The organism is Rhizobium sp. Leaf321 (assembly GCF_001423215.1).
Taxonomy (GTDB): domain Bacteria; phylum Pseudomonadota; class Alphaproteobacteria; order Rhizobiales; family Rhizobiaceae; genus Neorhizobium; species Neorhizobium soli.
This window is the reverse complement of the sequence record NZ_LMOF01000008.1, coordinates 1,050,853-1,107,635: the sequence shown is the minus strand read 5'-3', so window position 1 is coordinate 1,107,635 and position 56,783 is coordinate 1,050,853. Positions and strand designations below refer to the sequence as shown.

Here is a 56,783-nt window from a genome sequence, read left to right as displayed (position 1 = left end):
TCGTCCACGAAACGGCGGATGCCCGCATACTGATCCCGATGCGCGAAGGACAGCGCTCCATCAACGTCGCCATGTCGGCCGCAATGATATCAGGAGAAGCGCTGCGGCAGACGGGTTTCACCGCATAAACGGCACGCGCATTTAGCGTCTTTTACACGCCTGAGTTTACTCTATGATGTTGCACGACTGCACTCCATAGAGTACATATTATGTACAAAATTCTATCCACGTCCGTATTCGATACCTGGATCGACGACCTCGTGGACAGACGTGCCGCGACGCGAATTTTGGCCCGCATCGGCAGATGCGAAGGAAGGAAATCTCGGCGATATCAAGCCCGTCGGTGAGGGCATAAGCGAGATGCGAATTCACCACGGCCCAGGCTACCGCGTGTATTTCGTGCGGCGCGATCGCACCATTTTGCTCCTGCTGTGTGGGGGCGACAAGGATAGTCAGGCGAGAGACATCGCTGAGGCCAGAAAATTGGCTGCGTTTTGGAAAGGATAGTTCGATGCCTCTGGAGACTCGTCCATTCGATATTTCCGAACACCTGAACTCTGAGGAAGACTGTCTCGAATTCATGGTCGCAGCCTTCGAGGAAGGCGATCCGGCCTTCATTGCGAAATGCCTTGGCACGGTTGCCAAGGCCCGCAACATGAGCAAGCTTGCGCGCAAGACAGGCATGAGCCGCGCGGCGCTCTACAAGGCCTTGAGTGGCGAAGGCAACCCGGAATTTACCACCATCCTGAAGGTGATGAAGGCATTGGGTCTCGAACTCACGCCGGTCATGGCGAAAGAGCAGGCCATCGAAGACGCTGCCTGATCCGCGTTCCCGCGGCAGCGCGGAAGCGTAAAAAACTGTCGCGAACAGTGATTTGCACATCGCTGCAATCGGCCTATATTCGTTAGCCGGCAATTCATTATCGCTCTTTATTCGATAGGAACCGTCCCCCGGCGGAAGACATTCCGATATGCAATCGACCATCGTGATCATCAATCTTTTCGGCGCCGTGGCCCTGCTTCTGTTTGGCCTTGCGCAGGTCAAGGATGGCGTGACCCGCGCCTTCGGGACACGCCTCAAGACGGGTCTAGCCCGCGGCACCAGCAGCAGCCTGCGCTCCTTCGTCTCCGGCCTTGTCGCCACGATCGCCCTGCAAAGTTCGACCGCGACCGCACTGACGCTCGCCTCGTTTGCCGAACGCGGCATGGTGCGTCCACGCATGGCTCAGATCGTGCTCCTCGGCGCCAATGTCGGCACCGCCGTTACCGCCTGGCTGGTCGCGACCGGCATCGAGTGGCTGTCGCCCCTTCTCATCCTCATCGGTCTGGTCATGCTTCGCGGTGCATCGCCAGCCCGCAAAGGCGGCGGCACGGCCATGATAGGCGTCGGCCTGATGCTGCTGTCACTGCATCTGCTTGGGCTCGCCACCGAACCGATGCGCCAGTCGCCGGCGCTCGCGGCCTTTATCGGCCTGCTCGATGACGCGTGGCCGGTGGCGCTGATACTGTCGGCGGTGCTCGCCTTCGTCTCGTCGTCCAGCCTTGCGGTCGTGGTGCTGATCCTCTCGCTCGCCTCGACCGGAAATGTCTCCGCCGGCCTGGTGATCGTGCTCATCCTCGGCGCAAATCTCGGTGGCGCCATTCCGCCCGTCGTCGCCACTCTTTCTGCGCCGGCTGCCGCAAGACGCATCACGCTCGGCAACCTTGTCACCCGCGGCATCGGTTGCGCCATCGCGTTGCCGCTCGCGGGCCCTGTCGCCGATGCCGTTCAAGCCTTGCCGCTGTCGCCGGAAAAGCTCCCGGTCGATGCACACCTCGCCTTCAATATCCTGCTGGCGCTGGTCGTATTCCCGTTCTCAGCCCAAGTCTCGCGCCTTGCAGCTCGCCTTGTCCCTGATGATCCGCAGCGAGACGACGGCCCCCGCTTCCTCGATCAGGACGCGCTCGACAACCCTGTGATGGCGCTCGCCAACGCGACGCGCGAAGTGCTCGGCGTCGGCGACACTATCGAGCGCATGCTGATCCGCACCGAAAATGCCTTCAAACGTAACGATATCGCCCCGCTTGCAGACATCGCCGGGCTCGAGTCACGGGTCGATCACCTTCATCAGGATGTGAAGCTCTACCTGTCGGAACTGGGCCGCACCGGTCTCGATGCGGAGAACGCCCGCCGCTCCATCGCCATCATCGATTACGCTATCAACCTCGAACATATCGGCGACATCATCGAAAAGGGCATCGCCGAACAGGTCCGCAAGAAGATTGCGCACGGCCTCAAGTTCTCGGACGACGGCTTCGATGAATTGCAGGTGCTGCTCAGCCTGACTGTGGACAACCTGAGAACCGCCCAGACGATCTTCCAGACGGGCGATCTGGCGCTGGCGCGGCAGTTGATGGAAATCAAGGTGGAAGTCCGCCGGCTCGAAAAGCGGTCCGCCGAAAAGCATCTGGAGCGGCTGCGCGACGGACGACTGGAAAGCCTGCAGACCAGCTCGCTGCATCTCGACATGCTGCGTGACCTCAAACGCATCAACGCGCACATCGTGTCGGTTGCGCATCCGATACTTGATGACAGCGGCGCCCTGATCGAAAGCCGCCTTCGCCTCGCCGAACCCGGCGCCTGAGGGACTTCCTCAGTCGGCCGTCGGAAGTCTCCGCATGGTGAACTCGATGCGGTCGCCCTCCAGCTGGCGCCAGCTTTCCACTTCGGTCCAGTAGGCAGCCTTCGGAAATTCGTCGAACCATTGCCGCGCTTTTTCGCGGGCATCCTCGCGGGTCATCAGAAATGTCTCGCGCACGAACATACTGCCCGGTCCGCCGGCCTGTTCCTGCCGGTGGCGGTGAATTCTGCGCTTCAGCCCGTCGAGTGGCGGGGGTGTGAATTTCGCCATCAAACCCTCTTATCGGCACCTGGTGACATCAAGATAATATGGTCTCACCCGCATTGCGAGTCTGTTTTCCTGTCTTAAAACGGGCGGCCTCACGCGCTTGGGAATGGCCGGCGCAAGTCTGAGATGCTAAGTGCCGCCGGCGAGGATACGGAATCAGATCAAAGGCATAGCGGAAAAGGAAAAGACCATGGAACGGCCGGCGTTGCCCAAGGAACTGCCCGAAAATCTCGAAGAGAAGAAGGCAGCCGCGCGAGCCTGGTTCGAGAGCCTCCGCGACACGATCTGTGCTTCCTTCGAGGCTTTGGAAGACGAACTGACCGGCCCGCTCTCCGATCAGCCGCCCGGCCGCTTTACCCGGAAGAACTGGCTTCGCAACGAGGGCGAAGGCGGCGGCGGCACGATGTCGATGATGGAAGGCCGAGTCTTCGAGAAGGTCGGCGTCCACACGTCCACCGTCCACGGCGAGTTTTCCGAAGAATTCCGCAAGCAGATCCCCGGCGCCGACGAAGACCCCGCATTCTGGGCGTCGGGCATTTCGCTCATTGCCCATCCGGTCAATCCCAATGTGCCGGCAGTGCACATGAACACCCGCATGGTCGTCACCACCAGCCAGTGGTTCGGTGGCGGCGCCGACCTGACGCCGGTCCTCGACATCCGCCGCAGCCAGGAAGACCCCGATACTCAGCTTTTCCACCGGGTCATGGAAATCACGTGCAATCGCCACGCGGTCGCCGATTATCCGCGCTACAAGGCATGGTGCGAAGACTATTTCTTCCTGAAGCACCGCAACGAGCCCCGCGGCGTCGGCGGCATCTTTTTCGACTGGCTCCACTCGGATGCGGAAAAAGGCGGCTGGGATGCCGATTTCGCCTTCACGCAGGATGTCGGCCGCGCCTTCAACCTCCTCTACCCGAAGATCGTCCGCGGCAATTTCAACCGGCCCTGGACCGAAGAGAACCGCGACGAGCAACTGATCCGTCGCGGCCGCTACGTGGAGTTCAACCTTCTCTACGACCGCGGTACCATTTTCGGCCTGAAGACAGGCGGCAATGTGGAATCGATTCTATCCTCGATGCCACCGGCAGTCCGCTGGCCCTGATCATTTTGGCACGCCCGGGCAGTCTGCTCTCAAGAAATTGATGACTGTAAGGCCACTGGTAGTTGTCATCTGCGAAAAATTCGATGTTCGAATCGGTGTGTTCGGTGCTAGCGTGCGTTCTGGTTGCACGGGAGAACAGCCATGACCCCATCAAACAGCCTGACAAAACCAAGTTCATACCCCGTTTCGAAGTTGATGAAGACGCCCGAATTGGTCGAGCGTCTGGCCGTCGAAATGCGAGCCAGAAGCGGTGGCGAACTGCCCCACGCTTTCTGTGTCGAGCAAGTGAAGCGGCAGCTTGCCGGTAAGTCGGCGGAATCCGGCGCGGCCAATGCCGCTCGCATGATGATTCCCGCGGAGCGGGCATCCGTATTCCACTCCTGGGCGATCTCCGAATAGGAGGATTGATCAGGAGCTCTGCTTCACGATCTCGTCCAGCCGGGTGGCCAGCGCTGCCCGGTCGGGGTTGAAGTTACGCTCCACCCAGAAGTCCTCGATCTGCTTCAAGATCTCACCGACCCTCTTGCCGGCAGGCACACCTGCCGAGAGAACGTCGGCGCCCGCGATCGGAAAGACCGGCTTGGCGTAGCCCTCGGCCCGCTTAAGAAGAACCGACAGCCTTGCCGACTTGCGCATCGCCATTGGATCGCCCTCGGCCGCTGCTCTGGCCGACGACAGCGCCAGCTTGACGCGTGCAACCATGCCGGCCACGCCATTTCGGTAGAGCAGACGATCAAAGCCGACATCCGTCACCTCGTCGGGAATGGCGGGTGCGGACGCCCAGACGGCCAGCTTCGCCGCATCGGCATTCGAAAACCGCAGCCGTTTCGCCATCGCCGCCAGCCGCTCCGCATCGGGCGGCACGATCGAAGCAAGCCGCAGCAGCGGATCCGGCGTCCACCCGAGCGCTGCTTCTGCGGCCACCAGCGGATGAATGCCGTCGATGCCCCATTTTTCGGTTTCCGGCAGGATTTCCGTCAGCACGCCAGCCTGCCGCATCCATAAGAGTGCGCGAGACGGATCGGGGGCGGCCAGCAGTTTCTTAGTCTCGCCCCAGACCCGCTCGCCAGACAGCGTCGAAAGCCTGTCCTTGGCGCGTGCCGATGCCCGCAATCCGTCCGCATCCGGCCGGCCGGATCCGTAATAGGCGAAAAACCGGAAGAACCTGAGAATGCGCAGATGATCCTCGGCAATCCGCTGCGAAGCGTCGCCGATAAACCGGATCGTCCGGCTCTCGATGTCCTGCAATCCCTTGACCAGATCGACCACAGCGCCCGACGCATCCGCGTAGAGTGCATTGATGGTGAGGTCGCGCCGTTCCGCGTCAGCCTGCCAGTCGGTGCCAAACGAAACCTTGGCATGGCGGCCATCGGTCTCGATATCGCGCCGAAGCGTCGTCACCTCAAACGGCGTGCCGTCGATCACCAGCGTTACCGTCCCATGCTCGATCCCGGTCGGCACGGCCTTCATGCCGGCAGCTTCTGCCCGCTCCACCACGTCCTGCGGCAGAAGCGTCGTCGCCACGTCGATATCGGCGACGGCGAGCCCCATCAGCGCGTTGCGCACCGCGCCACCAGCCACCCGCGCCTCGCCGCCATCGGCGTTCAGAAGGAGAAGAAGCCGCTGCAGAGCGGCATCGTTGAACCATGCCTCATCGGCAACCGAGGGGGTAGCAATGGAGGTCATGCGTAAAGCCTTTCATACAACGTGCGCAAAATTCCGGCGGTAATGCCCCAGATTTCCCGGTCCTCATAGGGCATGACGTAGAAGTGCCGGGTCGCGCCATTCCAGTCGCGGGTGCCGCGCTGGTGGTTCGCCTCGTCCATCAGAAAGGACAGCGGCACTTCGAAAGCCGAGTCCACTTCGTCCGGGTTGAGCGTCAGCTCGAAACCGCGGCTCACCACGGCCAGCACCGGCGTGATGCGAAATCCGGTCGCCGCGTAATAATCGGGAAGCCTGGCCAGCGGCTCGACGAAGCGTCGGTCAAGACCGATCTCCTCCTCCGCCTCGCGCAGCGCCGCCACCTCAGGCGATCCGTCTTCGGGATCGATCGCACCGCCCGGAAACGCGATCTGGCCGGAATGCTTGCGCAGCTTCACCGTCCGCTGCGTCAGGATAACCTTGGCGCCATCGGCATCGTCGATGACAGGCACCAGCACGGCCGCATCCTTCAGCTTGGATTGAACGGTCGCGTTCACCCAGGCCGGGTTGAGCAGATGATCGCCGTGATCGCGCCACGCTTCCTCGATCGGCCCGCCCTTCTGGGACCGCGAACGGCGGCGAAACTCATCAGCGGAATAAAAACCGAGACCACTCATCGGGACAACACTTCCAGCTCGGCGGCCGGCATCACCGGAAACACCGCATCGGCGGAGCGCACTGCGAACATCGCGACGCCATCGATCTCGATCGTCTCGCCAAGCGCCACGAGATCATACATCACCGCCCGCGAAACCAGCGCCTCGAGCCGTCCGCGGACGTGCAGGTAAGGCTTCAGCTCCTGTCCCTCGCCTGCAATCGCAAACCGGATCGGATGATCGCTGCCAGCCTCCACCACATCGCCGACACCGGTGCGAAACGTCAGCACCTGCTGGCCGTCGCGGAGGCTCTGCTGCATCTCAACCGCCACGAACGGCGCATCCACGACCCGGATCGCAACCTTTTCCACAGGCGTGACGAGATAGGTTCGGCCGTCCTCGTCCTTGCGCAGCACGGTCGAAAACAGCCGGACCAGCGGCGCACGGCCAATCGGCGTGCCCAGATAGAACCAGGTCCCGTCGGCACGGATTTCCATGTCGAGATCGCCGCAGAAGGGCGGGTTCCACCGCTCGACCGGCGGAAGACCCGGCATTTCGCCCCGCGGGCCGCCGCTCGCCTGCTCGGAGGCATGGGAGATCATCGCCGCGAGACCAGCGGCATCGGCCGCCTTATTAATTGGTTCTACTGCCATTTTTCAGTCCCGGTTCGACCTTAAGCATCAGCCAAGGTGAATGTTCTCACGAGATAGTCATTCATCGCGTGCTTGTCAGCCTTATTTGGCGGAATAAGTTTCAAGGTCTAAGGTGACTGCTGCGACGCAGCGATTCACGGTCGGACAAGTTGGTTCGGCGAAGCCTGCTGGATCTGGATACCAATCAAGGGTGATGGTGAACGACATGGGCATGATGAATTCTACGCAAACAGTCCTCGACGAGAAAGCCATCATCGCCTCGGCCGAAAAGGCACTTGCCGATATCGCCGCCATCCGCGAGGAAGTCGCCAAGGTCATCTTCGGCCAGGAACGTGTCGTCGAAAACACCATGCTCGCGGTTCTCTCGGGCGGTCATGCGCTGCTGGTCGGTGTTCCCGGCCTCGCCAAGACCAAACTCGTCTCGACGCTCGGCACCGTCCTCGGGCTTGATTCTAACCGCATCCAGTTCACGCCCGACCTGATGCCGTCAGATATTCTGGGCTCCGAAGTGATGGATACGGATGAGACCGGACGCCGCTCCTTCCGCTTCGTCAAGGGACCCGTCTTCGGACAGCTGCTGATGGCCGACGAAATCAACCGCGCTTCGCCGCGCACCCAGTCTGCGCTGCTGCAGGCCATGCAGGAATATCACATCACCGTGGCCGGCCAGCGCTATGACCTGCCGGCACCATTCCACGTGCTTGCCACGCAGAACCCGCTGGAACAGGAAGGCACCTATCCGCTTCCCGAAGCGCAGCTCGACCGGTTCCTGCTGCAGGTGGACGTTCTCTATCCGGAGCTCGCCGCCGAGCGTCAGATCCTGCTCGACACGACAGGCAGCGCCGAAGCCAAGGCGCGCAGCGTGATCGACGCGACGCGGCTGAAGGACATCCAGGCGCTGATCCGCCAGATGCCTGTCTCCGACAAGGTGGTCGATGCGATCCTGTCGCTCGTCCGCTCTGCCCGACCGGGCCACGGCAACGCGTCCACCGACAAGCATGTCGCCTGGGGTCCAGGCCCGCGTGCCGGCCAGTCGCTGATGCTGACGGCCCGCGCCCGCGCGCTTTACGAAGGCCGCCTCGCTCCTTCGCTCGACGATATCCACGCGCTTGCCGAACCGGTCCTGCAGCACCGCATGGCGCTGACATTTGCCGCCCGCGCCGAAGGCATGTCGGTGCGCGATGTCATTGCCGGCCTGGTCAAACAGGCCCGCGGCTGAAGATCGCCGGTTCAGGCTAGAAAGGAACCTCCGTGGCATCCATCGGCCAGATCGTCGATCAAACCGCCAGCAGCGATGTGCTTCATCGCGCCCAGCAGCGCGCCATGCTGGTGCCCGATTGCATGGTAGAGGCCAAGCGCATCGCCAATACGGTGATTGCGGGATGGCACGGCCGCCGCAAGCGCGGCATGGGGGAGAATTTCTGGCAGTTCCGGCCCTATGCCGAGGGCGAAAGCCTGTCGCGCATCGACTGGCGCCGCTCGGCCCGTGACGATCATACCTACGTCCGCGACCGCGAATGGGAAGCCGCGCACACGATCTGGCTCTGGGCCGACATGTCGCCGTCGATGATGTACAAATCGACATTCGGATCGGTATCGAAGGAAAGCCGCGCGCTGGTCATCATGCTGGCGCTCGCCGAAATCCTTGCCCGCTCGGGGGAACGGATCGGATGCCCCGGCATCATGGAACCGGTCTCGGCCCGCAATGCCGCCGAACGACTGGCGACCGCCATTATGCACGCGCCGCAGGCGACCGGCCTGCCGGACACGGGCATGATCCGCGGCCAGAGCGATATCGTCCTGATCGGCGATTTCCTCGATGACGCCGACAAGGTCATGGACCGCATCACGCCACTCGGACGCCGCGGCCTGCGCGGCCATGTGATCGAGGTTGCGGATCCCGCCGAAGAAACCTTCCCCTATACCGGCCGCACCGAATTCACCGATCCCGAAACCCGCGAAAAGCTCGTCTCCGGCCGCGCCGAAAACATCCGCGAGGACTATCAGCGCGCCTATCTCGCCCGCCGCGATGCGCTCGGCGAGGGCCTGCGCCGTCTCGGCTGGAGTTTCGTTTTTCATCGCACCGATCGTCTCGCTTCCGAAGCGCTCGTCGCCGTCCACGGCTACCTCTCCGGCATGCCGGCGCCTCGACGTGTTGAAACCGGACGTATGGAGGAGAGGTCCTGAGCGCGCTCGCTTTCGCCTATCCCGCCATCCTGTTCGGCCTGATTGCCCTGCCCGCCATCTGGTGGCTGCTGCGGCTAACCCCCCCGCGGCCGAAGTCGGAAGTCTTCCCGCCCCTGCGCATTCTCGCAAGTGTGCTGAAGCGCGAGGAAACGCCGTCCCAGAGCCCGTGGTGGCTGACGCTCCTTCGGATGCTTCTCGCCGCAGCAATCATTCTCGCCATCGCCGATCCGGTCATCAACCCGCGCACGAGTTCGCTCAACACCGATGGCCCGCTGGCGCTCGTCATCGACAACGGCTGGGCAACATCGACCGACTGGGAACGCCGCGTCGAGACCGCCAATCTCCTGATCGACGATGCCGAAAGCGCTGACCTCCCGGTCGCGATCGCCTTCACCGCCGATCAGAACCAGGAAGCAACGCCCGGCAGTGCCGCCGCAGCGCGCGACAAGCTTGCCGCCGCAAGCCCGCGGCCGCTCGTGCCCGACCGCGCCCGCGCCGTCACAGCACTCCGGGAAGCTCTCAACGGCACCCGCCCCGGCACGCTGGCCCTTGTCTCCGATGGCATCGCCGCCACGACCGACACCGAAACGATGACCACCCTTGCCGGCCTTTCGGCAGGCGACATGCGCGTCCTCGAAGGCGATGGACAATCGGCCGTCGCGATCACAGGCGCCACCAACAATTCGACCGCGATGAATGTCAGCGCCACCCGCCTTTCCACGGCTGGCACGCAGCAGTTCACCGTCAACGCGCTTGATCCGCAGGGTCGCTCGCTCGCCGCAGGCACGCTGGAATTTGCCGACGGCGCCAACACCTCAACAACGGAAATTTCCGCGCCGTTCGAACTGCGCAACGATTTCGCCCGCCTCTCCGTCGAGGGCATCGCAACCGCGGGTGCCGCTCACCTTCTCGACGACGGTTTCCGCCGCCGCCGCGTCGCGCTGATCGCCGGCGAAAGCGGCAGCGATTTCCAGCCGCTGCTGCAACCGCTCTACTATATCAGCCGGGCTCTCCAGCCCTACGCCGATGTGATCCAGCCCAACACGGCCGATCTCTCGGTATCGATCCCGCAGATCCTCGAGGACAATCCGTCGGCAATCATCATGGCCGATGTCGGCCGCTTGCCGCCGGAAATCTCCCAGCCGCTGCAACGCTGGATCGCGCGCGGCGGCACGCTGGTCCGCTTTGCCGGACCTCGCCTTGCCGCAGCACCGGCCGACGATCCGCTGGTACCTGTCACCTTGCGCCAGGGCGAACGCGCGCTCGGCGGCGCCATGTCCTGGTCGGAGCCTCAGGCGCTGGCGGATTTCCCGAATTTCGGCCCCTTCGCCGGCCTGCCGCGCGCAGCCGATATCACCGTGACCCGCCAGGTTCTCGCCGAACCGACGCCGGACCTTGCCGAGCGCACGTGGGCAAGCCTTGCTGATGGCACGCCGCTGGTCACCGAAAAGGAGGTCGAAGCCGGCCGTATCGTGCTGTTCCACACCAGCGCGGAAGCGACATGGTCCAACTTGCCGCTGTCTGGGAATTTCGTCGAAATGCTGCGCCGGCTGGTGCAGATGGCCCGCGTCGGCGGTGCTGCCGGTGGCAGCGCATCCGGAGCACCAGGCACAGAAGGAGCCGCTGCAGCCCTGCCGCCCTACCGTCTGCTGACCGCCGACGGCGTGATGACGACCGAGACCGGCGCTGCCCGCCCAATCACCATCCCGGCCAACGCAAGGCCTGTCGCAAGCTTCGATCACCCTCCGGGCCTCTACGGCACCGAAGACGGCTATTCCGCCGTCAATCTTCTGGCCCCGGCGACCGTGCTTGCCCCCTTCGATCCATCAGTCGGCGGAACGCAGGTTGCGCGTGATCAACTGGCTGGCGGCGAGGCCGTGTCGCTGCGTCCGACCCTGTTTGCTCTCGCCTTCGCGCTCCTCGTCCTCGATAGCCTGGTAATGCTCTTCATGAACGGTGCCTTTTCCCGCCGCCCCGGACGCTCCAAGCCGACCTCCGCCCGGACGTCTGGCACCGCCGCGACCCTCATCCTCGGCTTCGCGTTGGGAATGGCGCTGCTCAACCCGAACCCGTCGCTCGCCCAGCAGCCACCCTCGCCGCCCGCTGCCGCGGCGCAACCGCAATCGGCCCAGCCGCAGCAGTTTCGCGAAATGCAGCCCGGTGAAGGCGTAAAGCCTGGCGACGACCAGATCCTCGACCGCCTCGACACGACCCACCTCGCCTATGTCCAGACCGGCGAAAGCGACGTCGACAGCATCTCCGAGCGGGGCCTCGATGGTCTCACCCAATACATGAGCTACCGCACGACGCTGGAGCCCGGCGCCCCTGTCGGACTCGACATCGCCAAGGACGACCTCTCCTTCTACCCGATCATCTACTGGCCGATTTCCGCGACAGCGCCGATGCCGTCGCAGGCCTCGATCTCGCGCATCGACGCCTATATGCGCAACGGCGGCACGGTCCTGTTCGACACCCGCGACCAGGTCTCAGCACTCGACGGCAGCTCCAGCCCCAACGGCCTGCGGCTGCAAGAAATTCTCGCCAGCATCGATATCCCGCCGCTTGAGCCGACACCGGAAAACCACGTCCTCACCCGCACGTTCTATCTGCTGAAGGATTTTCCCGGTCGCTATCGCGGCGGTCCGCTCTGGGTCGAAGCCCGTCAGGATGCGCGCAACTCCACCTCGCAGCTCTCCTCGGGCGGCGACGGCGTGACGCCGCTTCTGATCACGGGCAATGATTTTGCCGGCGCCTGGGCAGTCGATCAACAGGGTAACTCCATGCTCCCGACCGTACCGCCTGACGACATGCAGCGCGAATACGCCTACCGCGCCGGCGTCAACATCATGATGTACATGCTGACCGGCAACTACAAAGCCGATCAGGTCCACGTCCCCGCGCTCCTCGAACGGCTGGGGCAGTAACCGATGACCATCGAATTCGCCCCCTTCTTCTCGTGGCCGATCCTTGCAGCCCTCGGTGCACTGGCCCTCGTCCTTGCTGTGACCGCCCTATTGCGCGGCGTCCGTGGTGCGGTCCTTCGGACGCTGGCGCTTGCCGCCCTGCTGATGGCGCTCGCCAACCCGACGCTCAACCAGGAAGATCGCGAACAGCTCTCCACCATCGTGCCAATCGTCGTAGACCGCTCTCAGAGCCAGGAGACGGCCGGCCGCGAGCAGCAGACCGATCAGGCGCTGGCGGAACTGCGCGACCGCTTCTCCCGCTATCCCCGCATCGAGACGCGCATCGTCGAGGCCGGAGACGATGTAGACAGCGACACACCTTCGACGAAGCTGTTCACTGCGCTGCGCTCCGCGATGTCGGACGTTCCGCCGGCCCGTGTCGGCGGCGCCGTGTTCCTCACAGACGGCCAGATCCATGATCTCCCCGGCATCAATCAGGATCTCGGCTTCAACGCACCCGTCCACGGGCTGATCACCGGCCAGCCAAACGAATTCGACCGCCGCATCGAAGTGCTGCGCGCGCCCCGCTTCGGCATCGTCGGCGAGGAGCAGGAACTGACGCTGCGCGTGTTCGACGACGGTCGCCAGGGCGGCGGCCCCGCCGAAGTCATCGTGCGCATGAACGGCCAGCAGATCGCAACGCTGCAGGCAACGCCCGGCGTCACCACCCCGTTCTCGTTCAACGTCCAGCGCGGCGGCAACAATGTCATGGAATTCTCGGTCGCCGAGCTCCCCGGAGAAGTGACCACCGCCAACAACCGCGCCGTCCATGTCATCGATGGCATCCGCCAGAACCTGCGCGTGCTGCTGGTCTCCGGCGAACCGCATGCCGGCGAGCGGGCCTGGCGTAACCTTCTGAAATCCGACGCCTCCGTCGACCTCGTGCATTTCACCATCCTGCGTCCGCCGGAAAAGCAGGACGGCACGCCGATCAACGAGTTGTCGCTGATCGCCTTTCCCACCCGCGAGCTGTTCGTCGAGAAGATCAAGGATTTCGATCTGATCATCTTTGATCGCTACAAGCATCGCGGCGTGCTGCCGATCCTCTATTACGACTACATCTCCCAGTATGTGCAAAACGGCGGCGCGCTTTTGATCGCGGCAGGCCCGGAACATGCCGGCGAGGATTCGATTGCCGCGACGCCGCTCGAACAGGTCCTGCCGGCCGCACCGACGGGCGAAGTCCACAATGCCGGCTTCTTCCCGCATCTGTCGGAAGTCGGCACCAAGCACCCGGTCACCCGCGGCCTTGAAGGCTCTAACCAGACACCGCCCGCCTGGGGTCGCTGGTTCCGCACCATCGATGTCGATCCGCCGCAGGGTCAGACGGTGATGGAAGGCGATGGCGACCGCCCTCTCCTCGTCCTCAACCGTCAGGGCGAAGGCCGCGTTGCCATGCTCCTGTCGGATCAGGGCTGGCTCTGGGCACGCGGCTTTGAGGGCGGTGGCCCGCATGTGGCGCTCTATCGCCGCATCGCCCATTGGCTGATGAAGGAACCCGAATTGGAGGAAGAGGCGCTGACCGCCCGCTCCGTCGGCCGCACACTCGCCGCCACCCGCCAGACGATCGGCGACGACCCCGGCCCCGCCACCATCCGCTATCCATCCGGCCGCACCGAGACCGTGCAGATGACGCCCGCCGGCCCCGGCGAATACCGCTATGAAAGCCGCATGGATGAAACCGGCCTGTTCGAGGTGAGAAACGGCGACTTCCAGACCCTTGTTCATGTCGGCGCGGTCGACTCGCCCGAGTTCAAGGCAATGATCTCCACCGAGGCAACCTTGCGGCCCTATGCCGACAAGACCCGCGGCCTCGTGACCCGCGTCGCCTCGGGCGACGGCATCACCATCCCCGACATCCTGCCGGTCCGCGGCGAAGTTCGTGTCAGTGATCCCAACCGCATGGTTATCCGCATGACCGACGAGACGGTGCTGCGCGGCATCAACACGCTGCCACTGTTTGCCGGCTTTGCCGGCCTGTCTGTGCTGTTGTTCGCGATGGCTGCGATGTGGTGGCGCGAGGGTCGCTGATGGGCCACGAGCTTAATCTCACCGACGCGCCGACCTCAGACGATTTAGCAATCGTCAGCAGCGGCCTCACCGCCTTCAACGAAGGCGAAGTCGGCCCCTCCGACAGGAAACTGCTCGCCGTACTGATCCGCGACGAGAGCGGCACAGTCATCGGCGGTCTGTCGGGCTACACATCCTGGGGCTGGCTCTTCACCCAGCTTCTGTTCATTCCCGAAAGCCTGCGCGGCAAGGGCATGGCGGCAAAGCTTCTGACCGAGGCCGAAAATGAAGCGCGCACCCGCGGCTGCAAGGGCGCCTGGATCGATACGTTCAACCCGCTCGCCCTCAAGGCCTACAAGAGCCACGGCTACCAAGTGTTTGGCGAGATTCCAAATTTCGTCGAAACCAGAACCCGCACCTTCCTTCAAAAAGCGCTTTAGTCTATCCATCCTGGCGCAATCTGGGAGCTTGGATATGGATCTGAAAATCGTCGAAGGCATCTCGCAGCAGGACGAAGACGTCATCCTCGCCAAGCTGAAAGCCTTCAACGTCGAATGCTTCGGCGCGAGCGACCGCCGCGAACTGGCAATCCCCTTGCATGATACGGCCGGCGATATCGCCGGCGGCCTCGTCGGCTATACCGGCCGCGGCTGGCTTTACGTCTCGATGCTGTTCATTCCCGAATGGATGCGCTCCAAAGGCCTCGCCGCCCGCCTCATGACCATGGCGGAAGCGGACGCGACCAAGCGCGGCTGTATCGGCGCCTATATCGATACGATGAACCCGGCCGCACTCGCGCTCTATCTGAAGCTCGGCTACCACCCGATCGGCAAGCTCGAAGGTCTCGCCGGCGGACATGATGTGACCTGGCTGGAAAAACGATTCTAGATCAGAGGCTTGGCGGCAAGTCCTGAAGGATCACAGCTGCCGCCAGCCGATCACGCCCTTCAACCCATCATGCACGCCGTCCTTGAGCGGCACGACCAGCACCCGGCCCGGATCGACCGGTCCCGGAAAATCGAGCGCGTCATAGGCCAGCTTCTCGAAGCCGAGTGGCATATAATAGGGCGGGTCGCCGATCAGGATCACGGCTTCCGATCCATGCCGGCGCGCGGCATCAATCGCGATCCGCACCAGTTCGCGGCCGATCCCGAGGTTCTTGTGTGATGGGCGCACGGCGAGCGGACCCAACATATGACCCTTCACGCTACCAGCCAGAACCGGCGTCATTCGCACGGAAGCGATCGTCTCGCCATCGTCGGCGCAGACAAACGAGATCGACCGGTCATGCGGCCCCTGCTCGCGAATGCGGGACGCGGCGCGCACATGCCGGCCGGGACCGAACGCTTCCTCGTTGATCACCTCGATGATGTCGTCGTGAGACGCATCCTCGGTCAGATAGACGAGGTCGTGCTTCGCCATGGACTTGGCGGTGCTTTTGGAAGCAGAATTCTGGGATGCGGAGGATTGCGAGGCAACAAGATGCAGGGACATGGAGAACCGAAGCCGTAAGGAGAGAGCAGACAGGACGAGCGATATCGGCGACGCTTATTTAGCGTCGTGGTCGATCTTCAGCGTCGTCGCAGTATCCGCACTTCGGTCATTCTCTGGGTATTCCCGAACAATCGTGACAAGCGAGCTATCAGAAAATTTTCCACCCGTCCAATCCAAAAACGCAGCGTTTACAAAATCGCACCTCGTCATTGTCTGGCTTTGCCGTATCTAACTGCTGAGACAACCAAGGAGATTGCAATGGGCATGTTGGTAGACGGAAAGTGGCACGACGTCTGGTACGATACCAAGGCCAGCAAGGGTCATTTCAAGCGTTCCGAATCACAGTTCCGCAACTGGGTGACATCAGATGGCTCTGCCGGACCGTCCGGAAAACCCGGCTTCAAGGCCGAGGCCGGACGCTACCATCTCTATGTGTCGCTCGCCTGCCCCTGGGCGCACCGCACCCTGATCTTCCGCAATCTCAAGAAGCTGCAGGACCTGATCTCTGTCTCCGTCGTCGATTACCTGATGCTGGAAAACGGCTGGGAATTCCGCAAACGCGACGGCGCAACCGGCGACGCCCTGTTCGGCTCCGACTATCTCTACCAGGTCTATCTGAAAGCCGATCCCGCCTATTCCGGCCGCGTCACGGTTCCGGTCCTTTGGGACAAGCAGCAGAACACGATTGTCTCGAACGAAAGCGCCGAAATCATCCGCATGATGAACAGCGCCTTCGACGGCATCACCGGCTCCGATGTCGATTTCTACCCAGACAATCTGCGCAGTGAGATCGATAAGATCAACGCGGTCATCTACGACACCGTCAACAACGGCGTCTACAAGGCCGGCTTCGCCACCACGCAAGACGCCTATGAAGAGGCCGTCTCAAAGCTGTTCGAAACGCTCGACAGTCTCGAGACCCGTCTCTCGAAAAGCCGCTACCTGCTCGGAGACAAGCTGACCGAAGCCGACTGGCGGCTGTTCACGACACTCATCCGCTTCGATCCGGTCTATGTCGGCCATTTCAAATGCAACATCCGCCGCATCGCCGACTACAAGAACCTCTCAGCCTATCTGCGCGATCTCTACCAGCACGAAGGCGTGGCCGAGACCTGCAATCTCCTCCACATCAAGCACCACTATTACGAGAGCCACAAAACCATAAACCCCACCGGCATCGTCCCGACAGGACCAGAGCTCGATCTCGACGCACCGCATGGGCGGGGGTAGGAAAGCGGGTAACTCTCACCAGTACTCCCCCTTCTCGATCTTTCCCGAAAGCTCCTGCAATCGGCGCGCTGTCGCTTGGGTGACCTCAGGCGGTAGCGCTTCGAGGGCAAAGAAGCCGCTTTCCGCAATTTCGTAATCCGCGGCGCGCGGCGCCGTCTGGTTGACGTTGACCTTGTAGAACAGCACGTGGTCGCGCTTCGATGCGTTGCGGTTCAGGTAGACGTGGAAAAGCTCCGGCACTCCCAGGACTTCCAGATTGCCCTCTTCCCGCAATTCCTTGTGCAGCGCCTGAAGCGCGGTTTCGCCGCGTTCCATGCCGCCGCCGGGCATATACCATCCCGGGACATAGGTGTGGCGCACCAGGAAAATCCGGCCCTCGTCGTCGAAACAGGCGGCCCGCACACCCATCGTCATGCCTCGTGTGACGATGAACGCCTTGTGCATCAGCCAGACGAGAATGCGGGCCCGGCCGCCGGTAACTTCGGGAATGCCCTGCTCAACCATTCAGGCGTTCCACTTCATAACTTCGGGAGCGGCGATAAATTCGGTACCAATTGCTCTCTCATGCGTTATGTCTTCGCCATGTTCAAGTTCGCGCATATTTCCGATATCCACCTGGGGCCCCTTCCGCGGCTGACGATGCGCGAGCTTCTGTCAAAACGCATCACCGGTTTCGTCAATTGGCACCGCACCCGCCGAAAGCATCTTCTCGTCAACACGCTGGATCTGCTGTTGAGCGACATGAAGGACCGAGAGCCGGACCAGTTGCTCATCACAGGCGATCTGGTCAATTTGGCGACAAAGATCGAAACCCGGCTGGCCCGCGAATGGCTCGATACGATCGGCGAACCCGCCGATACGACCGTCGTGCCGGGCAATCACGACGCCTATGTGCCGGGCGCTCACGACAAGTCGGTTGCCGCTTGGTATCCCTTCGTGAAAAGCGACGACGATCCGGGCGAATGGCCGAAGGACGATCACATCTTCCCGACCTACCGGGAGCGTGGCCCGATCGCCATCATCGGCTGCTCCACATCCAACGCGACGCCGCCGTTTTCCGCATCCGGCTATTTCAGCCCGCGCCAGGCGCGCGAAACAGTGAACCTTCTTAAGAAAGCCGGCGAACGCGGACTGTTCCGCGTGGTGATGATTCACCACCCGCCGATCCACGGCGCGGCGTCATCGCACAAGCGTATGATCGGCATCCGTCGATTTGCTGCGGCCATCTCGACCGGCGGCGCCGAACTGGTGCTGCACGGCCATACGCATCTTAACACCGTCTACGAACTCAAGACCCATAACCGGCCCGTGCCGGTCGTCGGTATAGCGTCCGCCTCGCAGGGTCCGGGCGGCCACAAGCCACCTGCTTCCTACAACCTGTTTTCGCTGTCGGGCGAACCCGGCAACTGGAACCTGGTTTGTGAACGCTACGGGCTGACGCAGGCAGGTGACGGCATTGCGCTGGACAGCAGCCACGTCTTTTATGGCGATCAACCACTGCCTATGCCGGCGATCCAGCCCGAGACCGTCGAAATCTTGTAGATTAATTGCGTCGCCTGTTGCAAATGCATCACATTCGATTCATAGCTTAACGAGATGGCCGTAATCATAACGCATAGCCCCGTTAAGCTTGTTTCCGCATGAACAATCCGACCCAGACCATGGACATTCGCCGTGACCTCGTAGCCTTGCTGCCGAGGCTTCGTCGTTTCGCGTTGACGCTTGCAGGCACCGCCGAGGATGCTGACAGGCTGGTGCGCGAAGTCTGTTCGCGTGCAATCCAGAAAAGCCATCACTGGAAGGGCGAAGGCCGCATCGAAAGCTGGCTGTTCAGCCTGATGCGAACAGCCTGGTCCGACGAGATCAAGAAGCGCCGCAAGACCCAGCCGTCCTCCACCCCGAAGGCACAGGGCGTCGTATCGGCTACCGAAATTTCCACGATGGCCACATCGGATCAGATCCTGCTGTCCCTGCCCTCAGGCCTCGCCAGTGTCTTCCTTCTCGTGGACGTCGAGGCATTCGCCTATGGCGAGGCGGCTGCTATACTCGGCATTCCGGAACAGGCCTTCGCCGAACGCCTGTGTTCTGCACGGCTCAGACTGTCGGAAATCGCGCCGGAAGCATCGGAGCGCCGCGCATGAAAGCCAGTGCTTCCTCGTCCGCGCTCGAACAGCGCATTTCGGCCTTCCTGGATGGCGAAGCCAACGAACACGAACGGCAGGAGATCGAAGCGCTTCTGGTCAACGAGCCGCAGGCGCGGGCCCTGCATGACAACCTGAAACGCGGCACGGATTACGGCCGGCGCGTCTTCGACGATGCCATGAAGGAACCATTGCCGCTCGAACTCGTCCGCACCATCAAGAACGCACCGCTGCCGCGCCGCGCGATCAGGCTGCCTGATGATAAAAAGCGCCAGTCACTCTCGTTCAAGCCAAGCAGAACGCAGGCCCTTTTCGCATGTCTTCTCAGTCTCTGCCTCGGCGGCGGCATCGGCTATGCGCTCGGCACCCAGCCGGGATCGACCCGTCTCGGCGGCTCGGAAGTGCAGCTCGATTCGCGGGACTGGCTTGACGACGTCGTCGCCCATTACCGGCTCTATACCCGCTTGCCCGATCGTCTGGTGGAAATCGGTGCCGACAGGCCGGGCGATATCCTCGCATGGCTGACCACAGGCACCGGCATCGCCTTTCGCATTCCGGACCTATCGCAAAGCGGGCTCGCCTTCGCCGGCGCACGGCTTTTCACCGCCGACAACCGCCCCTCCGGCCTCCTCCTCTACCGCCGCGGCGATGAAGGAGAGATCATCGCGATCACCTTCTCCAAGACCCGTCCGGACACCAACAAACCGGTCGAGGACATCCGCGCCGATACGGGTCTTGTGTCCTGGAGCACGCCGCTCGCGACCTATGTCGTCGTCGGCCCCTCCTCCGCCGCCGATCTCGACGAGATCGCCGCCAAGGCCGCGGGACTGATCTGAGCGACGCGCGATCAGGTCCACCTGATCCCAGCAAAAAGCCGCATCGGCTAGCGATGCGGCTTGTGTCTTCTGATACCCTACAGGCCCCGGCTTACCGGCCGCGTTCTTCCAACACCCGGTTCGCCGCCGACACGATCGCATCGAGCGAGGCCGTCACGATGTTGTTGTTAATCCCAGCGCCAAACAGCTTTCCACCCGGATGCTCGACCTCGACATAGGCGATCGCCGAGGCGTTCGAGCCATGCTGCAGCGAGTGTTCCGAATACTCATTCACCGACAGCTCGATCCCGAGATAGGCCGACAGCGCGTTGATGAACCCGTCGATCGGGCCCGTGCCGCGGCCTTCGATCGTCTTCGTCTCGCCACCATCGGTGATCTCGGCGGAAACGACGCGGATGCCCTTGTGCTCCATCCCGGCCGGGAACGTCTGGTGATCGACGAATTTCAGCCGTGCTGAAGGCTGGTCCACATAGCGCTCGATAAAGCGCTCATGGATGCGCTTGGAAGCGACTTCCTTGCCTTCTTCGTCGGTAATCCGCTGGATGTCCTCGCGGAACTCCACCTGCAAGTTGCGCGGCAGGTTGATGCCGTAATCCTGCTGCAGGATATAGGCGATGCCGCCCTTGCCCGATTGCGAGTTGATTCGGATGATCGCCTCGTAGGACCGGCCGACGTCGCGCGGGTCGATCGGCAGGTAAGGCACTTCCCACACCGGATGGTTGGCCGTCTTGATCGCCTTCATGCCCTTGTTGATCGCATCCTGGTGCGAGCCGGAAAACGCCGTATAGACCAGTTCGCCGACGTAAGGATGGCGCTCGGGAATGACCATTTCGTTCGAATATTCGTAGACGTCCTTGATGCGCTCGATATCGGTGCAGTCCAGCCCCGGATCGACCCCTTGCGTGTACATGTTGAGCGCCAGCGTCACCACGTCGACATTGCCGGTGCGCTCGCCATTGCCGAACAGCGTGCCTTCGACGCGGTCGGCGCCAGCCATCAGCGCCAGCTCCGTCGCCGCAATCCCGGTGCCACGGTCGTTGTGCGGATGCAGCGAGATGATGACATTTTCTCTGGAGTCGATATTGCGGCACATCCATTCGATCTGGTCGGCGTAGATGTTGGGCGTCGCCATCTCGACGGTCGAGGGCAGGTTGAGGATCAGCTTGTTGTCGGCAGTCGGCTTTACCACCTCGATGACTGCGTTGCAGATCTCCAACGCCACTTCCAGCTCGGTGCCGGTAAAGCTCTCCGGAGAATATTCGAACCGGTAATCGCCGCCGGCCTTGGCAGCCATGTCGGTGATCATCTTCGCCGCATCGACAGCGATCTGCTTGATGCCGCGGACATCCTTGCCGAACACCACGCGGCGCTGCAGTTCCGATGTCGAGTTGTAGAAGTGGATGATCGGATGCTTGGCGCCTTCCAGCGATTCGAACGTGCGGGTGATCAGTTCCGGCCGGCACTGAACCAGCACCTGCATCGACACATCGTCGGGAACGCCACCCTCTTCGATGCACCAGCGGGCAAAGTCGAAATCGGTCTGCGAAGCCGACGGGAAACCGATCTCGATTTCCTTGAAACCCATATCCAGGAGCAGCTTGAACATGCGGGCCTTGCGATCGTGGCCCATCGGGTTGACCAGCGACTGGTTGCCGTCACGCAGGTCCACCGAGCACCAGATCGGCGCCTTGTCGATCACCTTCGACGGCCAGGTCCGGTCGGGAATGTTGATGGCGGGATAGGCACGGTATTTCACCGCCGCGTCGGCCATACCCTTAGCCTTGTTGGCAGTAGTCACGTTGGAATTCTTGGCGTCCATGGTCTTCAAGTCCTCGTCCTATCCATCCGCCGCGCGCCGCACTTTTGGGGCCTGCTTAATGAGGATGGCGACCTCTTAAGGTCTGTCTCAGCTATATCGGTAAATCTTGCGAGGAGCTCTTACGCCGGCGGGCTTTCGGCCGCCGGGCGCTCCTCAACGGACCCGGCAACCGAGTGTAAGGTCGAGGCTAAGAAGCGAGAGAGGCGCGAAAACCGTCGCCCCGGCAGCGAAGCTGCGGGTCGGCAAACGGTCGGACATGATCGCACCTGTCATGGTCATGGGAGAATCTATAGCGGGCGGGCAGAGAACGTGCAAGTGCACTTTCGAACGGCATTTGATGTTGCAACGACGGCCGCGGTTCCCTTTCAAGGGAATCTTTCGCGTCTGAGAGCCTTCTGCAAACCCATCATCACGCCACCGGCCAGCAGACCCCAGAACGCCCCCGAGATCCCGGCGAAGGCGATTCCGGAAGCGGTGACCATAAAGGTGATGGCTGCAGCCTCGCGGGTAGCGGGATTGTGGTAGGCGGCGTATGCCGCGTTCGAGAACGCGCCGATCAGCCCGAGCCCGGCGACGGCCTGCAACAGGATCGGCGGCGCGAGCGATACGAAGGCAATAATGCCGCCGGCCACCAGCCCCAGCGCCGCGTAGCTGAAGCCGCCGATGATCGCCGCTACGTAACGCCGGGCGGGATCCGGATGAGCGTCGGTACTGGCACACATCGCTGCCGTGATCGCCGCCATGTTGACCGGCACGCCGCCAAAAACGCCGACAAGCGAGGACAGGGCGCCGGTTGCCACGAACATCGGTCCGGGATGCGGCTCGTATCCGTGGGCCTTGAGGATCGCGATGCCGGGTATGTTCTGCGACGCCATGGTGACGATAAACAGTGGCACCGCCACGGAAATCGCGCCGTGCCAGGTAAACACCGGCTCGACGAACACGAATTGCGGATGGATCGCAGCGCCGATCTGGCTCAGCGTATCTGCCGGCAGGTCGACGCCGAAGATCAGCACCAGCATCATCGCGGCAAGCGAGGCCGGCACGGCCAGAAGCCGCCAGCGCGACACGACGACCGCCCAGGTCAGCACGATCGGCAGTCCCAGCATCGGGTCGAACGCCACCGCCTTCACGGGAGCAAGACACAGGCCGAGCAGGATACCGGCCAGCATCGCATTGGCAAGCGGCCCCGGGATCATTCGGATCGCGCGCCCGAGCGGCTGGAACAGGCCCGACAGCATGATCAGCCCGCCACAGATGACGAAGGCGCCGACGGCTGCGGGAAATCCGCCCTCGATCATCCCGATCCCCGAGAGAAGAGCGGCACCAGGCGTCGACCATGCAATGCTGATCGGCATCTTGAGCGCCGCCGAGAAACTCACGGCAAGGATGCCGAGCGCCAGGGAAAGCGCCAGGAGCGCGGAGGCGACCTGATCGCTATTGGCGCCCATTGCCTGCAAACCCTGAATGATCACGGCAAAGGAACTGACGAAACCGACAAACGCGGTCAGCATCCCCATCGTCAGGGCGGAAAAAGAGAAGTCTTTGAACATGATGAGAACCCGACGCGGTGAAGGGTGCATGGAGCACGACCGGCCGCCGCGAGACAAGCCCAAGAGATGACCAGGCCGACTGATTTTTTCCGATTTTCAGTCATGTATAAAGGGCCGGATTTCTCAAAAATATTGGAGTGGAGACCAGTATTTCGGCTCGACTACCCGTCGGGCGCCGTTACATCTCAGACTAAATTAAGCCTTGTCTGAAATGTTGGCGGGAGACCTGTTGGAACATTGCATGCTCTTCTCTTCCTCCATGATAAAGCCCGGCCGAAGCCGGGAACGGCGATTCTACCGGTTCGGCTGGTATTTGCCCGCCTTCATTATGGTCGCTGCGGTCATTTTCGGAATTGTCCGGGCCGATCTGGAAGAGCGCGCCCAATACATGGCGCAGCAGCGGCTCGTCGCGTCGGAACAACTGGCGCGCGTGTCCTCAAGCCTCGAAACCAATATTCGCGGCAACGTCAATCTGGTCCAGGGTCTCGTTGCCGCGATCGCTGCAAACCCATCCATCACGCAAACGCAATTTGCGGCGCTCTCGGAGCGAGTTTTCGCTGTTCCCTCGCAGCTGAAGAACGTCGCCGTGGCGCCCGATCTTGTGATCCGGTACGTCTACCCTTACGACCAGAACAAGCAGCTCGTCGGACGAGATTACACGGCCGACCCCAAACGGTCAGTGTCCGTCATGGAGGCGATCAAGCGCCGGTCCACCACGATCGCCGGACCTGTCGAACTCGCTCAGGGCGGACTGGGACTGCTGGCCCGCTACCCGGTTTTCTCGCAAGCCAACGGACATTTCTGGGGCATCGTCTCGAGCGTGATCGACGTGGAGCGCCTGTTCCGCGACATCGACCTCGATACCGAACGGCAACCCCTCAGCATCGCGATCTCCAGGCGGCCGGCACCGGTTGCGAAGGACGTCTTTACCGGTGACCCGGCGATCTTCTCCGCCGATGCGGTTCGTGCCCGCATCGAGCTCGGATACGACACCTGGTATCTCGCAGCCGTCCCGAAAGCCGGCTGGAACACGACCCCGCCGGATATCGGTTGGCTTTATGCCTACGCGACGCTGATCGCACTCTGCATCGTCGCCCCGATGATCTGGGTGGGCATCTTGATGAGGCAGCGCAATCGCCACATCGTCGATCTGCAACACCGTGAGGAGCAGTTCGAGACCATTCACCACCGGTTGACGCTGGCACTCGAAGCGTCGCAGATCGGCGTCTGGGAATACGAGGGCGCCACAGACCGCCTTTTCTGGGACGAGCGGCTCAAGGACCTGTATTCTGCGCCTCCGGGCAAGGACATCTTCACTTACGAGGATTGGCGTTCGACTGTTCATCCGGACGATATCGAGACGGCTGAAAATCGGCTGAACGAGGTCATCGGTGCCACCGAGCCCTATATTACCCAGTTCCGGATTGTCCGACCTTCGGGCGAGATCCGTCACATCCGCGCGCACGGGAAGGCCTACAAAACATCGGGAGGCGTCGAACGCGTCGTTGGCGCCAATTGGGATGTCACTGATGACGTCAATCTGCAGATCGAACTGCGGGAAGAGCGCGCCCGCGCTGAAGAACAGAACGAGCGGTTGCGCGCGACACGCCGCACGTTGCAGCACCAGTCCTTGCACGACGCCCTGACCGGCCTTCCCAACCGGCGCTTTCTCGACCAGTTCATGGAAGCCTCGAACGCGACGACGCACAGTCACCGCCTGGCCTTCATCCATTTCGATCTCGACCGCTTCAAGGAAGTCAACGACACGCTCGGCCACGCGGCCGGCGACGAGGTCCTGCGCCAGACGACGGCCCGGCTCCTGGAACTGATCGGCCATGACGAATTCGTCTCGCGGATCGGCGGCGACGAATTCGTGGTCGTCACCAGCGGCCCAGCCCCGGAAGAGCGCGCAAAACATCTCGGCCGCTCGATCGTCAAGGCGATCGCCAAACCGATGACGATCGACGGCCAGGAATGCCATGTCGGCTGCAGCGCCGGCATCGCCATGCAGACGCTTGCGTTCGAAGAACCGCGCCAGTTGCTGATCAATGCCGACGTCGCACTGTACGAGGCCAAGAAACGCGGCCGTAACCGCGCCGAGGTGTTTTCAGAGTCCCTGCTTCTGACGGCGATCCAGGTAAAACGCACGTCCGACGAGCTTCTCGCGGCAATCGAGAACGACCAGATCGTTCCCTTCTTCCAGCCGCAGTTCGATGCCGTCACCCTCGATATCGTCGGTGTCGAGGCGCTGGCCCGATGGGTCCACCCGACCCGCGGCCTGCTCGCGCCCGAAGCGTTTCTCGATATTGCCGAAGGTCTTCATCGCTCCGGTGAGATCGACGCGCTCATTCTCGAAAAAGCGCTGTTCCAGGCCACCCGCTGGCGTGCCCGCGGGCTTGCCGTCCCAAGGGTCTCTGTCAATGTCTCAGCCCAGCGCCTGAAGGACGAAAACCTTTTGGAGCAGCTGTCGCACCTGTCGTTTGCGCCGGGCAGCATTGCATTCGAACTTCTGGAATCGATCTCGTTTGAAGGAAACGACCGCGGCCTGCGCAAGATCATCGGCACGCTGAAGGATTTGGGTATCGATATCGAGCTGGATGATTTCGGCTCCGGACACGCTTCGATCGTCAGTCTGCTGGAACTCGGCCCCAAGCGGCTGAAGATCGACCGGCAGCTGATTTCTCCGCTTCAGGCGTCAGGTCCCCAGCACCGGCTTGTGGCTTCGATCATCGAGATCGGCCGTTCGCAAGGGATCGAGATCGTCGCCGAGGGCGTCGAAACGGAAGCCCATATGGATATCCTGCGTGGCCTTGGTTGCCAGGTGCTGCAGGGTTATGCCTTCGCGGAACCGATGTCGCCCGATGCGTTCATGGATTTTGCCGCCCACTGGCAGCAGGGCCGCGTCCCGGCAACCGCCGTACCCACCCGCAAGCTCGCCTGATATCGCGCGGTGGCCGAAAGGGTTCGGGTCATCCGGACCTGTCGGCCCCTACCCGCGCCTGAAACGATTGCCCTCAAACGCAAAAATCCCCCGCCGGCCTGAAGCCGACGAGGGATTTTGATTTGTCAGAACGACGTCTGGATCAGATTTCGCTCTGCGACGTCACGATCTTGGATGCAAGACCATAGGCGACGGCTTCCTGTGCCGACAGCCAGTAGTCGCGGTCCGTATCGGCTGCGATCTTTTCGATCGGCTGGCCGGTTGCTTCTGCCATGATCTTGTTCAGGCGTTCGTTCATCTTGATGATTTCACGGGCCTGGATCTCGATGTCGGAGACCATGCCGCGCGTACCGCCAGATGGTTGGTGAAGCAGGAAGCGGGTGTTCGGCAGCGCGATGCGGCGTTCCTTCGGAACCGACACGTAGATCAGGGCGCCTGCAGAAGCGACCCAGCCCGTGCCGATCATCCAGACCTTCGGCTTGATGAACTTGACCATATCATGAATCGAATCGCCCGACTCGACATGGCCGCCCGGGGAATTCACGTAGATGCGGATGTCTTCGTCGCTGGCCGCGGCAAGTGCCACGAGCTGCGTGTTGACCTTCTGCGCCAGTTCCTGGGTGATCGCTCCGTAGATGAAGATCGAACGCGACTTGAAAAGATTCGCCTCCGTTTCCTTACCGAGCGGCAGTTCCTTCGTCTTGTCTTCTGTGTCGTCTTCGTCGTTCAGCACGGTCAAAGTCTCCTGCATGAAATTCATATACGGGACATAATGTGTTCGCGGTCACAAAACAATGCACCCCGGCCTGAACATGGCAAGCTTCCAGCGACTAAGGTGAATGACGTAGTCCGCATCGCCGGATCGTTACAATTGGCAATGGACGCGGTGACTGCTCTTGCCTATCGTTTTACGCTTCACGCATCATGTATTTCATCGGGGATCAAAATGTTGACCAGACCTTTCCAAACCGCCCTGAAGCATATTTCGCTCGCAACGGGCGCAGTCGTCGTTGCTGCCGCTCCAGCCTTTGCCCATCTCGATCCTGAAGCACATGGCTCGTTCATGGCCGGCATTTCGCATCCGATCTTCGGCCTCGACCACGTGCTTGCCATGCTCGCCGTCGGCCTCTGGGCAGCACAGATCGGCGGCAAGGCCGTCTGGTCCGTGCCTGCCGCATTCGTCGGCACCATGGCGCTCGGCTTCGTGCTCGCGGTCTCCGGTCTCGATCTGCCTTTCGTTGAACCGGCGATCCTCGCCTCGGTCATCGCACTCGGTCTTCTGGTCGCCACCGCCGTCAAGCTTCCGACAGCCGCCTGCGCTGCAATCGTCGGCGTTTTTGCGCTGTTCCACGGCCATGCCCATGGCGGCGAACTCGGCAGCGCCGGTGCGCTTCAGTTCGGCCTCGGCTTTGTCATCGCGACAGCTCTTCTTCACGCAGCCGGCATCGCGCTCGGCCTCGGTATCGCGCGCTTTGCGCCAGCTGTAACCCGCATCCTCGGCGCAGCAACCGCAGTGCTCGGCCTGACGCTCGCATTCGGCTGATATTACAACAAGATAGGCTGCGCCGCCTGAATCATAGTGTCAGGCGGCGCATGTTCTACATGAACAAGATTTAACCCGGCAGCGGGTTTGAAATCCCGAAAATGCCGACTAACTCCTTGTCAGATGACGGCCGCTTGGGACGTCCACAAGGAGTGAGACCATGTCACCGGAAGAACGCCAGCTTCTGACCGCATTGTTCGATCGCGTGAAAACAGCCTCGACCACCCCGCGCGACCGTGATGCGGAGGCATTGATCGATGATGCGACCCGCCAGCAGCCCTATTCCGCCTATTACCTCGCCCAGGCGGTGATCGTTCAGGAAAAGGGCCTTGAGGCCGCATCCGCCCGCATCCGCGAGCTCGAAGAACAGGTCAAGCAGCTTCAGGCCGGCGAAAGCGACACCAGGCGCGACGAACAAGGCGGCGGTTTTCTGAGCTCGATCTTCGGCTCCGGTCAGGCGCCTCGCCCTCCGGCACCGCAAATGCCGTCCCAACAGGCCGGCCAGCAGCCATCCGGCCCCTGGGGTGCGCGACCGGGATATCAGCAGCCATACCGCGGCAACGACGACGGTTATCGCGCAGCACCGGCCCCATCAGGTCCCTGGTCATCACAGATGCAGGGGGCACACGGCTATCAGCAGGGTCAGGCACCATCTGCTGGCGGCGGTTTTCTGCGCGGCGCACTTGGCACGGCCGCCGGCGTGGCGGGCGGCATGCTGCTTGCCAACTCGCTTTCGGGCCTGTTCGGCAACCACATGTCAGGCCTCGGCTTGGGCAATCCCGCAGCCGAAGCCAATCCGTTCACAGGCGGCCCAACCGAGGAAACCGTCATCAACAACACCTATATCGGCGACGACGCAATCCGTGAGGCCTCCAATACGGACGCAGATAACGGCAACGACGCAACACCCGATCCCGGTGGCAATGACGGCGGCTGGCAACAGGCCGATTTCGGCAACGACGATCAGTCCGACTTCGGCGGCGGCGATTTCGGCGGCGACGACAACATGAATGTCTGAGGCGGAATGGCCATCTCCCCGAACGCATTGAGTGTCGCAATTAGCCCGGTGCGTGCCGGGCTAATTGCCAATAAATCTTACCCACGTCCCCGATAGGTCGCCACGCCCTGATCCGGCAACCACACGCCCTTCGGCGCTTCGCCGGTCTGCCAGAACACGTCGATCGGAATGCCGCCGCGCGGATACCAGTAGGCGCCGATCCGCAACCATTTCGGATTGAGCAGGTCAACGATCCGCTTGCCGATATAGACCGAGCAGTCCTCATGAAAGGCGCCGTGGTTGCGGAACGCATGCAGAAACAGCTTCAGCGACTTTGATTCGACCAGAAACCCGTCGGGAATATAGTCGATCACGATATGGGCGAAATCCGGCTGGCCGGTCATCGGGCATAGCGAGGTGAATTCGGGTGCGGTAAAGCGCACCACATAATCCGTGCCCTGGTTGCCGTTCGGCACCTTTTCCAGAACCGCCGTCTCGGGGCTCGTTGGGGCCTCGACCTGATTGCCGAGCTGCGACAGTCCGCTGACATCCGTCATCGTCATTTTAAATTCCCTTCAGATTCGCATGGCTTTCAATGGCAACACGCTTGCCATGCGCGTGTTCGCTTTCCGGCTCCACATGGATGGCCAGGGTGGCACCGGGAATAGCCTCCTTGATCGCATCTTCCAAGCGGTCGCAGATTTCGTGGGCTTCGCCGACCGACATTCGCGATGGCACCACCAGGTGGAAATCGATAAACGCAGCCGATCCCGCCCGTCGCGTCTTCAGATCGTGCACATCGAGAACCCCGTCGCAATGGGCGGTGATCGCCGCACGCACGGCCGCTTCCTCCTCCGGCTGCAGCGCCTTGTCCATCAGCCCGCCCAGCGAGTGGGTGATGACCTTGTAACCCTGCCAGAGAATGTTGAAGGCGACGAAGATCGCAAGCAGCGGATCAAGGATGAGGTAACCCGTCAGAACCGCGAGCACCAGACCGACGAACACGCCGGCCGACGTCACCACATCCGACATGATGTGCTGGCCGTCTGCCAGAAGCGCCGGAGACCGGTGCGACCGTCCGACCCTTATCAGCACGGTCGCCCAGACCGCGTTAATTCCGCCTGCCGTAGCGTTGATGGCAAGCCCGAGCCATGGCGTTTCCGGCATGCTCGGGGCGCCCAGAGCGCCCCAGGCTTCCTGAATGATCAGGATCGCCGCCAGCACGATCAACGCGCCTTCCGCCACGGCGGATATGTATTCCGCCTTGTGATGGCCGAAGTGGTGGTCATCGTCTGCCGGCCGCTGAGCATAGCGGATGACGAAATAGGCAATGAATGCCGCCGCCACGTTGACCAGTGATTCCAGACCGTCCGACAGCAGCGCCACCGAGCCGGTTACCCACCACGCAGCAAGTTTGAGGAACAGCACGCCGATCGAGATCGGGATGCCCCACATCGCCAGTCTCTCGACCTTTTTGTCGTCCTTTGCCACTCTGTCCATATCGCCCATACCCGTCTTCACTAATCGTCCTCCTGCATCTGCAAGCGATTTGCAGGAAGCTATGCCCAAAACGACGAAACCGCCGCGGCGAGAGCGTCTCGCAGCGGCGGTTTCGAATAATGGCCGGCTGTATGGCGCAAGCCTCGCGGTTTGTCAAAGCCGGTCTTGCGCGTCCAGTCGCCGGGTATGCTCGTCGTCAGACGTTATCAACAACGGGGCATCGTCGCAGGCGGGCATCGGGCGTCAGAGACCAGGCGTCAGGTAAAGATTAGCGCCATCCGCACGCTGTCCAGGTAGCATCCGTCGATCTTCAACGCATCGCGCGCCACGCCCTCCACCTGAAATCCCACCTTCCGGTAAAGCGCGATCGCCCGGTGATTGTCCGCATGCACGTCGAGTTCGACGCGGTGAATGCCGGACCGGTTCGCGGCCTCGACCGCGGTATCGATCAGCCGACGGCCCAAGCCTCTATCGCGAAACCCGGGAATGATGCCCATGCCGAGCAGGCCGCGATGAGCATGCACATCGCGCTCCAGCCTTCGGATATCGCACCAGCCGACGACCTCACCGTCAGCGACCGCGACGATGTGCGGATTGCCAGCAGCCACGCTCTCGCGCACGAAATCCCGCATCTCGTCGAGCGGAGGTGCGCGCAGAAACACCATGTAGCGCCGCTCGCGGCAGACGATATCGAGCGCCTTGTGAAAGCCCTCGATATACTCGTCCCGGAGCGGTTCGATGGTGACGCCGTCAGCGCCACCCACCGTGTCGGCATCGTCCATCAGGCCGCCTTCGTTGCGCGCTTTTTCGAAAGGTTCGCCACCACGTTCTCGATCATCCGCATGCCGGCATCGCCGCCCAGCGTCATGATCGATTCCGGGTGGAACTGCACCGCGGCGATCGGCTCCTTGGCGTGCTCGATGCCCATGATCGTGCCATCCTCGCTTTCGGCGGTGATGATGAAATCGGAGGGCAGCGTCGACGGATCGGCAAAGATCGAGTGATATCGCCCGACCGTCACATCCTTCGCCAGCCCCGAGAACACGATGCCGGGCTCCAGAACCCGGATCCGCGAAGGCTTACCGTGCATCGGCAGCGCCAGCTGCCGCAACTCGCCGCCATAGGCTTCGGCCAGCGCCTGCAGGCCAAGGCACACGCCGAAGATCGGCAGGTCCTTCGCCCGCGCTGCCTTGATCGTCGCCTTGCAGTCGAAATCCTTCGGATTGCCCGGCCCCGGCGACAGGACGACAAGATCCGGATCGATCCGGTTGAACACCTCTTCCGGCACCGGCGAGCGAACGGTCGAGACCGTCGCTCCCGTCTGGCGGAAGTAGTTGGCAAGCGTGTGGACGAAACTGTCTTCGTGGTCGACCAGCAGGATCTTCACCCCCTGGCCCACCTTGGCGACGTCACGCGAAGCCTTGGCCGTGTTGCCGGCGCGCGCATCGCGGATCGCCGAAATCATCGCCGATGCCTTCAGCTCGGTCTCGGCCTCTTCCTCATGCGGATCCGAATCGTTGAGCAGCGTCGCACCGGCACGCACTTCGGCAATGCCGTCCTTGACGCGGATGGTGCGCAGCGTCAGCCCCGTATTCATGTCGCCGTTGAAGCCGACCATGCCGATCGCGCCGCCATACCAGGCGCGCGGGCTCTTTTCGTTGGCCTCGACAAACCGCATCGCCCACAGCTTTGGCGCACCGGTCACGGTCACTGCCCAGGCGTGGCTCAGGAACCCGTCGAACGCATCCATATCCGGACGCAGCCGTCCCTCGATATGGTCGACTGTGTGGATGAGCCGCGAATACATCTCGATCTGCCGGCGGCCGATCACCTTGACCGAACCCGGCTCGCAGACGCGCGACTTGTCGTTGCGGTCGACGTCGGAGCACATGGTCAGCTCCGACTCGTCCTTCTTGGAATTGAGCAGCTTCAGGATCTGCTCAGAGTCGGAAATCGCATCCTCTCCGCGCTTGATCGTGCCCGAAATCGGGCAGGTCTCGATGCGACGGCCGGACACCCGCACGAACATTTCGGGCGATGCGCCGATCAGATATTCCTGGTTGCCGAGATTGATGAAGAACGAATAGGGCGACGGGTTGATCGCCTTCAGCCGGTTGGAAATCTGCGACGGATTGCTGTCGCAGCGCTCCATGAACTTCTGGCCCGGAACCACTTCGAACAGATCGCCGCGGCGAAAGCTTTCCTTGGCGCGGGTAACGAGGCTCGCGTATTCCCCCGGCTTGTGGTCGCCCTTCGGCGGCGTCACCGTGGTGCGCAGGAACGGCTCGGGCGCGATATCCTGCGCCTTGCCTTCCGTCGTCACGCCGTCCTTGGCAAAGTCGTAGCGATCGACCCAAGCCTTTGCCGCATGGTGGTCGACGACCAGAATTTCGTCGGGGAGATAGAGAACCATGTCGCGCTGGTCTTCCGGACGCTGCATGGACAACTTGATCGCGTCGAACTGGAACGCCAGATCGTAGCCGAACGCCCCGAACAGACCGATCGCCGAATCCGCATCCGAATGGAAGAGATCGACGATGGCCCGGAGCGCGGTAAACACCGTCGGCATCTTCGAGCGCTCTTCCTCGGTAAACACGCGAGAAGGCTGGTTGACGGTCAGATCCAGACGGCGGTCGGTGCGCTCGCCGAGCGTCAGGTCGGAAATCGTCGCAAGCTTGTCGGTGATAAACGACAGAAGCACTTCGCCACGACCGTTATAGGCCTCGATCCACATCGCCCGGCCGTTGCAGGTAATGCCGAGCGGCGGATCGGCAATCGCCGTATCCCAGCGGGTATAGCGCCCCGGATATTCGTAGTTCGAGGAAAACACCGCGCCGCGGCGCTCGTCCAGCCGGTCGACGTAAGACGAGATCGCGGTTGCATATTCGGCCGGCCTGCGGGCGCGGCTGACGCTGATTCCGCCCCTGGTTTCGTAGGTCTCGGACCCGTCGTCGTGAATGATCGTCGCCATGTCTGCCTCTAAAATCCCTGTTGATCTGCCCGGATTTTGAGAAGCGGCCAATAAAAAAGCCGCCTCGGTAATCGGGCGGCTTGGTCGTAGTCTTGTCGATGGACATGACTGGTCAAGGCCGCGTCAGCGTGCCCACCACCAGTTACCGTTGTTGTTCATCGAAATCATCATGGAGCGAATTGTTAGCGCGGCTCCGGCAAACGCGCAAGTGGATTTATTTGGCCACAATGCGACCAAAACAGGGTCATCCGCGTTGCGTCTCCGAAACATGGGAAAGGACGACCGAAGGATGAAGCATACTCTATGCCTTCTCGCTTTAAGCACTTCGCTGGCAATGAGCGCACCGCTGACACTGGGTGCAGCGCCTCTGCCCGCCCGCCCAGCACCGCAAGGCTCGACGCCGAACGTTGTCGAAATCAACATCATCGACCAGTTCATGCGCGATGCCGGGCGCACCCGCAAACAGCCGACGCGCAAATCCTCGTCCGGCAAAAACCAGTCGACCCGCCCCGCACAGGGTGCCCAGAACCAGAGCCGAGCCGCGATCCCCGCCGCCCCCGCCCTCGCTATCGTTCCGCTTCCCATGGCGAAGCCGGGTGGTGAACCCGTGCCCGAGGCAACGGCGGCAACGGCGGCAACGGCCGCAGCCGCTGCTACACCTGAGGTCGCCGCAAAGCCCGTCGAAGCAAAGCCCGAGATCACGCCCGAAACCACTGCGGAGAAGCCGGCAGAACGCCCCGCAGAGCCACCTGTCCCGGCTCCCGAACAGACCCAGAGCCCGGAACAGACCGGTAAAGCTCCTGAAGAAACCATCCCGACCCCCACTCCCAAGCCGGAAGAACCCGCAGAACAGACGCCCGCTGCATCGAGCGACGACGGCCAAGCTAATCCTGGCAAGACTGAACCTGCCAAACCGGACGCCGCCAAGCCAGACGACAAGGCACCGCAGGACAAGACCGCTGATGACAAAACTCCGGCCGATAAGCCTGCGGACGAAAAGCAGGAACAGGCCGAGACCCCGCCTCCTCCGCTCCTCGTCGAGGAAGACGCCGCAGAACTGAAAGCCTGCCTTGCAGACCTCGGTGCCATCGGCGCCAAGTTCGAATCCGTCAAACCGATCGACGACGGCAATGGCTGCGGCATCAAGCAGCCGATCGAGGTGGCGCAGGTTCTGCCCGGCGTCGATCTCGGCGGCGCGACCATGCGCTGCAAGACGGCGCTGACCATGGCCCACTGGCTGAAGGATACGGTCCAGCCCGCGCTCAACATCGCCATGCCAGGCCGCAAGATCACCGGCCTCGTTCCCGGCTCCACCTACCAGTGCCGCCTGAGAAACAGCGCCTCGACCGGCAAGATTTCCGAGCATGGCCGCGGCAACGCCTTCGATGTCGCCGCCTTCAAGCTCGACAACGGCGAGAAGGTCGTAATGAAGCGTCGAGACGACGATCACACGCTGGAGGGTGCCTTCCAGAAGACGGCCGCCGCAGGTGCCTGCCTGCATTTCACCACGGTCCTCGCACCCGGCAGCGATGCCGCCCACGAGGATCACCTTCATCTCGACATCATCGACAGGGATGGCGGCTACCGCATCTGCGAGTAGTCGTTGAGTGCCAGGGTCAGGCCGGCGAAGAGCCGGTCAGTCGGCTTTCCTGCGTGCCGATCGTCATGGCATTGCCGCGCCACTCGAACGAGCCGGAAAGCCAGCTTCTGATCCAGATGGCGGGCAGCATCACGTCGCGCACCATCATCGCCGGCAGCGACAGGATCGAAAGCCGCCAGCCCTTGGCCCGTGCAAGGGCCAGTTCCGGCAGGTAGGTTGCGGCAAACACGGTTGCGGCCACCGCTGCCGAATTGAGATCCAGCAGGACGGCTGCGATCAGCCCGAGTGCCAGAGGCGGCAGCGCCCCGAGCAGGATCTCCGGGGTGAAGAACAGCGGAAATGTCACCCGCCGCAGCCGGGCCCAGCGCGTCTGGCGCGACCAGATTTCCTCCAGCCCCCGGCGCCCGAGCGGCTGCTCGAACGGCGCCGACACCAGATGCACTTTCTTGCCATGCCGGTTGACGAGCTTGGTCGACGCCGCGTCCTCGGCAATCTCGGCCGCCAGCGCCTGGATGCCGCCGGCCGCATCCAGAAACGGCTTGTGCCACAGCATGCTCTTGCCCTGCGCAAAGCCGAGCCCTAGCGCCTCGCCGACATATTGCCAGCGCGCCTGCAGCGTATTCAAGAACGCGCATTCCACTTCGGCCCAGAACCCGTCCGGCCGCGATCCGATCGGTGTCGAACACACAAGCCCGGTATCGGCGCGCCATCCGGAGACGAGGTTCTGGATATAGTCCTTCGGCATCAGCACGTTGGAATCGGCAAGCACCACCCATTCGTGGCGCGCCGCGTGCCAGCCCTTGGCGCAGTTGTTGAGCTTGGGATTGGCGCTGATCCGGTCGTCGCCGATCAGCAGCCGCGCCGGCACCGCGGGATGCGCGGCGATTGCGGCACGGATTTCCCCGATGATCGGATCGCCCTCGTCCTGCACGCAGAAGATCAGCTCGTAATCGGGCCATTCGAGCTTGAATGCATGCGCAAGCGTCAGGCTGGAATAGGCCTCGATGCCGCGCACCGGAATGACGATCGAGACACCGTCCGGCGTGATCACCGCCGGCGTGTCGCTCGCCTTGTCCCGATGCGAAAGTCGCCGGCCGGCGATAGCGATGCTGAAGAGATTGATCGCCAGAAGGGCCATGGCGAGTGTCGCAAGAACAAGATCCATCCTGATGTTCCCGATGGCCGGCCCCGAATCGTCGGGTCACCGCCAGTGCCTGAAGAGTAAGGATAAACAGACCATTTCGGTGTGACAGACGCATGACGTTGCCCCTCGCCTGCGAAGGCGAGAGGCAAGGACGATCCGGAGAAAAACCGTTGGACAGCCTCTATGCTTAGAACAGCCCCTCGATCAGCCCATCTTCGTTCAGATGGATCCGCTCGGCCGAAGGCGCGCTTGGAAGGCCCGGCATGGTCATGATCTCGCCGGTGATCGCCACGATAAATCCGGCGCCGGCCGACAGTCGCACTTCGCGCACATGCACCACATGCCCTTCCGGAGCACCGCGCAGGTTGGGGTCGGTGGAGAACGAATACTGCGTCTTGGCGATGCAGACCGGCAGATGGCCGTAACCAGCACTTTCCCAGGCCTTCAGCTGATCGCGCACCGGCTTTTCCGCCGTCACCTCGCCGGCATGATAGATCTTGGTGGCGACCGCCTCGATCTTTTCCATCAGCGGCATGTCGTCAGGATAGATCGGCTTGAAGTTGGCGGCACCGCTTGTCGCCAGTTCCACCACCTTGTAGGACAGTTCCTCGATGCCGGCGGAACCTTCCGCCCAGTGACGGCAGAGGATCGCCTCGGCGCCGTGATGCGAGACGTAGTCCTTGATCGCCGCCACTTCCGCATCGGTATCCGAGATGAAGTGATTGATCGCGACCACGACCGGCACGCCGAACTTGCGCACATTTGCGATGTGGCGTCCCAGGTTCGAGCAGCCGCGCGTCAGCGCCTCGACATTCTCTGTCCCGAGATCGTCCTTCTTCACGCCGCCATTCATCTTCAGCGCCCGGATGGTCGCAACGATCACGGCTGCGTCGGGCTTCAGCCCTGCCTTGCGGCACTTGATGTCGAAGAACTTTTCGGCCCCCAGATCCGCTCCGAAACCCGCTTCGGTCACCACATAGTCGCCGAGCTTCAGCGCCGTCTTCGTCGCGATCACGGAGTTGCAGCCATGGGCGATGTTGGCGAACGGCCCGCCATGCACCAGCGCCGGATTGTTTTCCAGCGTCTGCACCAGGTTCGGCTGCATCGCGTCCTTCAGAAGCACCGCCATCGCCTTGTCGGCCTTGATGTCTCTGGCATAGACCGGCGAGCGGTCGAACCGGTAGCCGATGACGATATCGCCGAGCCGCTTTTCAAGGTCGGCCAGATCCTGCGCTAGACACAGGATCGCCATCACTTCGGATGCGACGGTAATGTCGAAGCCGCTTTCGCGGGCAAACCCGTTCGACACGCCGCCGAGCGAGGTCACGGTCTGGCGCAGCGCCCGGTCGTTCATGTCCATCACCCGCCGCCAGGTGATGCGGCGCGTGTCGATGTCGAGCGCGTTGCCCCAGTAGACATGGTTGTCGATCATCGCCGACAGGAGATTGTGGGCAGAGGTAATGGCGTGAAAGTCGCCGGTGAAGTGCAGGTTGATGTCTTCCATCGGCACGACCTGCGCATAACCGCCGCCGGCCGCCCCGCCCTTGACGCCGAAGCAGGGCCCAAGCGACGGCTCGCGCACGCAGATGACGGCCTTCTTGCCGATCCGGTTCAGCCCGTCGCCAAGCCCGACCGTGGTCGTCGTCTTGCCCTCGCCCGCCGGCGTCGGATTGATCGCCGTCACGAGGATCAGCTTGCCATCGGGGCGGCCCTGGAGCGAGCCGATGAAATCGGCCCCGATCTTCGCCTTGTCATGGCCGTAGGGCACCAACGCCTCGGGAGAGATGCCAAGCGCCGCGCCAATGTCCGCGATCGGTTTCTTTTTTGCCGCGCGGGCGATCTCGATGTCGGATGGAACGGGGGCCATGCTTGTCTCTCGCTTGTTGGTTTGCGTGAACCATGGCCACAGCCGCTTCCCCACGACAAGCCCGGAACGGGAACAGCGCCCTGATTATGCACACTACAACGCGCTCATCCACACACCAAAGTTGCAATTTACCTCGATACAATCTTATATATCTCTGATCCATGGGGGATCGAGGGGGAACGACCAATGAACCTTATTCTCTGCTGCGACGGCACCTGGAACACGCCCGACGATATGGATGGCGGCCAGCCTAGCCCGACCAATGTTCGCAAGATTTACAATGCAGTCGCCGACAAGGATGCCGCTGGCATCAAACAGGATGCCTACTATCACCCCGGTGTCGGCACAGACGGAACCTGGTGGCGACGTGCGGTGGAAGGCGGTACCGGCAAGGGTCTCGCTGACAACATCAAGGGCGCTTACAAATGGCTTGCCAGCACCTACAAATCCGGAGATCAAATCTATCTGTTCGGCTTCAGCCGTGGCGCCTACACGGTCCGCAGCCTCGGAGGCATGATCTCCAAATGCGGCCTTCTGGATATCAAAGCCTCTAAGCTCGACGAAGAGGGAACCTGGAAGGCGATCGAGGCGATTTTCACGGAGTACCGCGCCAAGAGCGAAGCCGGCACCAAGCGCAAACAGTCCGGCAAGATCCACTTCCACAACGTCGCCCCAGGCGGCACCCGCAATGCCTCAACGCTCATCCAGTTCATCGGCGTCTGGGATACGGTCGGCGCGCTCGGCATTCCCGATGACATGGGGTTTCTCAACCTTCTCGACAACCCGGAGAACCATGAGTTTCACGATACGACACTCGGTTCCGCCGTCCTCAACGCCCGCCATGCGGTGGCGCTCGACGAGTTCCGCCAAAGTTTCATGCCGACGCTCTGGGTCAAGCCGGATGGCTGGACCGGAACGCTGAAACAGGTCTGGTTCCCGGGCGTGCATGCTGATGTCGGCGGTGGCTATGCCGCAACGGGCCTTTCGGACGGCGCTCTCCTGTGGATGATGAACGAGGCAAAAAGCTGCGGCCTCGTATTCCGCGAAGGGGCTGAAAACCAGCTGAGGCCGGATCCGCGCGGCGTGCTGCATGATTCCGCCAGTGGCATCTTCGCCAAGCTGAAAACGAGACCGCGCGCCGTACCGCACGTGACCGCAACGCCTTCAGAAGATTTGCACAGCTCCGCCTCCGAGCGGCACCGCACCCCGCCCTTGTCGCAGGGGCGCTACCGGCACGCCAACGCAAACCTGCCCGCAGAGGTCGATGTCTTCGCACGCGACCACTGGAACGACACCGGCATCTTTCTGCAAAAGGGCATCACCTACACGTTCGTCGCGAAAGGCGAGTGGACCGATGGCACGGTCCTGTGCAACGCCGATGGCCCGAAAGATGGAGGAAACTTCCAGGCCGGTGAGATTGCCCATCTTGCCTCGAGCGGCCTTGGCCAGCTCGAAAAGGCGTGGAAATGGTCGACCGGAAACCAGCAGGTGGATTTCTGGTGGACCCGTCGCGAGGAGGAGCTCCCCTGGTTCAGCCTGATCGGCGTGATCGCCAACGACGTGCCGCCGCCCGCTCAGCAGCAGACGCCCAAGAACGGCATTCTCAAACTGCCCCACGAGGTGTTTCTGATCCGCAGCAAGGCGAAATTCACACCGAAGGGCGACGGCTATCTTTACTGCTTCGCCAACGATGCCTGGGGCGCCTACGGCAACAACCGCGGCAGCGTCAGGCTGACAGTCGCCTCTTCTCCGACTTCCGCAAACCCACCACCGAGCCACTGACCAACCACGCCGTGACGACGACCAACACTCGTCACGGCGTGCTCTCACCACACGCCGCGCAAAAACATGAGTATTACACTCAGATTCAAACTTGACTCATTTAGTTTAGATTTCTAAGGCTTTTTGCGGGGCTTCTGCTTCGGCGGAAATCAAACAATCCGAACGTTACCCGGACGCAGGCTATCGCCGCGCCCGATGTCTCTGCATGTCTTTTTGAGGGGAACCACCATGCCTACCCGTTCGTCGCGGCATCGCCATCTCTACGCCGGAACTGCCGCACTTCTGCTGATCACGGCCGCGCCGCCGGCATCGGCGCAGGAGACTGCCCAGACCACCGCTGGAACGACCGCCGCTGGAACGACCGCCGCGACCCAGGTTGCCGATGGCCAGGATACGACCGCCCTGAAGCCGATCGTGTTGCGCGACGGGACTTCCGTCGGCAAGTCCGACTCGCCGCTGACCGAAACGACAGATCGTCAGGTCATCCAGGACCGGATGGTCACCGATTTCAAGGATTTCTCCCGTCGCGTCGATGCCGGCGTCACCTTCAACCGGCAGAGCCAGAGCATCAACATTCGCGGTCTGCAAAACGAGCGCGTCCTGACGACGATCGACGGGATCCGCCAGCCCTGGCTGACCGACCCGCGCGATAGCGCCCGTGGCGGCAACAACGCCTTCGATTTCGACACGCTTTCGACGATCGATATCACCAAGGGTGCCGATTCGAGCCGCGTCGGATCCGGCGCCCTCGGCGGCGCGGTTCAGCTCTACACGATCAATCCGGAAGACCTGATCGAGGACGGCCGTAATTTCGGCGCCCTGACCAAGAGCACCTATGACAGCGCCGACCGCAGCCTCGGCAACAATGCCGCCATCGCCGCACGTCACGGTGACAGCTGGTTCATGCTCCAGGGCGGCTACAAGCGCGGCAACGAAACCGATAATGGCGGCGATATCGGCGGTTACGGTACCACCCGCACGGAGGCCAACCCCGCCGATTACTGGCAGCGCAACCTGCTCGCCAAGTTCCACCAGTATATCGAGGGCGGCCATCGTTTCGGCCTGACCGGCGAACTCTTCAACAAGGAGATCGACAGCGACAACATGCGCGGCACGACCACGAGCTACCAGCAGGGCACGCTGAAGAGCGGCGAAGAGGTCGATCGCAAGCGGCTGTCGGCATCCTACGACTTCATCTCACCCGGCGGCGACGACATTGTCGATCAGGCAAGCATCATCACCTATTGGCAGAAGCAGCGCCTGAATAACACGACGGACGGCTTCCGCCTCACCGATCCACGCGGCGGCATCATTGGAGGCGACCCTTACTACTACGGCTCGCCAAGCGGTATCTACAGCCGTGACAACCAGCTGACACAGGATAGCTACGGCATCTCCGGCAGCGCCTCGAAGGAAGTGACCATCGGCGGCGTCGACCACGAATTCCGGTTCGGCGGCGAGCTCTCGTGGCAGAAGACCTACCAGTATTCCTCAGGCGTCGACAATTGCCCGGATGTCGACTGGACGACCATCCCGCAACCCTTCGGTCCCCAGTCCTGCCGCATGCTCCATTCCAATTCGTCCGATATGCCTGACGTCGACGGGATGATCTTCGGCATGTATGCCGAAGACGACATCAAGTTCTTCGAGGATCGCCTGACGGTGACGCCCGGTGTGCGCTTCGACTGGTACGATTACGATCCGAAATCGACCGCAAGCTTCGAGGACAGCCCGAACTACGATCCGGCCTATCTCGAAAGCAACAACGACTTCGGCATCTCGCCGAAACTCCGCTTCGGCTGGAAGGCCACCCAGGAACTGGAACTGTTCGCCCAGTATGCACGCGGCTTCCGCGCACCGACCGCGACCGAGCTTTACCAGAATTACGGCGCTCCGGGCTCCTATGCCCGCATCGGCAATCCTGATCTCGAAACCGAAACCAGCAACGGTTTTGAAATCGGCGCCAAATACGACGCGGCCGACTATTCGTTCAAGGCGACCGCCTTCAACAACTACTACAAGAACTTCATCGACACGGTCACCATCGCGCCTCCAGGCGGTGAGTACCCGGTCGGCGGCATCACCGGCTACGAAAACCTCAACCACGTCCGCATCTACGGCATCGAGCTGGGTGGCGAATGGCGCTTCGATCCACGCTGGCGCACTTGGGGCTCGTTTGCCTATTCGCACGGCAAGGATACCGATACCGGCGACTACCTGAACTCGGTCGCGCCGCTGCGCGCCATCATCGGCCTTGGCTATTCATCCGAGACCTGGGGCTCGGACGTCTCGCTGACGCTTGCGTCCTCCCGCAACAAGGTCAGCGGCACCGGCTTCGAGGCACCCGGTTACGGCCTCGTCGACACAACCGTCTGGTGGGCACCCGAAAAGGTTGGTACCGTCGATCTCTCCGGCCTCAAGGTTCAGGCCGGCGTCTTCAACGTGTTCGACAAGAAGTACTTTGACGCGGTCAGCGTCCCGGACGGCGTTTCGGCTTCGGCGCAGGACTTCTACAGCGAGCCCGGCCGCAGCTTCAAACTGTCGGTGACGAAGAAGTTCTGATCCCTCCCCGACGATCGCCCTTTGATCCTGGACGCCGCATTCCCCGTAGGGGGTGCGGCGTTTTCGTCAGGATAGGCATCTTGCACCGGTTTTCGGCCCGGCTTATGGGAATCTCCAGCGCCTGCAACGGAGAACGGCCCCCATGAAATCGCTGGAACTGCTTGTCGAGAAGATCATCCTCTCAAGTCGCTGGCTCCTCGTCGTCTTCTATCTGGGCCTGGTTGCCGCACTCGCCGTCTACGCGCTGTCTTTCATGTTCAAGTTCTGGAAAGTCGCCAAGGAAGTCTTCACGCTGAGTGAAGCCGAAATGATCCTCGCCATGCTGGGTCTCATTGATGCGGCACTCGTTGCGAGCCTGATCGTGATGGTGATGATCTCTGGTTACGAGAACTTCGTTAGCCGCTTCGACGAAACGGAAGCTGACGTTTCGTTCCTCGGCAAACTGGATGCCGGAAGCCTCAAGATCAAGGTCGCCTCCTCCATCGTTGCCATCTCGTCGATCCATCTCCTGCAGATCTTCCTCAATGCCAACCAGTACTCGGATACCACGCTGATGTGGTACACGATCATCCACCTCACCTTTGTGGTCTCGGCCGTCATGCTCGGCTGGCTGGAGAAGATCATGGCGACGACAAAGGCCCACAAACACGAAACCAAGCTTTGACCGACTCAGGGTCTAAATTACCCCGGATCAGGCCGGACCGGTGATTGACGAACCGCAAAAGGGCTTGCGAATGAGCCCATCTCGGCGATACATGAGACAAATATAACAGTATCTCGGAAAATTACTCCACACGGGGGCTTTTGCTCACTTTTCCGCTGGATTTACAAAGCGATTAGTATATTTGTTGCGCTTAACATAATAACCATTCACTTTTTTCGAAGCTAATATGATCACGCTGGAGCGGCAATCGATCCTCAACGGCGAAATTTCTGCAGCCTACTCCCGTGCGGAGATTTCGACGGTCTTTGAACGGGCCACACGCGAATTTGGCTTGCGCCATTTCGCTCTGGTCAAGCTTCCGCCTGCAAGCGAGACGCTTCTGTCCCGCATCATCGTCGAGACCAATCTTCCCAAGGACTATATCCGCGAATTCGATCGACTGCGGCTGCTGCCACGCACCCGGATGGCGGATGCCACGAGCGGCTGGTCGCTCCCGGACTGTTGCTGTCTCGATGATCGCAACTCGCCTGGCCAGCTCCCGCCGGACCTGATCGCCCTGCGCCGTCAGTACGGCATGATCACCAGCGTGGCGATGGCGCTTCATTCGGTCGATGGTACCGGCTTCCGCATCCGCATGTCGGGAGATCGTCCGCGCCTGACCCAGGCGGAACTGAACGAAATCGGCATGGTGATTTTGCACGCCTTCGCGGTGTTCGATCGCATCCGCCGATCGGAGCAGGCATCGACCTTCGGGCCGCTGACCACGCGGGAACTTGAAGTCGTACGCTGGACGGCACAGGGCAAGACCTCGTCCGAAATCGGCAAGATCCTGTCCCTCTCCGATCACACGGTCAACGCCTACATGACCAATGCCATCAAGAAGCTCGATTGCGTCAACCGCACCCAGCTTGTGGCAAAAGCGCTGAGACTGCGGCTGATCAGCTAGCGCTGCCGCAGCCGCACCGTCTTACCGATCCAGTACGCCGCGCACTTCAACGAGGTTGGAGCGCACCATCAGCGTATGGAAGCCCATCACCGACAGATGGCTCGGCATGATCATCCCATCTTCCGCCCCATTGGACACGATCGACGGCTGGATGCGAAGTGCTGCGCGGAAACGCGACAGCGTCTCGTTCCAAAGCTGCGTCAGGTTGCGCTCGCGAATGACCTGCGAGAAGTCGGCACCAGCTGCGGAAAGCACGGCGTAATAGCCGTAGAGCTGGCCATAGGCGAACCAGAAACGGTCGTCGGCACGGGTATCGAACCAGCCCGCCGCATGGTTTTCCGACCGGTCGCGCAGGATCGCAGCCGTCGCACCAAGATCATTGGCGATCCGGTCGACGAACTGCACGAGATTGTCGGAGCGGCTGTCGAAGGTCGCGTTGCAGGCGGTGAGATCGGCGTTGAAGGCCCGCAGCTTTTCGATCGCGGTGCGATAGTAGCTCGGCGTCGGCGTTTTGAAGCCAAACGGATCGACACCGAAATACCAGGAATACTCATCAAACTGCAGGTTGCCGCGGGCATCCTGTAGGTTGGTGTTGACACCCGACGTGCCACGCACGCGGCCGAGCGTATCGACAAGTTCGCTGGACGTGCGTCGCACCGCCTGGTTCACGCCGCGTTGGAACGAAGCCTTGTTGTCGAGAAATGGCGTGTTGTCCCAGCTGATGCCGAAGAAGCCGAGCCGGTAGAGCAGCATGGACGAGATCCACGCATTCTGGTTCACGTTGGCGTCGGTCAGATCCGCCGCCGCATCGACGATCGCCGACGACTGGCACTGGCGGGCAGCCACAACAGGCGCGGCGGGCACCGGAGAAGACGCGGCCGTCCCGTTCGATGTTTCGGCAGCAGCAGCCGCCACGGGCGCCGTCGCAGGAAGATCCTGGCCGGCCGGCACGGTGCGCTCATTCCAGCGATAGGCATCGACAAAGCTCGGGTTGAACCCGGTCCAGATCTGGGTCTGCACGAAGAAATAGCCGTAAAGACCAAACAGGATAACGAGGAATGCCAGGATCGGCGCCTTCACCATCAGGTGCCGCTCGCCATACCAGCCGTGAGCGGCGCGAAACGGCCAGACGATCCCGGCGACGAGCAGTCCGATGCCCCTTGCGATCGCCTTGCCCAGGGTCTGAAGTGAGGCCTTGAGCCGATCGAGCATCCTGTTCTCCTGTCTGTGGGGCCGATAGGTCCGCCCGGTTGTTCCAACAGATATGGTTCCGCAAGCAGGCAAACAACCGCGCTGCACAAAAATCGGCAGCGGAGCACGGGTTTACGATCGCAGATAGCCGCCAAACGGCCAGTGCGGCATCCTCCAACGCCCGTCACTGGCGCTCGTCACAGCCGTCACCTCTCCAGGCTCGCTCCCATCGGTCACGGACACCGGATCGGTCTCCGCCTTCGGCAGGAACCGGTCGGCAAAGGCCTGTTGCGCCGCCCGCTTTGCTTGCCCGGCACCGGAGGCCCGCCAGGCACTTTCGGCAAATACCCCTGCTACCGGAACACTGTAGGGGAGAAGACCCTGCAGCGGTGGATCGCGCTGCCAGAGCGCCTGATGAACTGCCAGCAGGTCGCCGGTGTCGAAAAGCACCTTGTGGCGCAAGATATTGAGCGTCATCACGCTGGCATTCATCCGGTCGGTTATACCGTTCATCAGCCGGAAAAGGCCTTCCGTCCGGCCCACCGCGTCGGGTTTGGACAGATCCTCGCCCATCAACCCGCGCACCAGTTCCCTGCGGTGGTCGGCAAGGTCGAGAAGCCCCCTCTCGAACCGGTAGCGTCCCATCATCAGCGCGACACGTTCCTTGTCGAGCAGCGTGTAGAAAGCATTTCCGACATCGAGGAGCTGCTTCACGGGCTCGATGCCCGTCCTGTTTTGCCCCGAACGTTGACCGGACCATTTCGTGGTCCAGCCGAGTATGCGCTTCAAACTGGTGGGCTCGACAGGATCGTCGAAGGTCTGCCGCAGCCTCGTCACCGCATCGCCGAACGCGCCGACCGCTTTGGCGAGATCCGCCTCCAGGCCGTCGCCCATCATCGTCACCCGTGCCTGCCGCTCGGCCTCGGCTTCGAGGTCTGCGACATCTGGAACGTGTCTGTCCTTCACCCCTCGCGAAAGCATCGCTTCGGATGTGGCGAGCTCGTCCCACATTGCCTGAAACGCCGTCGCGATCCGGGATATTTCCTCGTGAAATCGCCTGTAATCTCCCATGCCCTGCCCTCCCCAAAGCACTCCCGGGGCCATGCCACCGTCCGGGAGAATTTCAAGGTATCACAGGCTGGAAAAATCGCTACGGCGTTTCAACGCAAACGGGAACAGTGACAGTCTTCGCGTCGCCGCTTACCAGCAGCGCATCTTTTCTTCCCAGTGCCGACGGCAAAGCGAGACGTAGCGGTCGTTACCGCCCACTTCAACCTGTGCGCCTTCGCGAAGCGCCTCGCCATCGGCATCCACACGCACGACCATCGTTGCCTTGCGCCCGCAATGGCAGATCGTGCGGACTTCGCGCAGTTCGTCGGCAATCGCCAGCAACTCCTGCGACCCCGGAAACAGCTTCCCGCGGAAATCGGTCCGCAGACCATAGGCCATGACCGGAATGCCGACGCGGTCGGTGATGCGGGCAAGCTGCCACACCTGCTCGGAGGTCAGGAACTGCGCCTCGTCGATAAAGACGCAGGTCAGCGGCTCTTGCCCATGCAGCTTTGAGATCTCCGCATAGAGATCGTCCTCTGGGCTGAACGGGATCGCATCGGATGACAGGCCGATTCGCGATGCAACGCGCCCCTGGCCGCCCCGGTGGTCGAAGTCGGCGATGAAGATTGCCGTGCGCATGCCGCGTTCGCGGTAGTTGTAGGATGCCTGCAGCAGCATGGTCGATTTGCCGGCATTCATCGTCGCGTAATGGAAGTAAAGCTTGGCCATGCGGCTTTGTGATGCCGATCGGCATCGAAGAAAAGCGCCGCCACGCAAAACCCACAAAAAATACGCGAACGACCCATCAATCGGCGCCTTGTCGCAAATGGTGGCTTCAGACGCCGTGATGCACAAGCTTGCCTGTTTCGGAGAGATATTGATAAGGTTGGGCATGATTTTAATGGGGAGCATAAAAATGACCATGACCGTTTCGACCAAGACCATTCTGGCCGCCGCCGTCTCCATGATGGCGCTGAGCGGAGCTGCTTCGGCCGCCGAGCCGGCAAGCTGCGGCACCGTCCGTTTCTCCGATGTCGGCTGGACCGACATCACCGCCACGACTGCCACCGCCTCCGTCCTTTTGAAGGCGCTCGGCTATGAGACGGATGTGAAGGTGCTTTCCGTGCCGGTCACCTATTCGTCGCTGAAGAACAAGGATATCGACGTCTTCCTCGGCAACTGGATGCCGACCCAGGAAGCCGACGTCCGGCCCTTCCTCACCGACAAGTCGGTCGAATCCATCGGCCCCAACCTCGTCGGCGCCAAGTACACGCTGGCAACCAATGCCAAGGGCGCCGAACTCGGAATCAAGGACTTCAAGGATATCGCAGCCAAGGCCGATGCTTTGGGCGGCAAGATCTATGGCATCGAACCCGGCAATGACGGCAACCGCCTGATCCTCGGCATGATCGAGAAGGACACATTCGGCCTCAAGAAGCTGGAAGTGGTGGAATCTTCTGAACAGGGCATGCTGGCCCAGGTCGCCCGCGCCGACAAGGCCGGCGAACCCGTCGTCTTCCTCGGCTGGGAACCGCATCCGATGAACGCCAACTTCAAGCTGACCTACCTCACCGGCGGTGACGACGTGTTCGGCGCGAATTTCGGCGGCGCCGAAGTCTATACCAACGTCCGCGCCGGCTACACGCAGGAATGCCCCAATGTCGGCACCTTCATCAAGAACCTGAAGTTCTCGCTGCCGATGGAAAACCAGATCATGGGCGGCATCCTCAACGACGGTGAAGAGCCGGAAGCAGCGGCGACCACGTGGCTGAAGGCCAATGGCGCAGCGATCACCCCGTGGCTTGCCGGCGTCACCACCAAGGACGGCAAGCCCGCCGAAGCAGCGGTCAAGGCCGAACTCGGCCTGTAACACGCGTCGCAAACCGGCGAATGCCGGCGATAAGGCGTGATCCTCGGGCCCGTCCCGAGGATCCGCTGACGTTGGTAGACCCTTGGGGACGCCCTCGAGGGTAACGCTTTCGCTCCTTGTATTTCCTTCCAGACGAGGCAGGCACGCGACGTGAACTGGCTAACCAACTCGCTCCCGAACTGGCTTGTGGATTCCACCGGCAAGATCCGCCTTGGAAACTGGGCGAAAGATGCGGTCGACTGGCTGACCACCAATGCCGACTGGTTTTTCAACTGGCTCGCCACCGTGCTGTCGGCGGTCATCGATGCGATCCTGTACGTGCTGCAGGGGCCGAACCCCTTCGTGCTGATCGCCATCGTCACGGCGCTCGCCTTCTGGCTGAGACGATCCGTCTCGATATCAGCCTTCACCGCAATCGGTCTGTTGCTGATCTATAACCAGGGCTACTGGAAAGAGACGACGGAGACGCTGGCGCTGGTGCTTGCAGCCACCGCCGTCTGCATGGCGGTCGGCATTCCGATCGGAATCGCTGCTGCCCGTCGCCCCTGGCTCTACGAAATCCTGCGGCCGATCCTCGACCTGATGCAGACCATTCCCACCTTCGTCTATCTCATCCCGGCGCTCATTCTGTTCGGCCTTGGAATGGTGCCGGGCCTTATCGCAACCGTCATCTTCGCCATCCCCGCCCCGGTCCGACTCACCCGCCTCGGCATCATCTCGACGCCCGGATCTCTGACCGAAGCAGCCATCGCCTTCGGCGCGACGCCGTCGCAGGTCCTGCGCAAGATCGAGCTCCCTTACGCAATGCCGCAGATCATGGCAGGCCTTACCCAGACGATCATGCTGTCTTTGTCGATGGTGGTAATCGCAGCGCTCGTCGGTGCCCCCGGTCTCGGCGTACCGGTCGTGCGCGCGCTCAACACCGTCAACATCGCCCGCGGCTTTGATGCCGGCTTCTGCATCGTCATCCTGGCGATCATTCTCGACCGCATGTTCAGAACGGCAGAACCGGGAGGCAAGTCATGACCGACGCGATGAACCGGACCGCGCCTGCCGCCGTCACCTTCTCGAATGTCGATATCATCTTCGGCAACAACCCGGAACGGGCTGTCAAACTGCTCGACCAGGGCATGACGCGCGACCAGATCTCGGAAGAAACCGGGATCGTGCTCGGTGTCGCCGATGCCACGCTGTCGGTGCGCGAAGGCGAAATCCTGGTGCTGATGGGCCTGTCCGGCTCGGGCAAGTCGACGCTCCTGCGCGCCGTCAATGGTCTGGCACCGGTCGTGCGCGGCGCGGTCAGCGTCGCCACCCCGTCCGGACCGGTCGATCCCTACAAGGCCGGCACCCGCACCCTGCGCGATCTTCGGATGCACACGGTTTCGATGGTCTTCCAGCAGTTCGCGCTGCTGCCGTGGCGTACCGTCGCCGACAATGTCGGCTTCGGGCTTGAACTTGCCGGCGTCGCCGAACCGGAGCGGCGCAAGCGCGTCGATGAACAGCTGGAACTCGTCAACCTCAGCCAGTGGGCGGATCGCAAGGTGGGTGAACTCTCCGGCGGCATGCAGCAGCGTGTCGGCCTTGCCCGCGCCTTTGCCACCGGCGCACCGATCCTGCTGATGGACGAACCGTTTTCGGCGCTCGATCCGTTGATCCGCACCCGCCTTCAGGACGAGCTGCTGGAATTCCAGCGCCGCCTGAAAAAGACCATCCTGTTCGTCAGCCACGACCTCGACGAGGCTTTCCGCATCGGCAACCGCATCGCCATCATGGAAGGCGGCCGTATCGTCCAGTGCGGCACCCCGCAGCAGATCGTCCAGGCACCCGCAAACCAGTATGTCGCCGATTTCGTCCAGCACATGAACCCGATCAGCCTGCTCACCGCCGGCGACGTGATGCGGCAAGGGGTAACCGCCGATGCCGGGGCGCCGCCGGTGTCGGCAACAGCGAAGAGCACCACGCCGCTGGTCGACATCATGGATGCGCTGGCCCGGCAGAGGGGATCGATCGCGGTCGTCGATAACGGCGCCGTCGTCGGCGCGATTACGGCTGACGACGTGATTGCAGGTCTGACACGCCATCGACGCCGGACTTGATGCAAATCAAGGCGGACTGACACTCGTTTGTTAATGATCTGCTGTTATAGAGATTTGAAATTTAGAACTGGTGAATATTTTGACCGACGAGCTGCAGGGCGCAATGACGGTGAGACAGGCTCTTCCACCGACCTCTGCGCAGGAACCTTCGAAAGATAAAAGCGTGTTGCGCGACACGGATGAGGAAGCACGCAACCTTGCGCGGATGCTGGTGCGCGGCGCCCGTCACATGGCGCTTGCGGTGCTTGATCCCGCAAGCGGTTTTCCCTCCGCAAGCCGCGTGCTGACCGGAACCGATCTTGATGGCGTGCCGGTGATTCTCGTATCGGCGCTGTCGGGTCATACGAAGGGATTGGCAGGCGATCCCCGCTGTTCTCTCCTCGCCGGCGAGACCGGCAAGGGCGATCCGCTCGCCCATCCGCGAATCACCGTTCAGTGCATTGCGGAAAAAGTGGAAAGAGATAGTCCCGTCCATCTGCGCATCCGCCAGCGGTTTCTGGACCGTCATCCGAAAGCAAAACTCTATATCGACTTTCCGGATTTCTACTTTTTTCGCCTTGTTCCGCAGTCGGCCTCGCTCAACGGCGGCTTTGGCAGGGCCTATGTCTTGGATGGCAGCGACCTTGTCATCGCGAACCCTGGAAGCGGCGAGGAATGGAGTAATTTCTCGCGCGATATCAGAGAGTTGACGGACGAAGCGAACAGCCTTGCCGCACGGCTCGGCGCAAAGAATGCTGGTCAATGGCGGTTCGTCGGTGCAGATAGCGCCGGGCTAGATCTGATCGCCGGAGACACATTGCTGAGACATGAGTTCAGGACGTTGCAATCGTCCCCCGAGCACGCGTCCCAGTATATTTTCAATATGTCTAAAACAGTGTAGTCGACTACCCAAAATCTAGGGATATACAACTTTGATGTCTGCTGGTTTAGTCAGTTCCAGGGACTACGGCATTACCGGAGCACGGCATGCTCAGGAAGAGGGGATAGAGATATGATGGAAACGATGCCACTTTCAGACCACTCGAATGCAGCAGCGAATTTGCTGTCTGCGATGGCAAATCCAAAGCGGCTGATGATTTTGTGCTGCCTGGTCAAGGGCGAAGTAGCTGTGGGGGCACTGGCTACTCAAGTTGGCCTGAGCCAGTCTGCACTGTCACAGCACTTGTCCAAGCTGCGCGCGCAGAAATTGGTGAAGACGCGCCGCGATGCGCAGACGATCTATTATTCGAGTTCCGCGGACTCGGTTCTCAAGGTCCTGTCGACGCTTGAAAACATCTACTGCATCCCGGCTGAGACGAAATCTGCAGCCGCCTGAAATCTTGTCCGCTGCATGACGCGGCGGGTCAGAACGCATCCACACAGCGTTGCCGGCATGGCTGGTAGCATTTTTTCTTTTTGAAATTTGCTTTGTAAGATTTTTTGAAACCGATGAAATCTCTGGAAATGGCTCGTCTCGCGACGAGCCATTTCTGTTTTGACTATGCCTTGAAGAACGCCAGCAGATCAGCGTTGATGAGATCGGCATGCGTCGTCGCCATGCCATGCGGCAGACCTTCATAGACCTTGAGCGTACCGTTCTTCAAAAGCTTGGATGATAGCATCGCCGAATCGGCGATCGGCACGATCTGGTCGTCGTCGCCATGCATGACGAGAACCGGCAGGTCGATCGCCTTGAGGTCTTCCGTGAAGTCGGTTTCGGAAAACGCCTTGATGCAATCGTAATGCGACTTTGTGCCGCCCATCATGCCCTGACGCCACCAGTTGCGGATGACGCCCTCGGAAACCTCAGCACCGTCGCGGTTGTAGCCGTAGAACGGTCCGGTCGGGATATCGAGGAAGAACTGCGCCCGGTTGGCCGCCTGTGCGGTGCGAAATCCGTCGAACACAGACAGCGGCAGGCCGCCCGGATTGCTGTCGCTCTGTACCATGACAGGCGGCACCGCACCGATCAGCACGGCCTTGGCAACGCGACCCTGCGGCTGGCCGAATTTCGCGACATAGCGCGTGACCTCGCCGCCACCCGTCGAGTGACCTACATGGATGGCTTCCTTGAGGTCCAGATGCGCCGCCAGTTCGGCAACGTCTGCCGCATAGGTATCCATCTCGTTGCCGGTATCGGTCTGGCTGGAGCGGCCGTGCCCGCGACGGTCATGCGCGATCACGCGGTAACCCTGGTCGAGGAAGAACAGCATCTGGGCGTCCCAATCGTCGGACGAAAGCGGCCATCCGTGATGGAAGACAATCGGCTGGGCGTCCTTGCTGCCCCAGTCCTTGAAATATATCTGCGTGCCGTCGCTGGTGGTGATGTAGCTGCTGCTCATGGCTTACCCTCGATTGATATGACAGGTGAGAGGTGAACGTCTGCATTTGGCTGACCGGTGCATCGGGCAGCGCCTGCAGATTATGATTCCCTCTCGCTTTTGCAACTCTTGATGAAAGCCAGAGCCGGACATTCAACAATATGGTTGACAATTGCGGCCGAGGTTCTAAGTTAAACCTTATGGTTGAATTAACGGAACATCAGATCGATGCGGTTTTTCAGGCTCTGAGCGACACCACGCGCCGGCAGATGCTGACGGCTCTTGGAAGCGGCGGGCAGACTGTCGGACAACTGGCAGCGCCCTACGACATGTCGCTGGCAGCCGCGTCGAAGCACATCAAGGTCTTGGAGGCAGCCGGGCTGGTCCGCCGGGAAATCCAGGGCCGTACGCATCTCTGCCGCCTTTCGCCGGGCCCGCTCGCCGCCGCCCACGACTGGCTGGTCTTCTACGAACGCTTCTGGACCGCCCGCCTCGACACGCTCGACCGGCTGTTGCGCGAGGACGATGCGATCAAGACCACCGGCCCGCAAGGCGAGGCCACCGCCAAAGCCGAAGGAAAACCGCACAGCAAACCGGGAGACGATCAATGACCGACATGACATCGTTGAGCAGGCACGCCTTCATGACAGAACCCCTCGCCCTGACGATCCAGCGCAAGCTGCCAGGGCCGATCGAACGCATCTGGGACTATGTCACCGACAGCGATCTGCGCCGCCAGTGGCTCGCGTCCGGCACGATGCCGCGTCAGCCCGGCGGCACGTTCGAGCTCGTCTGGCGCAATGATGAACTCAGCGATGATTCCGCCGGCCGCCCGGAAGGCTTTCCCGAAGAACAGCGCATGCAGAGCGAGATGATCGCCTTCGAAGCACCCCACCGGGTGGTCTTCTCCTGGCCACCTTCAGGCGAGGTCTCGATCGAACTGCAGGCCGTCGGCAAGGATGTTCTTCTGACCCTCACCCACCGCCGCATTTCCGACCGTCGCAACATGGTCATGGTCGGCGCTGGCTGGCATGCCCACCTCGACATCCTCGAGGTCAAGGCAGCGGGCAAAAATCCTGCCGCCTTCTGGCCCGCATGGCTTCGTCTGCGCGACGAATACGAAGCCATCGTTCCCGCCTGAGATCCTCCAGCGACCACACCCCGCCCCGGCGCGAGCCTCAGGCACCCGCAACCAGAAATGGAGCAGCGTCCATGCATGAACCCTTTACCGGCGGCTGCACCTGCGGCGCCGTCCGTTACACCGTCACCGGCGAACCCGTCGCCATGGTCGATTGTCAGTGCCGTCAGTGCCAGCGCGAAAGCGGCACCGGCCACACGTCCAATCTCGTCTTTGCCGGAGCGACGGTGACGATCGAGGGCCAGCCGAGTCACTGGGAAGCAACAGGCGATGGCGGCACCGTGAAAAGACGCGCCTTTTGCCCAACCTGCGGCGCGCCCGTCTCCATGACCTTCCCGGCCATGCCGGACATGTTTGTCATCCGCGCAGCAAGCCTCGACGCACCGGACCAATATCGGCCGCAGATCATCACGTGGACCGACGCGGCCCAGCCGTGGGACCACCTCGACCCGACCCTCGCGCGCTTTGCGAAGATGCCGCCCGCAGCCTGACGCGAGGCAAACGGGACCGTCTCCGTCTCTGTCAAAAGGGCTGCCAAACCGCGGCCCTTTCGACAATCTTGGCCCTCGGGTCTTGAAGATGACAGCCGCCTGAGGCAATAGGCGCCTTACGCTTTCCCAGGACCGTCACGAGGCCGACCGCACGATATGCTCCAGACACCCTACTACCTCATCGACAAGTCGAAGCTTCTCCGCAACATGGAGAGGATCGCTGCTGTCCGCGAGACGTCGGGCGCCAAGGCATTGTTGGCGCTGAAATGCTTTGCCACATGGTCGGTATTCGATTTCATGCGCGACTACATGGACGGCACCACGTCCTCGTCGCTCAACGAAGTCCGCCTTGGCCATGAGCGCTTCGGCAAGGAAACCCACGCCTATTCGGTCGCCTATGCCGATTACGAGATCGACGAGGTCGTTTCGCACGCCGACAAGATCATCTTCAACTCGATCGGCCAGTTGCAGCGTTTCGAGAGCCAGTCGTCGGGCATTACCCGCGGCCTGCGCCTCAACCCCGGCGTCTCCTCGTCCACCTTCGATCTCGCCGATCCCGCCCGCCCTTTCTCGCGGCTGGGCGAATGGGACCAGAAACAGGTCGAGCCGGTCATGGACCTGATCTCCGGCTTCATGATCCACAACAACTGCGAAAACGGCGACTTCTCGCTGTTTGATCGCATGCTGGGCGAAATCGAGCAGAAGTTCGGCCCCCTGCTGAAGAAGGCCGAATGGGTCAGCCTCGGCGGCGGCATCCATTTCACCGGCGACGATTACCCGGTCGACCTGTTTGCCGAGCGCCTCAAGCGCTTTTCGGGCGAATACGGTGTCCAGGTCTATCTCGAACCCGGCGAAGCCTCGATCACCCGCTCGACGACGCTGGAAACCACCGTCCTCGATACACTTTACAACGGCAAGAACCTTGTCGTGGTGGATAGCTCCATCGAAGCGCACCTGCTGGATCTTCTGATCTACCGTGAAAACGCAAAGGTTCATCCAAACCAGGGGCCTTATCGTGCCATGGTCTGCGGCAAGTCCTGTCTTGCCGGGGATATTTTCGGCGAGTTCGATTTTCCGAATGAACTGAAAGTTGGCGACCGCATTTCCTTCCAGGATGCCGCCGGCTACACGATGGTCAAGAAAAACTGGTTTAACGGCGTGCAAATGCCGGCAATCGCCATCCGTGAACTGGATGGCAGCCTCAGGACGGTCCGCGAGTTCGGCTACGCGGACTACGAACAAAGCCTATCCTGAGCACAAAGCTCAGCGGCTTCTGACGATTGGACTTGAAGGAACTCGTCCCCACCATGAAAAAGAACGTACTCATCATCGGCGCCGGTGGCGTCGCCCAGGTCGTGGCGCACAAATGCGCCCAGAACAACGACGTGCTCGGCGATATCCATATCGCCTCCCGCACCAAGTCGAAATGTGACGCCATCATCGCCTCGGTCCACGACAAGAAGGCGATGAAGGTAGAAGGCAAGCTCGAAGGCCACGCGCTCGACGCCCTCGACATCGAAGCCACCAAAGCCCTCATCAAGGCGACCGGCAGCCAGATCGTCATCAATGTCGGCACCGCCTTCCTCAACATGTCGGTACTGCGCGCCTGCATGGATACCGGCGTCGCCTATATCGACACCGCCATCCACGAAGAGCCGAACAAGATCTGCGAAACCCCGCCGTGGTACGGAAACTACGAGTGGAAGCGTGCGCAGGAATGCGAGGAAAAGGGCATCACCGCCATCCTCGGCGCCGGCTTTGATCCGGGCGTCGTCAACGCCTACGCCCGCCTTGCCAAGGACGACTATCTCGACAAGGTCACCGACGTCGACATCGTCGACATCAATGCTGGCAGCCACGGCAAGTATTTCGCCACCAACTTCGATCCGGAAATCAACTTCCGCGAATTCACCGGTGTCGTCTACGCTTGGCAGGGCGGCGAATGGACCGTCAACAAGATGTTCGAAATCGGCAAGGACTACGACCTGCCGGTCGTCGGCACCCGCCGCGCCTATCTCTGCGGCCATGACGAAGTGCATTCGCTGGCAAAGAACATGGATGGCGCCGACGTGCGCTTCTGGATGGGTTTTGGCGACCACTATATCAACGTCTTCACCGTCCTGAAGTCCATCGGCCTCCTCTCGGAACAGCCGGTCAAGCTTGCCGACGGTTCCGAAGTCGTGCCGCTCAAGGTGGTCAAGGCCTGCCTGCCCGACCCGTCGTCGCTCGCGCCCGAATACGAAGGCAAGACCTGCATCGGCGATTTCGTGAAGGGCATCAAGGACGGCAAGGAACGCACGGTGTTCATCTACAACGTCGCCGACCACAAGGAAGCCTATAACGAAGTCGGCTCCCAGGGCATCAGCTACACCGCTGGCGTTCCCCCGGTCGCCGCCGCCATGCTGGTGGCATCTGGCGAATGGGATGTGAAGAAGATGGCAAACGTCGAAGAACTGGCGCCAAAGCCCTTCCTCAACATCCTGAACAAGATCGGACTGCAGACCTGCATCCGCGACGAAAACGGCGAACGCGAGCTGCATTTCGACTGAGATCGAAACAGCCTCCGTTCAAGCAACAAAAAAGCCCGCGAGCAATCGCGGGCTTTTTTGTTTGTAACACTGTGAAAACGTGGCTGCCCTCACCATCCAGGCAAAGGCAGGCGCTTCCGCTCAGCGCCAGGACGTTCCGTCGGCGCTCGCGCAGCCATAAGGCGGTGGCACTTCGCCGAATGTGGCATGCAGCTTGTCGCAGCCCCATTTGTTCAGCGGTCCCGGCAGACGGCTGTTGATCTCGATACCGACCTCGTCATAGGCCGAAGTCGTGTTCGACACGTAGCTGTACCAGCGCTGCCCGATAAACCCGGTTGCTGCGATGAGAACAACCAAAACGACCAAAATAATTCTGCTCATGAAAATCCCTTACTTTTGCCCCGGTCGTAGATAGTCCGGATTGGC

General features: G+C 61.7%; 53 protein-coding genes and 1 pseudogene (1 of these 54 running past the window's edge). 34 read left to right on the top strand and 20 right to left on the bottom strand.

The window, feature by feature from the left end; all coding sequences use genetic code 11:
- The 4 genes and pseudogenes from ASF70_RS22485 to ASF70_RS22470 form a co-directional block, all read left to right on the top strand.
- A protein-coding gene (locus ASF70_RS22485; protein ID WP_062582928.1) for a tRNA (cytidine(34)-2'-O)-methyltransferase crosses the window boundary here: on the top strand, positions 1-128 show its 3' end. The gene continues 337 nt to the left of window position 1, outside the view; the window shows 128 of its 465 coding nt (coding positions 338-465); the start codon falls outside the window, past its left edge; its stop codon occupies positions 126-128.
- Positions 129-209: 81 nt separating this feature from the next.
- A pseudogene (locus tag ASF70_RS22480) lies at positions 210-507 on the top strand (type II toxin-antitoxin system RelE/ParE family toxin).
- Between the two features lie 4 nt (positions 508-511).
- A complete protein-coding gene (locus ASF70_RS22475; RefSeq protein ID WP_062582926.1) occupies positions 512-823 on the top strand; it encodes an addiction module antidote protein in 312 nt (103 codons plus the stop codon).
- A 148-nt stretch (positions 824-971) separates the two neighbouring features.
- On the top strand, positions 972-2,624 hold the full coding sequence (locus tag ASF70_RS22470; RefSeq protein WP_062582924.1) for a Na/Pi cotransporter family protein: 1,653 nt from the start codon (positions 972-974) through the stop codon (positions 2,622-2,624).
- 9 nt (positions 2,625-2,633) lie between these two features.
- Here the strand turns inward: ASF70_RS22470 and ASF70_RS22465 are convergent, their stop codons facing one another.
- The gene (locus ASF70_RS22465; protein WP_062455715.1) at positions 2,634-2,891 is read right to left on the bottom strand and encodes a hypothetical protein; all 258 of its coding nucleotides are present in this window, start codon (positions 2,889-2,891) and stop codon (positions 2,634-2,636) included.
- Positions 2,892-3,078: 187 nt separating this feature from the next.
- Here ASF70_RS22465 and hemF point away from each other — a divergent pair, with 187 nt between their 5' ends.
- A complete protein-coding gene (gene hemF, locus ASF70_RS22460; RefSeq protein ID WP_062455712.1) occupies positions 3,079-3,990 on the top strand; it encodes an oxygen-dependent coproporphyrinogen oxidase in 912 nt (303 codons plus the stop codon).
- A 141-nt stretch (positions 3,991-4,131) separates the two neighbouring features.
- Positions 4,132-4,389: a hypothetical protein gene (locus ASF70_RS22455; protein ID WP_082472020.1), complete on the top strand. Its 258-nt coding sequence runs from the start codon at positions 4,132-4,134 to the stop codon at positions 4,387-4,389.
- Between the two features lie 9 nt (positions 4,390-4,398).
- Here ASF70_RS22455 and ASF70_RS22450 read toward each other — a convergent pair whose 3' ends face one another.
- Genes ASF70_RS22450 through ASF70_RS22440 form a run of 3 tightly spaced genes read right to left on the bottom strand, consistent with a single transcriptional unit; the run spans position 4,399 to position 6,940 of the window.
- Positions 4,399-5,676, bottom strand: coding sequence for a CCA tRNA nucleotidyltransferase (locus ASF70_RS22450; RefSeq protein ID WP_062582920.1), 1,278 nt, complete (start codon positions 5,674-5,676; stop codon positions 4,399-4,401).
- Positions 5,673-6,308, bottom strand: a complete 636-nt coding sequence (locus tag ASF70_RS22445) for a CoA pyrophosphatase (protein ID WP_062582918.1) — start codon at positions 6,306-6,308, stop codon at positions 5,673-5,675. Before ASF70_RS22445 ends, ASF70_RS22450 begins: the two co-directional genes overlap by 4 nt.
- On the bottom strand, positions 6,305-6,940 hold the full coding sequence (locus ASF70_RS22440) for a DUF1285 domain-containing protein (RefSeq protein ID WP_062582916.1): 636 nt from the start codon (positions 6,938-6,940) through the stop codon (positions 6,305-6,307). The genes ASF70_RS22445 and ASF70_RS22440 overlap by 4 nt, the downstream gene beginning before the upstream one ends.
- 205 nt (positions 6,941-7,145) lie before the next feature.
- Here ASF70_RS22440 and ASF70_RS22435 point away from each other — a divergent pair, with 205 nt between their 5' ends.
- Genes ASF70_RS22435 through ASF70_RS22410 form a run of 6 tightly spaced genes read left to right on the top strand, consistent with a single transcriptional unit; the run spans position 7,146 to position 14,988 of the window.
- Positions 7,146-8,159 (top strand): MoxR family ATPase, encoded by a 1,014-nt coding sequence (locus tag ASF70_RS22435; protein WP_062457917.1) that lies wholly within the window; start codon positions 7,146-7,148, stop codon positions 8,157-8,159.
- A gap of 32 nt (positions 8,160-8,191) precedes the next feature.
- A complete protein-coding gene (locus ASF70_RS22430) occupies positions 8,192-9,127 on the top strand; it encodes a DUF58 domain-containing protein (RefSeq protein WP_062582914.1) in 936 nt (311 codons plus the stop codon).
- On the top strand, positions 9,124-12,051 hold the full coding sequence (locus ASF70_RS22425) for a DUF4159 domain-containing protein (RefSeq protein ID WP_062582912.1): 2,928 nt from the start codon (positions 9,124-9,126) through the stop codon (positions 12,049-12,051). The genes ASF70_RS22430 and ASF70_RS22425 overlap by 4 nt, the downstream gene beginning before the upstream one ends.
- A 3-nt stretch (positions 12,052-12,054) precedes the next feature.
- Complete coding sequence (locus ASF70_RS22420; RefSeq protein ID WP_062582910.1) at positions 12,055-14,121, top strand: hypothetical protein; 2,067 nt, start codon at positions 12,055-12,057, stop codon at positions 14,119-14,121.
- Positions 14,121-14,540, top strand: coding sequence for a GNAT family N-acetyltransferase (locus ASF70_RS22415; RefSeq protein ID WP_062582908.1), 420 nt, complete (start codon positions 14,121-14,123; stop codon positions 14,538-14,540). The genes ASF70_RS22420 and ASF70_RS22415 overlap by 1 nt, the downstream gene beginning before the upstream one ends.
- A 34-nt stretch (positions 14,541-14,574) precedes the next feature.
- The gene (locus ASF70_RS22410; protein ID WP_062582907.1) at positions 14,575-14,988 is read left to right on the top strand and encodes a GNAT family N-acetyltransferase; all 414 of its coding nucleotides are present in this window, start codon (positions 14,575-14,577) and stop codon (positions 14,986-14,988) included.
- Between the two features lie 30 nt (positions 14,989-15,018).
- On the opposite strand, the gene ASF70_RS22405 is transcribed toward ASF70_RS22410, so the two are convergent.
- The gene (locus ASF70_RS22405) at positions 15,019-15,522 is read right to left on the bottom strand and encodes an N-acetyltransferase (RefSeq protein WP_062582905.1); all 504 of its coding nucleotides are present in this window, start codon (positions 15,520-15,522) and stop codon (positions 15,019-15,021) included.
- Positions 15,523-15,852: 330 nt separating this feature from the next.
- On the opposite strand from ASF70_RS22405, the gene ASF70_RS22395 reads away from it, so the two are divergent.
- Complete coding sequence (locus tag ASF70_RS22395) at positions 15,853-16,824, top strand: glutathione S-transferase family protein (RefSeq protein WP_062582901.1); 972 nt, start codon at positions 15,853-15,855, stop codon at positions 16,822-16,824.
- Positions 16,825-16,839: 15 nt separating this feature from the next.
- Here the strand turns inward: ASF70_RS22395 and ASF70_RS22390 are convergent, their stop codons facing one another.
- Entirely contained in the window at positions 16,840-17,328 is a 489-nt protein-coding gene (locus ASF70_RS22390; RefSeq protein ID WP_062582899.1) for an NUDIX domain-containing protein, read from the bottom strand.
- A gap of 78 nt (positions 17,329-17,406) precedes the next feature.
- Here ASF70_RS22390 and ASF70_RS22385 point away from each other — a divergent pair, with 78 nt between their 5' ends.
- The 3 genes from ASF70_RS22385 (at position 17,407) to ASF70_RS22375 (ending at position 19,801) form a co-directional block, all read left to right on the top strand.
- Positions 17,407-18,366, top strand: a complete 960-nt coding sequence (locus tag ASF70_RS22385; protein ID WP_062583179.1) for a metallophosphoesterase — start codon at positions 17,407-17,409, stop codon at positions 18,364-18,366.
- 98 nt (positions 18,367-18,464) lie between these two features.
- Positions 18,465-18,965 (top strand): RNA polymerase sigma factor, encoded by a 501-nt coding sequence (locus ASF70_RS22380; protein ID WP_062582897.1) that lies wholly within the window; start codon positions 18,465-18,467, stop codon positions 18,963-18,965.
- Positions 18,962-19,801 carry a hypothetical protein gene (locus tag ASF70_RS22375; protein ID WP_062582895.1) on the top strand — a complete coding sequence of 280 codons (840 nt, stop codon included), beginning with the start codon at positions 18,962-18,964 and terminating at the stop codon, positions 19,799-19,801. Before ASF70_RS22380 ends, ASF70_RS22375 begins: the two co-directional genes overlap by 4 nt.
- A 91-nt stretch (positions 19,802-19,892) precedes the next feature.
- On the opposite strand, the gene leuA is transcribed toward ASF70_RS22375, so the two are convergent.
- Together leuA and ASF70_RS22365 are read right to left on the bottom strand one after the other, a co-directional pair.
- Entirely contained in the window at positions 19,893-21,620 is a 1,728-nt protein-coding gene (gene leuA, locus ASF70_RS22370; protein WP_062582892.1) for a 2-isopropylmalate synthase, read from the bottom strand.
- 365 nt (positions 21,621-21,985) lie between these two features.
- On the bottom strand, positions 21,986-23,173 hold the full coding sequence (locus tag ASF70_RS22365; RefSeq protein WP_062583177.1) for a benzoate/H(+) symporter BenE family transporter: 1,188 nt from the start codon (positions 23,171-23,173) through the stop codon (positions 21,986-21,988).
- Positions 23,174-23,414: 241 nt separating this feature from the next.
- Between ASF70_RS22365 and ASF70_RS22360 the strand changes: the two genes are divergently transcribed.
- On the top strand, positions 23,415-26,114 hold the full coding sequence (locus tag ASF70_RS22360) for an EAL domain-containing protein (protein WP_062582890.1): 2,700 nt from the start codon (positions 23,415-23,417) through the stop codon (positions 26,112-26,114).
- A 142-nt stretch (positions 26,115-26,256) separates the two neighbouring features.
- Here the strand turns inward: ASF70_RS22360 and ASF70_RS22355 are convergent, their stop codons facing one another.
- Positions 26,257-26,844 (bottom strand): ATP-dependent Clp protease proteolytic subunit, encoded by a 588-nt coding sequence (locus ASF70_RS22355; RefSeq protein ID WP_062457904.1) that lies wholly within the window; start codon positions 26,842-26,844, stop codon positions 26,257-26,259.
- A gap of 216 nt (positions 26,845-27,060) precedes the next feature.
- On the opposite strand from ASF70_RS22355, the gene ASF70_RS22350 reads away from it, so the two are divergent.
- Positions 27,061-27,657: a HupE/UreJ family protein gene (locus tag ASF70_RS22350; protein ID WP_062582887.1), complete on the top strand. Its 597-nt coding sequence runs from the start codon at positions 27,061-27,063 to the stop codon at positions 27,655-27,657.
- Positions 27,658-27,817: 160 nt separating this feature from the next.
- A complete protein-coding gene (locus ASF70_RS22345; RefSeq protein ID WP_062582885.1) occupies positions 27,818-28,675 on the top strand; it encodes a DUF2076 domain-containing protein in 858 nt (285 codons plus the stop codon).
- Positions 28,676-28,752: 77 nt separating this feature from the next.
- On the opposite strand, the gene queF is transcribed toward ASF70_RS22345, so the two are convergent.
- From queF to ASF70_RS22325, 4 genes are all read right to left on the bottom strand, one after another.
- Positions 28,753-29,217, bottom strand: coding sequence for a preQ(1) synthase (gene queF, locus ASF70_RS22340; protein ID WP_062455655.1), 465 nt, complete (start codon positions 29,215-29,217; stop codon positions 28,753-28,755).
- A 1-nt stretch (position 29,218) separates the two neighbouring features.
- Positions 29,219-30,145 carry a cation diffusion facilitator family transporter gene (locus ASF70_RS22335; RefSeq protein WP_280136603.1) on the bottom strand — a complete coding sequence of 309 codons (927 nt, stop codon included), beginning with the start codon at positions 30,143-30,145 and terminating at the stop codon, positions 29,219-29,221.
- 266 nt (positions 30,146-30,411) lie between these two features.
- Positions 30,412-30,936: a GNAT family N-acetyltransferase gene (locus ASF70_RS22330; RefSeq protein WP_062582883.1), complete on the bottom strand. Its 525-nt coding sequence runs from the start codon at positions 30,934-30,936 to the stop codon at positions 30,412-30,414.
- Entirely contained in the window at positions 30,936-33,125 is a 2,190-nt protein-coding gene (locus tag ASF70_RS22325) for an anthranilate synthase (RefSeq protein WP_062582881.1), read from the bottom strand. Before ASF70_RS22325 ends, ASF70_RS22330 begins: the two co-directional genes overlap by 1 nt.
- Positions 33,126-33,414: 289 nt before the next feature.
- On the opposite strand from ASF70_RS22325, the gene ASF70_RS22320 reads away from it, so the two are divergent.
- Entirely contained in the window at positions 33,415-34,725 is a 1,311-nt protein-coding gene (locus ASF70_RS22320; protein WP_162238004.1) for an extensin family protein, read from the top strand.
- A gap of 16 nt (positions 34,726-34,741) precedes the next feature.
- Here ASF70_RS22320 and ASF70_RS22315 read toward each other — a convergent pair whose 3' ends face one another.
- Together ASF70_RS22315 and ASF70_RS22310 are read right to left on the bottom strand one after the other, a co-directional pair.
- Positions 34,742-35,890, bottom strand: a complete 1,149-nt coding sequence (locus tag ASF70_RS22315; protein ID WP_062582877.1) for a ceramide glucosyltransferase — start codon at positions 35,888-35,890, stop codon at positions 34,742-34,744.
- A 166-nt stretch (positions 35,891-36,056) separates the two neighbouring features.
- Positions 36,057-37,736 carry a formate--tetrahydrofolate ligase gene (locus ASF70_RS22310; protein ID WP_062582875.1) on the bottom strand — a complete coding sequence of 560 codons (1,680 nt, stop codon included), beginning with the start codon at positions 37,734-37,736 and terminating at the stop codon, positions 36,057-36,059.
- Positions 37,737-37,922: 186 nt separating this feature from the next.
- Between ASF70_RS22310 and ASF70_RS22305 the strand changes: the two genes are divergently transcribed.
- The 4 genes from ASF70_RS22305 (at position 37,923) to ASF70_RS22290 (ending at position 43,690) form a co-directional block, all read left to right on the top strand.
- Positions 37,923-39,518, top strand: a complete 1,596-nt coding sequence (locus ASF70_RS22305; RefSeq protein ID WP_062582873.1) for a DUF2235 domain-containing protein — start codon at positions 37,923-37,925, stop codon at positions 39,516-39,518.
- A 228-nt stretch (positions 39,519-39,746) separates the two neighbouring features.
- Complete coding sequence (locus tag ASF70_RS22300) at positions 39,747-42,080, top strand: TonB-dependent hemoglobin/transferrin/lactoferrin family receptor (protein WP_062582871.1); 2,334 nt, start codon at positions 39,747-39,749, stop codon at positions 42,078-42,080.
- A 142-nt stretch (positions 42,081-42,222) separates the two neighbouring features.
- The gene (locus ASF70_RS22295; RefSeq protein WP_082472017.1) at positions 42,223-42,744 is read left to right on the top strand and encodes a TIGR00645 family protein; all 522 of its coding nucleotides are present in this window, start codon (positions 42,223-42,225) and stop codon (positions 42,742-42,744) included.
- A gap of 226 nt (positions 42,745-42,970) precedes the next feature.
- Positions 42,971-43,690 carry a LuxR C-terminal-related transcriptional regulator gene (locus ASF70_RS22290; RefSeq protein WP_062455631.1) on the top strand — a complete coding sequence of 240 codons (720 nt, stop codon included), beginning with the start codon at positions 42,971-42,973 and terminating at the stop codon, positions 43,688-43,690.
- Between the two features lie 21 nt (positions 43,691-43,711).
- On the opposite strand, the gene ASF70_RS22285 is transcribed toward ASF70_RS22290, so the two are convergent.
- From ASF70_RS22285 to ASF70_RS22275, 3 genes are all read right to left on the bottom strand, one after another.
- On the bottom strand, positions 43,712-44,902 hold the full coding sequence (locus tag ASF70_RS22285; protein WP_062455628.1) for a DUF2333 family protein: 1,191 nt from the start codon (positions 44,900-44,902) through the stop codon (positions 43,712-43,714).
- 111 nt (positions 44,903-45,013) lie between these two features.
- Entirely contained in the window at positions 45,014-45,952 is a 939-nt protein-coding gene (locus tag ASF70_RS22280) for a hypothetical protein (protein ID WP_156461909.1), read from the bottom strand.
- Positions 45,953-46,081: 129 nt separating this feature from the next.
- A complete protein-coding gene (locus tag ASF70_RS22275) occupies positions 46,082-46,663 on the bottom strand; it encodes a thymidine kinase (RefSeq protein WP_062582867.1) in 582 nt (193 codons plus the stop codon).
- 187 nt (positions 46,664-46,850) lie between these two features.
- Between ASF70_RS22275 and ASF70_RS22270 the strand changes: the two genes are divergently transcribed.
- The 5 genes from ASF70_RS22270 to ASF70_RS22250 all read left to right on the top strand — a co-directional run bounded on the left by ASF70_RS22270 (position 46,851) and on the right by ASF70_RS22250 (position 51,215).
- Positions 46,851-47,804, top strand: coding sequence for a choline ABC transporter substrate-binding protein (locus ASF70_RS22270; RefSeq protein WP_062582865.1), 954 nt, complete (start codon positions 46,851-46,853; stop codon positions 47,802-47,804).
- Between the two features lie 150 nt (positions 47,805-47,954).
- The gene (gene choW / locus ASF70_RS22265; protein WP_062582862.1) at positions 47,955-48,830 is read left to right on the top strand and encodes a choline ABC transporter permease subunit; all 876 of its coding nucleotides are present in this window, start codon (positions 47,955-47,957) and stop codon (positions 48,828-48,830) included.
- Entirely contained in the window at positions 48,827-49,900 is a 1,074-nt protein-coding gene (gene choV, locus ASF70_RS22260) for a choline ABC transporter ATP-binding protein (RefSeq protein WP_062582860.1), read from the top strand. The genes choW and choV overlap by 4 nt, the downstream gene beginning before the upstream one ends.
- Positions 49,901-50,003: 103 nt before the next feature.
- A complete protein-coding gene (locus ASF70_RS22255; protein WP_062583175.1) occupies positions 50,004-50,780 on the top strand; it encodes a pyridoxamine 5'-phosphate oxidase family protein in 777 nt (258 codons plus the stop codon).
- Between the two features lie 114 nt (positions 50,781-50,894).
- Positions 50,895-51,215, top strand: a complete 321-nt coding sequence (locus tag ASF70_RS22250) for a metalloregulator ArsR/SmtB family transcription factor (protein ID WP_062457893.1) — start codon at positions 50,895-50,897, stop codon at positions 51,213-51,215.
- Positions 51,216-51,378: 163 nt separating this feature from the next.
- Here the strand turns inward: ASF70_RS22250 and ASF70_RS22245 are convergent, their stop codons facing one another.
- Entirely contained in the window at positions 51,379-52,221 is an 843-nt protein-coding gene (locus tag ASF70_RS22245; RefSeq protein ID WP_062582859.1) for an alpha/beta hydrolase, read from the bottom strand.
- A 140-nt stretch (positions 52,222-52,361) separates the two neighbouring features.
- Here ASF70_RS22245 and ASF70_RS22240 point away from each other — a divergent pair, with 140 nt between their 5' ends.
- From ASF70_RS22240 to ASF70_RS22220, 5 genes are all read left to right on the top strand, one after another.
- Positions 52,362-52,811 (top strand): metalloregulator ArsR/SmtB family transcription factor, encoded by a 450-nt coding sequence (locus ASF70_RS22240; protein WP_244474106.1) that lies wholly within the window; start codon positions 52,362-52,364, stop codon positions 52,809-52,811.
- Entirely contained in the window at positions 52,808-53,341 is a 534-nt protein-coding gene (locus ASF70_RS22235) for an SRPBCC family protein (RefSeq protein WP_062582855.1), read from the top strand. Before ASF70_RS22240 ends, ASF70_RS22235 begins: the two co-directional genes overlap by 4 nt.
- Before the next feature lie 71 nt (positions 53,342-53,412).
- Positions 53,413-53,829 carry a GFA family protein gene (locus ASF70_RS22230; RefSeq protein WP_062582853.1) on the top strand — a complete coding sequence of 139 codons (417 nt, stop codon included), beginning with the start codon at positions 53,413-53,415 and terminating at the stop codon, positions 53,827-53,829.
- Between the two features lie 156 nt (positions 53,830-53,985).
- Positions 53,986-55,083 (top strand): carboxynorspermidine decarboxylase, encoded by a 1,098-nt coding sequence (locus ASF70_RS22225; RefSeq protein ID WP_062455601.1) that lies wholly within the window; start codon positions 53,986-53,988, stop codon positions 55,081-55,083.
- Positions 55,084-55,136: 53 nt separating this feature from the next.
- Positions 55,137-56,378 (top strand): saccharopine dehydrogenase family protein, encoded by a 1,242-nt coding sequence (locus ASF70_RS22220; RefSeq protein ID WP_062582851.1) that lies wholly within the window; start codon positions 55,137-55,139, stop codon positions 56,376-56,378.
- 120 nt (positions 56,379-56,498) lie between these two features.
- Here the strand turns inward: ASF70_RS22220 and ASF70_RS22215 are convergent, their stop codons facing one another.
- A complete protein-coding gene (locus ASF70_RS22215; RefSeq protein ID WP_062455595.1) occupies positions 56,499-56,738 on the bottom strand; it encodes a hypothetical protein in 240 nt (79 codons plus the stop codon).
- Between the last annotated feature and the right edge of the window lie 45 nt (positions 56,739-56,783).

Excerpts from the sequence above, each read along its gene's own strand:
- ASF70_RS22475 (WP_062582926.1), top strand. The coding sequence starts at position 512 with ATGCCTCTGGAGACTCGTCCATTCGATATTTCCGAACACCTGAACTCT.
- ASF70_RS22470 (WP_062582924.1), top strand. The coding sequence starts at position 972 with ATGCAATCGACCATCGTGATCATCAATCTTTTCGGCGCCGTGGCCCTG.
- ASF70_RS22465 (WP_062455715.1), bottom strand. The coding sequence starts at position 2,891 with ATGGCGAAATTCACACCCCCGCCACTCGACGGGCTGAAGCGCAGAATT.
- hemF (WP_062455712.1), top strand. The coding sequence starts at position 3,079 with ATGGAACGGCCGGCGTTGCCCAAGGAACTGCCCGAAAATCTCGAAGAG.
- ASF70_RS22455 (WP_082472020.1), top strand. The coding sequence starts at position 4,132 with ATGACCCCATCAAACAGCCTGACAAAACCAAGTTCATACCCCGTTTCG.
- ASF70_RS22450 (WP_062582920.1), bottom strand. The coding sequence starts at position 5,676 with ATGACCTCCATTGCTACCCCCTCGGTTGCCGATGAGGCATGGTTCAAC.
- ASF70_RS22445 (WP_062582918.1), bottom strand. The coding sequence starts at position 6,308 with ATGAGTGGTCTCGGTTTTTATTCCGCTGATGAGTTTCGCCGCCGTTCG.
- ASF70_RS22440 (WP_062582916.1), bottom strand. The coding sequence starts at position 6,940 with ATGGCAGTAGAACCAATTAATAAGGCGGCCGATGCCGCTGGTCTCGCG.
- ASF70_RS22435 (WP_062457917.1), top strand. The coding sequence starts at position 7,146 with ATGGGCATGATGAATTCTACGCAAACAGTCCTCGACGAGAAAGCCATC.
- ASF70_RS22420 (WP_062582910.1), top strand. The coding sequence starts at position 12,055 with ATGACCATCGAATTCGCCCCCTTCTTCTCGTGGCCGATCCTTGCAGCC.
- ASF70_RS22415 (WP_062582908.1), top strand. The coding sequence starts at position 14,121 with ATGGGCCACGAGCTTAATCTCACCGACGCGCCGACCTCAGACGATTTA.
- ASF70_RS22410 (WP_062582907.1), top strand. The coding sequence starts at position 14,575 with ATGGATCTGAAAATCGTCGAAGGCATCTCGCAGCAGGACGAAGACGTC.
- ASF70_RS22405 (WP_062582905.1), bottom strand. The coding sequence starts at position 15,522 with ATGGCGAAGCACGACCTCGTCTATCTGACCGAGGATGCGTCTCACGAC.
- ASF70_RS22395 (WP_062582901.1), top strand. The coding sequence starts at position 15,853 with ATGGGCATGTTGGTAGACGGAAAGTGGCACGACGTCTGGTACGATACC.
- ASF70_RS22390 (WP_062582899.1), bottom strand. The coding sequence starts at position 17,328 with ATGGTTGAGCAGGGCATTCCCGAAGTTACCGGCGGCCGGGCCCGCATT.
- ASF70_RS22385 (WP_062583179.1), top strand. The coding sequence starts at position 17,407 with ATGTTCAAGTTCGCGCATATTTCCGATATCCACCTGGGGCCCCTTCCG.
- ASF70_RS22380 (WP_062582897.1), top strand. The coding sequence starts at position 18,465 with ATGAACAATCCGACCCAGACCATGGACATTCGCCGTGACCTCGTAGCC.
- ASF70_RS22375 (WP_062582895.1), top strand. The coding sequence starts at position 18,962 with ATGAAAGCCAGTGCTTCCTCGTCCGCGCTCGAACAGCGCATTTCGGCC.
- leuA (WP_062582892.1), bottom strand. The coding sequence starts at position 21,620 with ATGGACGCCAAGAATTCCAACGTGACTACTGCCAACAAGGCTAAGGGT.
- ASF70_RS22365 (WP_062583177.1), bottom strand. The coding sequence starts at position 23,173 with ATGTTCAAAGACTTCTCTTTTTCCGCCCTGACGATGGGGATGCTGACC.
- ASF70_RS22360 (WP_062582890.1), top strand. The coding sequence starts at position 23,415 with ATGCTCTTCTCTTCCTCCATGATAAAGCCCGGCCGAAGCCGGGAACGG.
- ASF70_RS22350 (WP_062582887.1), top strand. The coding sequence starts at position 27,061 with ATGTTGACCAGACCTTTCCAAACCGCCCTGAAGCATATTTCGCTCGCA.
- ASF70_RS22345 (WP_062582885.1), top strand. The coding sequence starts at position 27,818 with ATGTCACCGGAAGAACGCCAGCTTCTGACCGCATTGTTCGATCGCGTG.
- queF (WP_062455655.1), bottom strand. The coding sequence starts at position 29,217 with ATGACGATGACGGATGTCAGCGGACTGTCGCAGCTCGGCAATCAGGTC.
- ASF70_RS22330 (WP_062582883.1), bottom strand. The coding sequence starts at position 30,936 with ATGGACGATGCCGACACGGTGGGTGGCGCTGACGGCGTCACCATCGAA.
- ASF70_RS22325 (WP_062582881.1), bottom strand. The coding sequence starts at position 33,125 with ATGGCGACGATCATTCACGACGACGGGTCCGAGACCTACGAAACCAGG.
- ASF70_RS22320 (WP_162238004.1), top strand. The coding sequence starts at position 33,415 with ATGAAGCATACTCTATGCCTTCTCGCTTTAAGCACTTCGCTGGCAATG.
- ASF70_RS22315 (WP_062582877.1), bottom strand. The coding sequence starts at position 35,890 with ATGGATCTTGTTCTTGCGACACTCGCCATGGCCCTTCTGGCGATCAAT.
- ASF70_RS22310 (WP_062582875.1), bottom strand. The coding sequence starts at position 37,736 with ATGGCCCCCGTTCCATCCGACATCGAGATCGCCCGCGCGGCAAAAAAG.
- ASF70_RS22305 (WP_062582873.1), top strand. The coding sequence starts at position 37,923 with ATGAACCTTATTCTCTGCTGCGACGGCACCTGGAACACGCCCGACGAT.
- ASF70_RS22300 (WP_062582871.1), top strand. The coding sequence starts at position 39,747 with ATGCCTACCCGTTCGTCGCGGCATCGCCATCTCTACGCCGGAACTGCC.
- ASF70_RS22295 (WP_082472017.1), top strand. The coding sequence starts at position 42,223 with ATGAAATCGCTGGAACTGCTTGTCGAGAAGATCATCCTCTCAAGTCGC.
- ASF70_RS22290 (WP_062455631.1), top strand. The coding sequence starts at position 42,971 with ATGATCACGCTGGAGCGGCAATCGATCCTCAACGGCGAAATTTCTGCA.
- ASF70_RS22285 (WP_062455628.1), bottom strand. The coding sequence starts at position 44,902 with ATGCTCGATCGGCTCAAGGCCTCACTTCAGACCCTGGGCAAGGCGATC.
- ASF70_RS22280 (WP_156461909.1), bottom strand. The coding sequence starts at position 45,952 with ATGGGAGATTACAGGCGATTTCACGAGGAAATATCCCGGATCGCGACG.
- ASF70_RS22275 (WP_062582867.1), bottom strand. The coding sequence starts at position 46,663 with ATGGCCAAGCTTTACTTCCATTACGCGACGATGAATGCCGGCAAATCG.
- ASF70_RS22270 (WP_062582865.1), top strand. The coding sequence starts at position 46,851 with ATGACCATGACCGTTTCGACCAAGACCATTCTGGCCGCCGCCGTCTCC.
- choV (WP_062582860.1), top strand. The coding sequence starts at position 48,827 with ATGACCGACGCGATGAACCGGACCGCGCCTGCCGCCGTCACCTTCTCG.
- ASF70_RS22255 (WP_062583175.1), top strand. The coding sequence starts at position 50,004 with ATGACGGTGAGACAGGCTCTTCCACCGACCTCTGCGCAGGAACCTTCG.
- ASF70_RS22250 (WP_062457893.1), top strand. The coding sequence starts at position 50,895 with ATGGAAACGATGCCACTTTCAGACCACTCGAATGCAGCAGCGAATTTG.
- ASF70_RS22245 (WP_062582859.1), bottom strand. The coding sequence starts at position 52,221 with ATGAGCAGCAGCTACATCACCACCAGCGACGGCACGCAGATATATTTC.
- ASF70_RS22240 (WP_244474106.1), top strand. The coding sequence starts at position 52,362 with ATGGTTGACAATTGCGGCCGAGGTTCTAAGTTAAACCTTATGGTTGAA.
- ASF70_RS22235 (WP_062582855.1), top strand. The coding sequence starts at position 52,808 with ATGACCGACATGACATCGTTGAGCAGGCACGCCTTCATGACAGAACCC.
- ASF70_RS22230 (WP_062582853.1), top strand. The coding sequence starts at position 53,413 with ATGCATGAACCCTTTACCGGCGGCTGCACCTGCGGCGCCGTCCGTTAC.
- ASF70_RS22225 (WP_062455601.1), top strand. The coding sequence starts at position 53,986 with ATGCTCCAGACACCCTACTACCTCATCGACAAGTCGAAGCTTCTCCGC.
- ASF70_RS22220 (WP_062582851.1), top strand. The coding sequence starts at position 55,137 with ATGAAAAAGAACGTACTCATCATCGGCGCCGGTGGCGTCGCCCAGGTC.
- ASF70_RS22215 (WP_062455595.1), bottom strand. The coding sequence starts at position 56,738 with ATGAGCAGAATTATTTTGGTCGTTTTGGTTGTTCTCATCGCAGCAACC.